Origin of the sequence: Laedolimicola intestinihominis, assembly GCF_040096155.1 — a bacterium.
Classification (GTDB): Bacteria; Bacillota; Clostridia; order Lachnospirales; family Lachnospiraceae; genus Laedolimicola; species Laedolimicola intestinihominis.
This window is the reverse complement of sequence record NZ_JBBMFE010000001.1, coordinates 115,344-173,014: the sequence shown is the minus strand read 5'-3', so window position 1 is coordinate 173,014 and position 57,671 is coordinate 115,344. Positions and strand designations below refer to the sequence as shown.

Annotated in this window: 50 protein-coding genes and 1 riboswitch (2 of these 51 cut by a window edge); of the genes, 6 read left to right on the top strand and 44 right to left on the bottom strand. The window is 53.7% G+C overall.

Features of this window, described 5'->3' with window-relative positions; all coding sequences use genetic code 11:
* From WMO29_RS00700 to WMO29_RS00690, 3 genes are all read right to left on the bottom strand, one after another.
* On the bottom strand, positions 1-392 hold the 5' portion of the coding sequence (locus tag WMO29_RS00700; protein ID WP_178039961.1) for an NAD(P)H-dependent oxidoreductase subunit E. The gene continues 100 nt to the left of window position 1, outside the view; only the first 392 of its 492 coding nucleotides appear in the window; its start codon is at positions 390-392; the stop codon falls past the left edge of the window.
* A 165-nt stretch (positions 393-557) separates the two neighbouring features.
* On the bottom strand, positions 558-1,157 hold the full coding sequence (gene mobA, locus WMO29_RS00695) for a molybdenum cofactor guanylyltransferase (protein WP_349163336.1): 600 nt from the start codon (positions 1,155-1,157) through the stop codon (positions 558-560).
* Positions 1,144-2,067, bottom strand: a complete 924-nt coding sequence (locus WMO29_RS00690) for a molybdenum cofactor synthesis domain-containing protein (RefSeq protein WP_349163335.1) — start codon at positions 2,065-2,067, stop codon at positions 1,144-1,146. The genes mobA and WMO29_RS00690 overlap by 14 nt, the downstream gene beginning before the upstream one ends.
* Before the next feature lie 238 nt (positions 2,068-2,305).
* On the opposite strand from WMO29_RS00690, the gene fdhD reads away from it, so the two are divergent.
* From fdhD to moaA, 5 genes are all read left to right on the top strand, one after another.
* Positions 2,306-3,184 (top strand): formate dehydrogenase accessory sulfurtransferase FdhD, encoded by an 879-nt coding sequence (gene fdhD / locus WMO29_RS00685; RefSeq protein ID WP_349163334.1) that lies wholly within the window; start codon positions 2,306-2,308, stop codon positions 3,182-3,184.
* An 87-nt stretch (positions 3,185-3,271) separates the two neighbouring features.
* Positions 3,272-5,029, top strand: a complete 1,758-nt coding sequence (locus WMO29_RS00680; protein WP_349163333.1) for a [Fe-Fe] hydrogenase large subunit C-terminal domain-containing protein — start codon at positions 3,272-3,274, stop codon at positions 5,027-5,029.
* Positions 5,022-6,224 carry a SpoIIE family protein phosphatase gene (locus WMO29_RS00675; RefSeq protein ID WP_349163332.1) on the top strand — a complete coding sequence of 401 codons (1,203 nt, stop codon included), beginning with the start codon at positions 5,022-5,024 and terminating at the stop codon, positions 6,222-6,224. The genes WMO29_RS00680 and WMO29_RS00675 overlap by 8 nt, the downstream gene beginning before the upstream one ends.
* A gap of 95 nt (positions 6,225-6,319) precedes the next feature.
* A complete protein-coding gene (moaC, locus tag WMO29_RS00670) occupies positions 6,320-6,802 on the top strand; it encodes a cyclic pyranopterin monophosphate synthase MoaC (protein WP_349163331.1) in 483 nt (160 codons plus the stop codon).
* Positions 6,803-6,805: 3 nt separating this feature from the next.
* Positions 6,806-7,777: a GTP 3',8-cyclase MoaA gene (gene moaA / locus WMO29_RS00665; protein ID WP_349163330.1), complete on the top strand. Its 972-nt coding sequence runs from the start codon at positions 6,806-6,808 to the stop codon at positions 7,775-7,777.
* Between the two features lie 13 nt (positions 7,778-7,790).
* Here moaA and WMO29_RS00660 read toward each other — a convergent pair whose 3' ends face one another.
* The 31 genes from WMO29_RS00660 to WMO29_RS00510 all read right to left on the bottom strand — a co-directional run bounded on the left by WMO29_RS00660 (position 7,791) and on the right by WMO29_RS00510 (position 40,976).
* Complete coding sequence (locus WMO29_RS00660; RefSeq protein WP_349163329.1) at positions 7,791-8,939, bottom strand: sulfate/molybdate ABC transporter ATP-binding protein; 1,149 nt, start codon at positions 8,937-8,939, stop codon at positions 7,791-7,793.
* A 5-nt stretch (positions 8,940-8,944) separates the two neighbouring features.
* On the bottom strand, positions 8,945-9,637 hold the full coding sequence (gene modB / locus WMO29_RS00655) for a molybdate ABC transporter permease subunit (protein ID WP_349163328.1): 693 nt from the start codon (positions 9,635-9,637) through the stop codon (positions 8,945-8,947).
* A gap of 13 nt (positions 9,638-9,650) precedes the next feature.
* Positions 9,651-10,523: a molybdate ABC transporter substrate-binding protein gene (gene modA / locus WMO29_RS00650; RefSeq protein ID WP_349163327.1), complete on the bottom strand. Its 873-nt coding sequence runs from the start codon at positions 10,521-10,523 to the stop codon at positions 9,651-9,653.
* A gap of 143 nt (positions 10,524-10,666) precedes the next feature.
* On the bottom strand, positions 10,667-11,599 hold the full coding sequence (locus tag WMO29_RS00645; protein WP_349163326.1) for a LysR family transcriptional regulator: 933 nt from the start codon (positions 11,597-11,599) through the stop codon (positions 10,667-10,669).
* Between the two features lie 158 nt (positions 11,600-11,757).
* Complete coding sequence (mobB, locus tag WMO29_RS00640) at positions 11,758-12,297, bottom strand: molybdopterin-guanine dinucleotide biosynthesis protein B (RefSeq protein ID WP_349163325.1); 540 nt, start codon at positions 12,295-12,297, stop codon at positions 11,758-11,760.
* A gap of 62 nt (positions 12,298-12,359) precedes the next feature.
* The gene (locus tag WMO29_RS00635; protein ID WP_349163324.1) at positions 12,360-13,565 is read right to left on the bottom strand and encodes a molybdopterin molybdotransferase MoeA; all 1,206 of its coding nucleotides are present in this window, start codon (positions 13,563-13,565) and stop codon (positions 12,360-12,362) included.
* A gap of 13 nt (positions 13,566-13,578) precedes the next feature.
* Complete coding sequence (locus WMO29_RS00630; protein ID WP_349163323.1) at positions 13,579-14,604, bottom strand: molybdopterin-binding protein; 1,026 nt, start codon at positions 14,602-14,604, stop codon at positions 13,579-13,581.
* Positions 14,605-14,898: 294 nt separating this feature from the next.
* Positions 14,899-15,774, bottom strand: a complete 876-nt coding sequence (locus tag WMO29_RS00625; RefSeq protein WP_349163322.1) for a phosphoribosylaminoimidazolesuccinocarboxamide synthase — start codon at positions 15,772-15,774, stop codon at positions 14,899-14,901.
* Positions 15,775-15,890: 116 nt separating this feature from the next.
* On the bottom strand, positions 15,891-16,418 hold the full coding sequence (locus WMO29_RS00620) for a cob(I)yrinic acid a,c-diamide adenosyltransferase (RefSeq protein ID WP_349163321.1): 528 nt from the start codon (positions 16,416-16,418) through the stop codon (positions 15,891-15,893).
* Positions 16,419-16,467: 49 nt separating this feature from the next.
* Positions 16,468-17,436 carry an adenosylcobinamide-phosphate synthase CbiB gene (gene cbiB, locus WMO29_RS00615; RefSeq protein ID WP_349163320.1) on the bottom strand — a complete coding sequence of 323 codons (969 nt, stop codon included), beginning with the start codon at positions 17,434-17,436 and terminating at the stop codon, positions 16,468-16,470.
* Positions 17,378-18,013 carry a histidine phosphatase family protein gene (locus WMO29_RS00610; protein ID WP_349163319.1) on the bottom strand — a complete coding sequence of 212 codons (636 nt, stop codon included), beginning with the start codon at positions 18,011-18,013 and terminating at the stop codon, positions 17,378-17,380. Before WMO29_RS00610 ends, cbiB begins: the two co-directional genes overlap by 59 nt.
* On the bottom strand, positions 18,010-18,393 hold the full coding sequence (locus tag WMO29_RS00605; protein ID WP_178039943.1) for a bifunctional adenosylcobinamide kinase/adenosylcobinamide-phosphate guanylyltransferase: 384 nt from the start codon (positions 18,391-18,393) through the stop codon (positions 18,010-18,012). The genes WMO29_RS00610 and WMO29_RS00605 overlap by 4 nt, the downstream gene beginning before the upstream one ends.
* Positions 18,394-18,457: 64 nt before the next feature.
* A complete protein-coding gene (gene cobS, locus WMO29_RS00600; RefSeq protein WP_435391103.1) occupies positions 18,458-19,219 on the bottom strand; it encodes an adenosylcobinamide-GDP ribazoletransferase in 762 nt (253 codons plus the stop codon).
* Between the two features lie 5 nt (positions 19,220-19,224).
* Positions 19,225-19,764: a bifunctional adenosylcobinamide kinase/adenosylcobinamide-phosphate guanylyltransferase gene (locus WMO29_RS00595; RefSeq protein ID WP_349163317.1), complete on the bottom strand. Its 540-nt coding sequence runs from the start codon at positions 19,762-19,764 to the stop codon at positions 19,225-19,227.
* Between the two features lie 25 nt (positions 19,765-19,789).
* On the bottom strand, positions 19,790-21,184 hold the full coding sequence (locus WMO29_RS00590) for a cobyrinic acid a,c-diamide synthase CobB (RefSeq protein ID WP_349163316.1): 1,395 nt from the start codon (positions 21,182-21,184) through the stop codon (positions 19,790-19,792).
* Positions 21,185-23,314, bottom strand: a complete 2,130-nt coding sequence (gene cbiE / locus WMO29_RS00585; RefSeq protein ID WP_349163315.1) for a precorrin-6y C5,15-methyltransferase (decarboxylating) subunit CbiE — start codon at positions 23,312-23,314, stop codon at positions 21,185-21,187.
* Positions 23,315-23,406: 92 nt separating this feature from the next.
* A complete protein-coding gene (locus WMO29_RS00580; RefSeq protein WP_349163314.1) occupies positions 23,407-24,453 on the bottom strand; it encodes a cobalt-precorrin 5A hydrolase in 1,047 nt (348 codons plus the stop codon).
* Between the two features lie 36 nt (positions 24,454-24,489).
* Positions 24,490-25,665, bottom strand: coding sequence for a cobalt-precorrin-5B (C(1))-methyltransferase CbiD (gene cbiD, locus WMO29_RS00575; protein WP_349163313.1), 1,176 nt, complete (start codon positions 25,663-25,665; stop codon positions 24,490-24,492).
* A 7-nt stretch (positions 25,666-25,672) separates the two neighbouring features.
* Positions 25,673-26,782 (bottom strand): lysozyme inhibitor LprI family protein, encoded by a 1,110-nt coding sequence (locus tag WMO29_RS00570; RefSeq protein WP_349163312.1) that lies wholly within the window; start codon positions 26,780-26,782, stop codon positions 25,673-25,675.
* A gap of 106 nt (positions 26,783-26,888) precedes the next feature.
* Complete coding sequence (gene cobT, locus WMO29_RS00565) at positions 26,889-27,956, bottom strand: nicotinate-nucleotide--dimethylbenzimidazole phosphoribosyltransferase (protein ID WP_349163311.1); 1,068 nt, start codon at positions 27,954-27,956, stop codon at positions 26,889-26,891.
* Between the two features lie 45 nt (positions 27,957-28,001).
* Positions 28,002-28,634 (bottom strand): precorrin-8X methylmutase, encoded by a 633-nt coding sequence (locus WMO29_RS00560; RefSeq protein WP_349163310.1) that lies wholly within the window; start codon positions 28,632-28,634, stop codon positions 28,002-28,004.
* Entirely contained in the window at positions 28,628-30,142 is a 1,515-nt protein-coding gene (locus tag WMO29_RS00555) for a cobyric acid synthase (RefSeq protein WP_349163309.1), read from the bottom strand. Before WMO29_RS00555 ends, WMO29_RS00560 begins: the two co-directional genes overlap by 7 nt.
* 45 nt (positions 30,143-30,187) lie before the next feature.
* The gene (gene cobD, locus WMO29_RS00550; protein ID WP_349163308.1) at positions 30,188-31,330 is read right to left on the bottom strand and encodes a threonine-phosphate decarboxylase CobD; all 1,143 of its coding nucleotides are present in this window, start codon (positions 31,328-31,330) and stop codon (positions 30,188-30,190) included.
* A complete protein-coding gene (gene hemC / locus WMO29_RS00545) occupies positions 31,327-33,741 on the bottom strand; it encodes a hydroxymethylbilane synthase (protein WP_349163307.1) in 2,415 nt (804 codons plus the stop codon). Before hemC ends, cobD begins: the two co-directional genes overlap by 4 nt.
* A 66-nt stretch (positions 33,742-33,807) precedes the next feature.
* Positions 33,808-34,542, bottom strand: coding sequence for a precorrin-3B C(17)-methyltransferase (gene cobJ, locus WMO29_RS00540; RefSeq protein WP_349163306.1), 735 nt, complete (start codon positions 34,540-34,542; stop codon positions 33,808-33,810).
* Between the two features lie 65 nt (positions 34,543-34,607).
* Positions 34,608-35,810, bottom strand: a complete 1,203-nt coding sequence (hemA, locus tag WMO29_RS00535; RefSeq protein WP_349163305.1) for a glutamyl-tRNA reductase — start codon at positions 35,808-35,810, stop codon at positions 34,608-34,610.
* Entirely contained in the window at positions 35,810-36,565 is a 756-nt protein-coding gene (gene cobM / locus WMO29_RS00530) for a precorrin-4 C(11)-methyltransferase (RefSeq protein ID WP_349163304.1), read from the bottom strand. Before cobM ends, hemA begins: the two co-directional genes overlap by 1 nt.
* 4 nt (positions 36,566-36,569) lie before the next feature.
* Positions 36,570-37,271 carry a precorrin-2 C(20)-methyltransferase gene (gene cobI, locus WMO29_RS00525; RefSeq protein WP_349163303.1) on the bottom strand — a complete coding sequence of 234 codons (702 nt, stop codon included), beginning with the start codon at positions 37,269-37,271 and terminating at the stop codon, positions 36,570-36,572.
* Positions 37,272-38,036, bottom strand: a complete 765-nt coding sequence (locus tag WMO29_RS00520; RefSeq protein WP_349163302.1) for a tRNA threonylcarbamoyladenosine dehydratase — start codon at positions 38,034-38,036, stop codon at positions 37,272-37,274.
* Between the two features lie 155 nt (positions 38,037-38,191).
* A riboswitch (cobalamin riboswitch) is annotated at positions 38,192-38,319 on the bottom strand.
* Between the two features lie 58 nt (positions 38,320-38,377).
* On the bottom strand, positions 38,378-39,331 hold the full coding sequence (locus WMO29_RS00515) for a ferredoxin-like domain-containing protein (RefSeq protein WP_178039927.1): 954 nt from the start codon (positions 39,329-39,331) through the stop codon (positions 38,378-38,380).
* A 13-nt stretch (positions 39,332-39,344) separates the two neighbouring features.
* Positions 39,345-40,976 carry an FAD-dependent oxidoreductase gene (locus WMO29_RS00510; RefSeq protein WP_349163301.1) on the bottom strand — a complete coding sequence of 544 codons (1,632 nt, stop codon included), beginning with the start codon at positions 40,974-40,976 and terminating at the stop codon, positions 39,345-39,347.
* Positions 40,977-41,105: 129 nt separating this feature from the next.
* Here WMO29_RS00510 and WMO29_RS00505 point away from each other — a divergent pair, with 129 nt between their 5' ends.
* Positions 41,106-42,020 (top strand): LysR substrate-binding domain-containing protein, encoded by a 915-nt coding sequence (locus WMO29_RS00505; protein WP_178039925.1) that lies wholly within the window; start codon positions 41,106-41,108, stop codon positions 42,018-42,020.
* A gap of 45 nt (positions 42,021-42,065) precedes the next feature.
* On the opposite strand, the gene WMO29_RS00500 is transcribed toward WMO29_RS00505, so the two are convergent.
* The 10 genes from WMO29_RS00500 to WMO29_RS00455 all read right to left on the bottom strand — a co-directional run.
* Positions 42,066-47,111 carry an MBG domain-containing protein gene (locus WMO29_RS00500; RefSeq protein WP_349163300.1) on the bottom strand — a complete coding sequence of 1,682 codons (5,046 nt, stop codon included), beginning with the start codon at positions 47,109-47,111 and terminating at the stop codon, positions 42,066-42,068.
* A gap of 189 nt (positions 47,112-47,300) precedes the next feature.
* On the bottom strand, positions 47,301-48,305 hold the full coding sequence (locus tag WMO29_RS00495; RefSeq protein WP_178039922.1) for an RpnC/YadD family protein: 1,005 nt from the start codon (positions 48,303-48,305) through the stop codon (positions 47,301-47,303).
* 297 nt (positions 48,306-48,602) lie between these two features.
* Positions 48,603-50,378 (bottom strand): aspartate--tRNA ligase, encoded by a 1,776-nt coding sequence (aspS, locus tag WMO29_RS00490; protein ID WP_349163299.1) that lies wholly within the window; start codon positions 50,376-50,378, stop codon positions 48,603-48,605.
* Positions 50,379-50,426: 48 nt separating this feature from the next.
* The gene (gene hisS, locus WMO29_RS00485; protein WP_349163298.1) at positions 50,427-51,668 is read right to left on the bottom strand and encodes a histidine--tRNA ligase; all 1,242 of its coding nucleotides are present in this window, start codon (positions 51,666-51,668) and stop codon (positions 50,427-50,429) included.
* Complete coding sequence (locus tag WMO29_RS00480) at positions 51,665-52,273, bottom strand: HD domain-containing phosphohydrolase (RefSeq protein ID WP_178039919.1); 609 nt, start codon at positions 52,271-52,273, stop codon at positions 51,665-51,667. The genes hisS and WMO29_RS00480 overlap by 4 nt, the downstream gene beginning before the upstream one ends.
* A 36-nt stretch (positions 52,274-52,309) precedes the next feature.
* Positions 52,310-53,767, bottom strand: coding sequence for a coproporphyrinogen dehydrogenase HemZ (gene hemZ / locus WMO29_RS00475; protein ID WP_349163297.1), 1,458 nt, complete (start codon positions 53,765-53,767; stop codon positions 52,310-52,312).
* 17 nt (positions 53,768-53,784) lie between these two features.
* Entirely contained in the window at positions 53,785-54,411 is a 627-nt protein-coding gene (locus WMO29_RS00470) for an MBL fold metallo-hydrolase (protein ID WP_178039917.1), read from the bottom strand.
* 19 nt (positions 54,412-54,430) lie between these two features.
* Positions 54,431-56,728 carry a RelA/SpoT family protein gene (locus WMO29_RS00465; RefSeq protein ID WP_349163577.1) on the bottom strand — a complete coding sequence of 766 codons (2,298 nt, stop codon included), beginning with the start codon at positions 56,726-56,728 and terminating at the stop codon, positions 54,431-54,433.
* Between the two features lie 43 nt (positions 56,729-56,771).
* Positions 56,772-57,200, bottom strand: a complete 429-nt coding sequence (mscL, locus tag WMO29_RS00460; RefSeq protein ID WP_178039915.1) for a large conductance mechanosensitive channel protein MscL — start codon at positions 57,198-57,200, stop codon at positions 56,772-56,774.
* Positions 57,201-57,222: 22 nt separating this feature from the next.
* Positions 57,223-57,671, bottom strand: partial view of an adenine phosphoribosyltransferase gene (locus WMO29_RS00455; protein WP_178039914.1) — the 3' portion only. Its footprint extends 76 nt past the window's final position; the window shows 449 of its 525 coding nt (coding positions 77-525); its start codon lies beyond the right edge, outside the window; the stop codon is at positions 57,223-57,225.

The window sequence follows — 57,671 nt, the reverse complement described above, 5'->3', positions numbered from 1 at the left end:
GTGGGAGCAAGTCCGCAGGCACCCAGGCAGGACACGGTCTCTACGGTGAACATCATATCGTCCGTGGTCTTCTTGGTCTTGCTTAAGCCCAGCTTCTCATACAGGGCCTCCAGTACCGGCATAGATTTCCGCACATGACAGGCTGTTCCGTCACATACCTTGATAACATACTTTCCCTTTGCGTCGAAGGAAAAGTTCTCATAGAACGTCGCCACGCTGAAAGCCTTGGCCTCCGTCACCCCGATCTTGTCTGCCACATAACTCAGCAGCTCTCCGGGCAGATAACGGTAAGCTCCCTGAATCTCCTGCATAATCGGAATCAGTGAAGCCGGCTTTCTGCCGTACTGATCCATGATCTCATCCGCTTTTGCGTAATAGGACTGATCAAGCATACTATATTTACCCTCCTTACATTAGTTTCACCCAACTACAAAACAGCTGTAACCGTTCTGATAATACACTAACAGTATACAGCCATTTTTGTATAAAATCAACAATTATCTCCGTTATTTTTTTGTCATTTTTGTGCAATCGTCCTGTTTTCTAAAACATATCGGTTACTTATCACTAACTTTTTGCACAATCCTTCGATGATAATCCTCCGGGCGGTTGATATTGGCAAAGCTCTCCTCCGGCGCGGTGCTTTCACAGATATCGTAGCCGATCCGGTTCAGGAACGCGAAAACCGAGCCCTTGCGCTCCCGGATCTCTGCCAGCATTTCATCTGCCAGATCCCGGTCGTAGACGCCTGCCAGGGGCTCTTCCTTTCCCCTGTGCCTGAGAATCACCGCCTTTTTCTGCTTTTCCCGGCTTTGGATCACCAGTCTTTCCAGCTCCTCTGCCGGAACCAGCGGTATGTCTACGCCCAGCACCAGCACCTGCTCCTCCCTGGCCCGCCGGAAGCAGCTTTCAAGACCGCCCAGAGGCCCTTTTCCCGGAAACCGGTCCGGCGTTACCGGAACGCTGCAGGCTGCCCCGTGATAGCCGGACACCTGGATATCTGTGATTCCAAGCGCCCTGCCCTTTTCAATCTGCCACTCCAGAAAGGTACTTTTTTCTATCTTCAGATCGCATTTGTCGCTTCCCATGCGGCTGCTCCTTCCCCCGGCCAGCACCACCATAGAAACGCCCGCTCCCGGACGCTTATTTTCTGGCACAGTTGGCAGCCTCTCCGGTCAGGATCTCCAGACCGTGCTGAAGAGAGGGCAGAATGTAGCCCAAAGACTCCTTCACTGCCTTGGGGCTGCCCGGCAGGTTGATGATGAGCGTGTTCTTCCGGATACAGGCCGCCGCCCGGCTCAGCATGGCTCTGGGGGTGATAGTCATGCTGTAGGCCCGCATGGCTTCGGGAATACCCGGCACCATCCGCTCCGCGATATCCATGGTAGCCTCCGGCATACAGTCCCGGGGTGAAAAGCCCGTGCCGCCGGTGGTCAGAAGCAATTCCGCCACATACTCATCTGCGATGCGCGCCATCTCTTTGGACAGCATCTCCCGGTCGTCCGGCAGGAGAATCGTATGAACCACCTCGTATCCATTTTCTTCCAGCATCGCTTGGATAGCCGGGCCGCTTATATCCTCCCGTTCTCCTGCATAGCCGGAATCACTGGAGGTCAGAACCGCTGCACGCATGGGTCGCTTCACCACGTTTATCTCGTCCCCTTCGGAAATGACGCCGCCCTTCAATACTTTTGTGAAAATGCCTTCTCTCGGCATAATACAGTCGCCCATAATCTTGTAGATCTCGCAGCCGCTGTGGCACTGCTTCCCGATCTGGGTTACCTCCAGAAGCACGTCGCCGCACTGCAGTCTCGTGCCCACGGGCAGGTGCTTTAAGTCGATGCCCCGGACGATGAGGTTCTCCCCGAAGGCGCCCTCGTCCACCGGCGCTCCTTTTGCCTTGAAGTCCTCGATCTTTTCATAGGATAACAGGCTCACCTGGCGGTGCCATTTGCCTGCGTGGGCGTCGTTTTCGATACCCCAGTCCTCGATAAGCTTCGCGGAATGCACGTTTTTCTTCTGCGTTCCCTTCTTCTCGCTGATATTTACTGCCATGATCCTGCCCATGCTATCGTTCCTCCCTTATTCTGCCATCTGCTTTTTCCAAAGCGGACAGCCACCAAATTCTCTGTCTTCTATGGTACCTGATCTTGGCCCGCAGATCAACACTTGTTACAAATTAGACAATTTATTTTTTTGATTTTCTGGTAGTTTTTCACAATCACAGGTTTGACACGCCCTAAGTCCCCATGTATAATGGAAACGGGGCAAAAAAAGCCCACATCATTCAGGAGTACAACATCCCATGTATATCAATGAATTATACGACAAGCTTCCGCTTCTTTCCGCGGAAACCTATACCTATATCAGCCGGGACGGCGACTGTCATACCGAATCCGAACCGGTTCTCACAGAGCATATTCTGGACGTCTATCTCAACGATCGACTGACCATGAAGCTGGTCTGTATTCCCCAGTATCTGACTGAGCTGGTGCTGGGCCGCCTTCTGACCGAGGGAATCCTGGAGGACGCTTCCGATGTAGAACAGATCTATATCTGTGAACACGGGCTGCGGGCACGGGTGATACTGCGTGGAAATAAGGGTGAAAACGAGACGCTGCAAGCCACCGTAGCCGACAGCCATCCGCAGGCAGGACGTGTTGCTTTGGATGGCGGCGCTTCTCGGGAGCCCTTCACAGAGCTTACGCCCTCCTGCTGCACCGGGAATCACATTTTAAACGATTATTTTCTGACCGGGAAGCCGGTAAAGCCGGTGACTCCCATTTCCTGGAAGGCAGAGCAGGTCTTTGACCTGGCCGACCGCTTCCACGCGGGTATGCCCCTCCACGGACAGACCTGGGCCACCCACAGCTGTTTTCTGGCAAAGGACGGCCAGCTTCTGTTCCAATGCGAGGATATCGGCCGGCACAATGCCCTGGATAAAGCCATTGGCTATGCCCTGCGTCACGGGATTCCTCTTTCCCGGTGCATGGTCTATTCCAGCGGCCGGATTCCCACGGACATGGCCATGAAAGCCATCCAGGCCGGGATCCCCATTCTCGCAAGCAAGGCTTCGCCCACGGCGGAGGCCATCGCGCTGGCGAAAGAATACGGGCTTACGCTGGTCTGCGCGGCAAGGCGTGATCGGATGAAGCTGTTCGCCGGAACGAAGCCGGAAGTCTGAGAAGCAGGTCATCTTCTTTTAGGAAAAATAAATTTGTAAATTATTCCCATTTTAAATATAAATTTTAAGAAAGGCAGGTTTTATTCTATGCCTTCGGTATACGCCGACACCTCATTTCTACAATTTAAAAAAGTACACTGCAGAAACTGCTATAAATGCGTCCGGAACTGCCCGGTCAAGGCCATCCGGGTCATCAACCATCAGGCACAGATTCTGGAGGATCAGTGCATCCTCTGTGAGAAATGCACTCTGGTCTGTCCCCAGAACGCCAAGGAAGAATTAAATATGATACCCAGGGTGTATGATTTCATCCGAAACGGCGGACAGGTCATCGCCTCTCTCCACCCGGCCTATGTGGCGGAATTCGGAACTGACAGCCTGCCGGCCCTGACCGAAGCCCTGAAAAAGCTCGGTCTGTCCGACGCCTTCGACGCAGCCGCCGGGGCGTATCTGGTCAAGACCGCTTATGAGGACCTGGTGGAGGAACGGGCCCAGGAGACGCCCACCATTTCCTCCAACTGCCCGGTCATCGTACAGCTGGTCCAGAAGCGTTATCCGGATCTGGTTCCCTATCTGGCTCCGGTTCTGTCCGTGATGCAGGCCCACGCCCGTTATCTGAAGGAACAGTATCCCGACGCGCGGATTCTTTCTGTCTCCCCCTGTATCTCCGGCCTGGCCCAGATGCGGGAGGCGGACAACTATGTGGATTATGTCATCACCTTCAGCGAGCTGCAGGAATGGCTGACTGCTGTTCAGGTGCAGGTGGCCGCCCCGTCAAGCGCACCCCCGGACGCAGACCGGGATATCCGGCTTTCCCGCATTATGGCCATGTCCGGCGGCTTTACCATGGCCATGCATCCATCCGTTCACCAGCGCTATCTTCCCGCCTGCGGGATCGACAGCTGCAAGCAGATTCTGAATGAATTTATGGCGGATCCGGACAGTTATTCCAACTGTTTTCTGGAACTGAACGCCTGTCCCAACGGCTGCATCGGCGGTCCTTCTTTCCGACGTACGAAGACCGGACTGCTCCACGGCCTGATCCGTCTGCAGAACGCGTCCCTGTACAAAGGCATTTCCAATTATAAACGGGACGATTTTTCGGCGCAGTCCCTGACCGATGTCAGTCGTCACTATGATACTTTCGTACTGCGGCAGCAGGAGGCGGAAGCCTCCGAAGAAGATATTAAAAAGGTACTGGCCCAGATGGGAAAATTTACGCCGGAGGACGAGCTGAACTGCGGGGCCTGCGGCTACAATACCTGCCGTGAAAAGGCCAGGGCCGTACTGGCCGGCAAGGCCGAGATCTCCATGTGCGTGCCCTTTATGCGGGAGCGCCAGGAGAGCTACTCCAACAAAATCATCAACGTGATGCCCGGTATCCTGGTGACCGTGGATTATCAGCTGAAGGTCATTCATATGAACCAGGCCGCGAAGGATCTGTTCGACCCGCTCCATAAGCGTACGCTGATCGGCGAGACCGTGTCTGATCTGATGGATGATTACACCCTGATCAATATGATTTCCTTCGATAAAAATATGTCCCACGATCAGATTTATCTGGAGGATCGGGATATCTATCTGGAGCGCACCCTGGCCAATGACCGGAAGAATCAGCTGATTCTCTGCGTCATGAAGGATATCACCCGGGAGATAGAAGAAAAGCAGCGTATCCGGAAGGCCCAGAACAACGCGGCCGCCATGGCTGACAAGCTGGCCTCGGAGCAGTTGAAGCTGGTGCACCAGATCGCAAGCCTCCTGGGGGAGACCGCCGCGGACACCAAGGTGGCCGTGGAGCAGCTGAAGCGTACCATTCTCAGAGAGGACGAGGATCGCGATGAATAAAGACGGAAACTATAGGCTGAACGTGTCCTTCGACGGACTGGTGACGGATTTCGGCTGGGTAAGCCTCAATAAAAAACGGGAAACTATCTGCGGCGATTATTTTGATATTATGGAAAATGATTCCGATCATGTGCTGGTGCTGTCAGACGGACTGGGAAGCGGCGTCAAGGCCAACATTCTCTCCACGCTGACTGCCCGGATGCTCAGCCATATGATCATCAAAAAGCTGCCCATCTATGACGCGGTGGCCGCCGTAGCCGATACGCTGCCCGTGTGCAGTGTCCGGCATCTGGCCTATTCCACCTTTACGGTGCTGGATATCAGGGGACGCCAGGCGCTGCTCTATCAGTTTGACAATCCGGACGCCATTCTGATTCGGAACGGTAAGGTAACGGCCTACCCTTTTTCTACCTTTACCCTGAAGGAAAAGGTCATCCATGAGAGCACCTTCGACCTTCGGGAGGACGACATGCTGATTCTCATGTCCGACGGCGTCACCAACGCCGGTATGGGCAAGACCACCGACGGCGGCTGGGGCCGCAATGAGGTCCTACGCTTCTGTCAGAAGAAGTACCGCCCGGGTATGAGCGCCCAGGAAATGGCTGTGGCTATCGCCTATGCGGGACTGGCCCTGAATCTGGAGGAGACCGACGACGACCTGACGGTTCTGGCCTTACGCTTCTGCAAGAAGCAGACGGTCAACCTGATGATTGGTCCGCCCCATACCACCGAGGAAGACACAGCCTATATGGACAATTTCTGGAAAAAGGAAGGGAAGCATGTGATCTGTGGCGGCACCACCGCAAAAATCGCAGCGCGATATCTTCGGCAGCCTCTGACCACCATCGATGGATCCGCCGTGGACGATGTGCCTTCCCTGATGCGTCTGCCCGGCGCAGATCTGGTAACCGAAGGGTTACTGACTTTGGAGCGACTGTTGGAATACTGCGAAGATTTCCGGGAGGATCGAGTGAGCTTCCATGAGATGCTTCAGAAGAAGGACGGAGCCGCACAGCTTGGAACACTCCTTTTCACCTGGGCCACGGATATCAACATTTTCTTTGGAAATGCTTATAACGAGGCCTATGCAGGCTCGGAGATTACGGCAGAGACCAAAACAAAGACCGTGGAAGAGTTGATGGAGCACCTGCGGAAAGCGGGGAAACATGTGAATGTTTCGTTCTGGGCTGTCTGAGGGGATCCCCGAATGCCCTGGGAACACGGGCAAATAATAAGAAAGAAAGGAAAAGCAAATCTGACCTTAGATGATTGGGTTTATTGTGATAGAGCATGAGTGAATTTACACATTTTAACCGCCAGGGCGAGGCCGTCATGGTGGACGTAAGCGCCAAGACCGAGACCGCAAGGGAGGCTGTGGCTGAAGGCCGTATCTCCATGAGCCGGGAATGCTTTGAAAAGGTAAAGGAAGGGGAAATGGGAAAGGGCGACGTGCTGGGCGTGGCCCGGGTGGCCGGAATCATGGGGGCCAAGAAGACCTCCGAGCTGATTCCCCTCTGCCACCTGCTGCATCTGACCAAGGTGGAGATAAGCTTTGAACTGGAGGAAGAGACCTCCTCCGTCCGGGCGGCCTGCACCGTCCGCACCACCGGCAGGACCGGCGTGGAGATGGAGGCCCTGACCGGCGTTCAGGTGGCACTTCTGACCATCTACGACATGTGCAAGGCCGTGGATAAAAGCATGGAAATGACCGACATCCATCTCTGCCGGAAGAGCGGCGGAAAGAGCGGCGATTTTGTGAGAAAGGCGGATTAACCCATGAAGGATCAATACGGACGGGACATCAACTATATGCGCGTCTCCATCACCGACCGCTGTAACTTACGCTGCCGCTACTGTATGCCGGAAGGCATCGAATGGCTTCCCATGGAGCAGATTCTGACGCTGGAGGAGATCACTGAGGCCTGTCGGCAGGCTGCTGCCTTAGGCATCCGCAAAATCAAGGTCACCGGCGGCGAGCCGCTGGTCCGGAAGGGCTGCATGGAGCTCATCGGGATGCTAAACGCATTGCCCGGTATCGAGCAGGTGACGCTGACTACCAACGGCGTACTGCTCCCGGAATACGCAGACGAGCTCTGCCGCCAGGGACTCCACGCCGTCAATATCAGTCTGGATACTCTGGATCCCGTGAAATACACTGCTATCACCGGTTTTGACCAGCTTCCGAAGGTTCTGGACGGCATTCGCGCCATGGAGACTCATGGCGTTCCGGTGAAAATCAACGCGGTGCTGCAGCGGGGCGTCAACGACATGGAATGCATCGCCCTGACCGAGTTAGCCGAGGCTCACCCGGTGGACGTCCGTTTTATCGAGCTCATGCCCATCGGGCACGGCAAGGAGATGAAGCCTGTCTCCAACCCGGAGGTGGTAGAGCAGCTGAGAAGCCATTACGGAGCAGATCGCGTAACGCCGGATTTCCACACCCATGGCAACGGCCCGGCCCGCTATTACCACATCGACGGCTTTCAGGGCAGCATTGGCTTTATCAGCGCCATTCATGGAAAATTCTGTCAGAATTGTAACCGCATCCGCCTGACAGCCACCGGCGATCTCAAGCCCTGTCTCTGCTACAGCGACCGTATTTCCATAAAAAACGCCCTCCGGACCGGAAGTCCCGAGGACGTGAAAGAGCTGATCCGGCAGGCCATCGAACAGAAGCCTGCGGCTCATTGCTTTGAAAATATACAAACGGTAACGGAACTGAAAGAAATGTCGAAGATCGGCGGGTAAACAGTTTTCCGACCTATCTCAATACCATCACATCCGCCGGATTGATATGCACCCAGATATCCTCCTGCGGATTTTCTCTGCCTTCATATTCCTTCTTACAGAAATCCCTCCAGACTTCCTTGGTAGTCTCCACACGAATCCTGTTGAAATGATTCTTCCGGCTCTCCTCGGATGTATCCGCACGCTCCGGTCTTACCATGATCACCGTGGAAAACACGTCGTCAATAACCCGGTTAATCCGGCATCGGAAGGTATTCTCCGGCTGTGCCGCCGCCTCTTTTGCTCCCATCAGCCCGATATAATGGCTGCGCACGCCCACATAGCGGACGTCCTCTGTATCCGGTCCGTGTTCGCCAGTGAAGGTCAGGGTTTCGCCCCAGTCCTGTACATAGACGCGGCCCGGCTTATCCGCCGAAGCTGCTTCCTTCACCTCTGCCCGGGCAAAATTCTTGCATCCCGACAGCAGCGCGGCCGCCCTGGACTTCGGCGCTTCGAAGAGCTGCTTTACCGGAATCACCGGACTTGAAGAACCCTTATCCATCACACATACCCGGTCGCAGATCCGGTACACCTCGTCCCGGCTGTGGGACACAAACAGGGTGGGCCCGCCAAACTCCTTCAGTGTCTCCAGAAGCTCCTGCTCCAGGTTCCAGCGAAGATATCCGTCCAGCGCAGAAAAAGGCTCGTCCAGCATCAGCACACGGGGACTGGAGAGGAAGATCCGCGCCAGAGCCACCCTCTGCTGCTGGCCTCCGGAAAGCTCCGCAGGCTTATGCTTCTCCAGATCCTTCAGCTCGAACTTTTCCAGCATTTCCTGAATTCTTATCTCCGCTTCTTTTTTTCCGGTCTTTTCTGCCTTAAGTCCTGTCATCAGGTTTTGGCGAACCGTCATATTCGGGAACAGGGCGTAATTCTGAAACAACAGTCCCACATGGCGTTCCTGGGGACGCAGATTGATTTTTTCCCGGGAATCAAAGAGCACCTTACCGTCCAGCTCGATATGTCCCTCGTCGGGCTTCACGATGCCCGCGATACAACGGAGGGTCATACTCTTGCCACAGCCGGAGGCGCCCAGGATGCCCGTCACGCCGTCCGCTGCCTCAAACTGCGTCTCCAGCGTAAAGCCACCCAGCTTTTTTCTGATATCCACATACAATGACATCTTCTCTACCTCCCGCCCTTTCGTTTTTTGCCTGTGCGGGACGCCCGCTCGCCCTTTTCCAGCAGGTTCACCGCCAGCAGAACCACTGCGGAAATGACCACGTTCACCAGCACCCATTTGAAGGCCAGGGCGTCATTGTCCGTCCGCCACAGCTGATAGACGGTGGTAGAGATAGTCGCGGTCCGGCCCGGCGTATAGCCTGCCACCATGCTGGTGGCTCCGTACTCGCCCAGGGCCCTGGCAAAGGCCAGGACGGCTCCCGCCAGAATGCCCTGCCTGCAGGCCGGCATCCGGATCCGCCAGAAGATAAAGCTGTTGGACAGCCCCAGGGTCTGTCCGGAATAGGCCAGGGTCTCGTCGAAGCTCTCAAAAGCCCCCCGGGCTGTCCGGTACATCAGCGGAAAGGCCACCACAGCCGCCGCGAAGATGCCCGAATACCAGGTCATCACCAGCTTTGTGCCGAAGTTCTCCAACACCCAGGCTCCGAATGGTCGTCTGGGACCCATCAGCAGCAGGATAAAGTATCCCACGACCGTCGGCGGCAATACCAGCGGCAGGGTCAGAACCACGTCCAGCACGCCCTTTACCATCGGATGGAGCTTCGCAATATAATAGGCTGCGAAAATACCTGTAAAAAATACGATCACGCTGGCGATCAGCGCGATACGCAAGGAATTATACAATGGAAACCAGTCCATAAGCGCCCCTTTTTTATTCTGCTGCCGTGAAGCCTACTGCCTCGAATACCTTCATGCAGTCGTCTGTCTGCAGATAGGCAAGGAATTCCTTTGCTGCTTCCTGATTCTCGGAGATGTTCAGAACTGCCGCAGGGTAGATAACCTGCTTGCACAGATCGCTTCCTGCCTGATCCACAACGGTCAGTCCGGCGGAGTACGCGTCGGTAGCGTAGATGATACCTGCGTCTGCAGCCGCCTCAGATACCTGTGTGGTAACCTCTTTTACGTTAGAGCCGTATGTAATCTTTCCGTCTGCTTCAAGCTTATCCAGGATACCAAGGTTGGTCAGAATCTCGGTGGAGTACTGTCCTACCGGAACATCCTCATTGCCCAGAGCCAGCAGGGAAAGCTTGTCTGTTCCCAGATCCTCGAAATTCTGGATATCCTTCGGATTTCCATCCGGAACAGCCAGAACAACCTTGTTCTCCAGCAGGTTCACGCGGGTTCCCTCCAGTACGAAGTCCAGGCCCTCGGTATTCACCTCCGGATCCGCATCCTTGTCCAGCTGGTTCATCTGCTTCTGGGCTGCGGAAATAAATACGTCGCAGTCCGCGCCCTCCTGAATCTGAGTTTTCAGGGTTCCTGAGGAATCAAAATTGAATACCAGGGTTACATTCGGGGCAACCTCTTTGTACATCTCCTGAATCTCTGTCAGGGTCTCTGTCATGGATGCTGCCGCAAAGACATTCAAAGTCACCGGATCTGTCTCTGCAGTCTCTTCTGCTGCAGTATCCTCTGCACCTGTGGTCTCCTCTGCTGCCGGAATCTCTTCCGCCTGCTTGCTTCCGCAACTCAGTATAGAAACTGCCAGAGCACTTACCAGCAGGCCTGCCATAAGCTTCTTCATAATATAATCCCTCTTTCCTTTTCATTTCGTGCGGTTCTCCTATGCGTTATTTTTTCAGGAGAATAACGATAGGTATATTATACAGGAAACGGAAAGCAGGCGCAAGGGAATCGAACCAATTTATGAATTATTTTTCACTAACTCTACTGAAACTCCCCAAAATACACCTCAAAGAATCCTCGCGTGATCCGCTTCATATCCTCCAGCATGGCATGATACCGCTCCATGAAGAGGCGGCCTTCGGGGGTGATGGTAGAGCTGCCTCCGTTCTTTCCTCCGTTGCAGCGGTTCAGGAAGCGGAAGCCCAGCTCCTTCTCCACCTTGTTGATCATTTTCCAGCCCTTGGAATAGGACATATTCATTTTGGCCGCCGCAGCCTGAATGGAACCGGTCTCATCGATGTACTGCAGCAGGTGGTAGACGCCGGGACCGAAGAAGTCTTCTTCTTTGGAAATGACCAGCTTGGTTTTGAAATGGAGGGTGGCGGCATTCCACCGGGCCTTCAGATAACGGGTGACGCGCTCGACGCCGCCCTCTTCCTGCAGGGAGTAGGTGACGCCGGAATCCTCCGTGGGAAGGAACCGGCTCCCGGTCTCAAAATTAAAATTAATTTTCTCTGTAGGATCCATTTCCGTTCCCGATAAAATCATGCTCCTCGGCCAGCCCTCCTGCCCATCGTAAGTCGGAACGGCCGACTTCTCCGCAGCCAGCAGGGCTTTGATAGTGCTGTCCGCGCAGGCCGGGTATTCCACCGGCAGCACCAGCACGCGCTCCATCAGAGGCGCGCACCCGGTCAGGCCGATCGCAAGCGTCTCCTCAAAGCTGTGTTCCCGGTAGGCCTCATCCTCCATGAAGATGACATTATTGTGGCTTAAATGCAGCTTCAGGGTCTCGCTGTGGCAGCCTGCCAGCACTACAATGGGAGAGACTCCCGCTTTGCGAAGCTTGGCAATCTCTCCCTTGATGACGGTGGTACCGTCCAGCGGGTACATGGGCAGGAACAGAGGGATGCCCTCGTTATCCCGATACTCCTCTCCATAGTCGCCGGAGGCTATGATCAATGCTCCTGTTTTCATATGATCTCCTTTATATTTCCCTGATAAATAATATATTCTCTTAATATCTATTCATCAAAATGTATTTCACCTGTACCATATGTAAAATTATTCCAATTATATTTGTCCTTAAAAATCCAATAAATTCAACTTTAAATCCGTCATTTTTCCATAAAGTATTACTGCAACTCTTTTACAATAAATCGCGCAATCTGCTCTGTATCTTCTAACCCAAATACAGCCACTTCTTCCGGCAGCCCCGTTATCTCTCCGCGATCCAGATCGGTCGCGACGGCACGTAAATTATGCTCTTTACAGACACAGTCCGATGAATTTCCTCTGCGAATAATTTCCAGCTTCGGATAGTCGCTGTCCTTAAAGCCCTCCAACAGAATCAGATCCGCCTCCGGGAACCAGGCAGCGGCCATCTGCTCCGGCGTCAGTTTTTCAGCTGCAACCTCGTCGGGCTGCTGTTTTACAACCATGTATTTGTGGTCGGAAAAGACGACAGTGCCATAGGCTCCCGCCTGAAAATGGGCGAATGTGTCCGTACCCGGCACATCTGTCTGAAAATCGTGACCGTCATGCTTGATGGTTGCCACCTTCAGCCCCTGACCGGTCAGAACCGGCAGGAGCTTCGTAATCAAGGTGGTTTTTCCCGAATTTTTCACACCGCTGACGGCATAAAACAACTGCTTTTTTTCTAAAATATTATTCATAAATCATAGTCCACATTTTCAAAATAACTGCTGCAGAAAGTAATATAAATCGCCCTTTCTCTTTATAACAGAATCGCCTCCGCCTCATCCCCCGGTTTCAGCGCCCCAGATCCTGCAGGCACATCCAGCAGACAGTTGCAGCCCACCATGGAGGCCAGCACGCCATTGGAATTCAGTCCCTCCGGCAGATGGAAGGTTCCCTTTTCCCAGTAAGCCCGCACAAAGCGCCGACTCGGACTGGGTTTTCCAAAGGCGTCCGCCAGGGTTCCCTGCACCCGCACCAGATCAAGAGACGGCTTTCTCATCATTTTCGCCAGCATAGGGCGAAGCAAAAGCTCGGTGATAACCAGGGCGCTGAAGGGGTTACCGGACAGACTCATGACCGGGATTCCCTGATAATCGGAAAATAAGGTAGGCATACCGGGCTTCACCTGGATCCCCCAGAAGACGCGCTCTGCGCCAATGAGCGCCAGCGATTCGTGCATAATATCCTTTTTTCCCACAGACACAGCGCCTGTAGTGACGATCAGATCCGCTTCCTTCGCGGCCTTCTTCAATGCCTCCGCCATCTGCTCCGGTTCGTCCGGGACAGAGCGGGCCTCGCAAAGCTCCACGCCCAACTCCAGCAGGCGGGCCGCCAGAAGCTTCTGATTGATATCGTAGATTTTACCGGGAGCTAAAGGCTCTCCCGGCTGAACTACCTCATTTCCGGTGGTCAGCACCGCGATCCGGGGACGACGGTATACAGATACCTTGGGAACGCCCATGCCGGCCAACACGCCGGCTTCCACAAAGCCCAGTTCCCGCCCAGCCTTCAGAAGTACCTGCCCGGCCTTAAAATCCTCGCCCTTGAAGCAATAATTGCCCCACGGCCGCTCCGCTTTATAGATCTGCACCCTCTCCTCGCCGTAATCCGTATCCTCCTGACGGACGCAGCAGTCACAGCCCGGCGGAATGGCCGCCCCGGTCATAATACGTACAGCCTGGCCCGGCTGCACCTCTTCCTCGGAATAATCCCCCGCGTCAATCTCCCGCAGAACCTTCAGACAGACCGGCTGTTCCTTTGAGGCGCCGGTTAAATCCGCAACCCGGCAGGCATAGCCGTCGATAGGCGAACGGTGAAAGGGCGGATTATCAAAGACGGTTTTCACGTCTTCCGCCAATACCCGGCCTGAAATATTCGCGATTTGAATCTGTTCCTTCTCCTGTATCACCGGCGTGTGCTGTAAAACCAGACAAAGCGCCTCCTCTGTTGTAATTCCTCCCATACGTCACGCCCCCTTATACGCCTTTTCCAAAGCCGCAGTTGGGGTAATGGCAGGTCTTGCAGCCCAGACAGAAGCCGCCATTTCCCATATGGGCCAAATCCTTTTTCGTCACCTCCACGCCTGCCGCGATGCGGGGCAGCACCAGGTCAAAGACTGTGGCTTTGGCATACATGACGCAGCCCGGAAGTCCCATGATAGGCGTACCGTCTTCCAGATAGGCAAGCAGGAACATGGCTCCCGGCAGTACCGGCGCGCCGTAGGATACAATACGCGCTCCCGTCTGCTTAATCGCGCCCGGCGTCTGGTCATCCGGATCCACACTCATACCGCCGGTACAGAGAATCATGTCCGCTCCCTCTTCCTTTAGCTTCAAAATGGCCTCGGTAATCTTCTCCCGGTTATCGTCGCAGAGAATGTGTCCGCAGACCTCGATTCCATAGGCGGCCAGCTTCTCAATGATAACCGGCGTGAAGGTGTCCTTGATCCGTCCGTAATACACTTCATTTCCGGTGGTAACAATGCCCGCTTTCATAGGCTTATAGGGCGTCAGGGATACCAAGGGCTCGCTTCCCGCAGCCTCTTTTACCCGCTCCAGCTTCTCCTTTGCAATGACAAGCGGAATCACCCGGGTTCCCAGCAGACGGTCGCCCTTTTTCACAGCCGTGTTATTATGCCGCGTGGCAATCATAATCTCATCGATTTCGTTGATGGCGTCAAGCCGCGGCACATCTACCCGGAACAGGCCGTCGCAGTCGGCCACCAGCTCGATTTTTCCCTCCTTCACATCGGTGGGATGCATATTTTCGTTCCTGCAGACGGCGCACAGAATCTCTGCCGCCTCATTTTCATGGAGGGTGTTCTCGTCCTTCTCCCAGACATACAGGTGATCCTTTCCCAGGGACAGCAACACCGGAATATCCTCCTCGGTCACAATATGTCCCTTGCGGAATGCGGTGTCCTTAACCACATCCTTGACAATCCGCGTAATGTCGTGGCAGAGCACATGGCCCACCGCGTCCGTTGTGTTGATACATTTCATACCCCAAATTCCTCCCAAAACCAAATCCGTCTCGCTTTCCGCTGTTACCCGTGCGGAAATGACTCTGTATACAGTGTATCACAGCGGGGAGGAAGTTTCACCTGTTTTTCAAAACATATCGGTGATTTTTATATTAAATGATGGAAAATGACGGATTTCTATGTTTATTTTGAACTATAGAAAATGGATAGTACGAATTTTTTCTTGAACATTACTAGATTTTCTCTAAAATAAGGCACGGACATTTTCCCATAAAACAGAAAATATCTGTGCCTCAATTTCTATACCTTTAACTTATACCTCCAGCGCTTTGCCGGTCAGCATTTCGTATGCCTGCAGGTATTTCTCGATGGTTTTGTCCACGATCTCCTGGGGCAGGGTCCAGTTGTTGTCCGGGTTGGCCTTCAGCCAGTCGCGGGCGAACTGCTTGTCAAAGGAGGGCTGGCCGTGTCCCGGCTCGTACACGTCTGCGGGCCAGAAGCGGGAGCTGTCCGGCGTCAGCATCTCGTCGCCGATGACCAGATTGCCGTTCTCATCCAGACCAAACTCGAACTTGGTGTCCGCGATGATGATTCCCTTACTCAGGGCGTACTCCGCGCATTTCTTGTAGAGGGCAATGGTGTTGTCGCGAAGAGCCTTTGCGTACTCCTCTCCCTTGCCCGGGAAATATTTTTCAAGATGAGCGATACTCTGCTCGTAGGAAATGTTTTCGTCATGGTCGCCGATCTCCGCCTTGGTGGACGGTGTGTAAATCGGCTCCGGCAGCTTGTCAGACTCTTTCAGTCCTTCCGGAAGCCTGATACCGCAGACGGTTCCATTCTCCTTGTAGCTGGCCCAGCCGCTGCCTGTGATATAGCCGCGGACGATGCACTCGATGGGAAGCATCTGAAGCTTTCTGCACATCATGGATTTGCCCCGGAACTTCTCCTGCTGGAAGTACTCCGGCATATCCTTTGTGTCAACGGAAATCATGTGGTTCGGCAGAATGTCCTCTGTCATATCGAACCAGAATTTGGACATCTGAGTCAGCACTGCGCCCTTCTTTGTCACTTCATTATGAAGAATCACATCGAAGCAGCTGATACGGTCTGTCGCTACCATAATCAGGCTGTCGCCGTTGTCGTAAATCTCACGTACCTTACCTTCTTTGATCGGTTTCATTTCCTGCATATCCTTGCACCTCATCATTCTGTTTTTAAATGGAAATTCGGGTCAGACTTCTTTTGACCCTGGGCATTTCCACATTACCACTCTTTCCCCCGGCCTGTCAAGCCCCTGTTCTTCTCCTACAGCTCGATTCCCTTCCGGGCATGTACACCCTGATCAAAGGGATGCTTGATTTTCCGCACCTCGGAGACATAATCGGCCAGCTCCAGAAGCTCCGGGGCCGGATCCCGGCCTGTCAGGGCCACCTCCAGACCTTCCGGACGGTTCTTCAGAAAATCCAGGGCTTTTTCCCGGTTCAACATGCCGTGATTGTAGCAGGACATGAACTCGTCCATGACCAGCAGAAACGCGTCTTCCCGAACTGCCAGCTCTGTGGCCCGGTCGAAAAGCGCCTGATAGGCGGCAGCCGCCTCCTTTTTCTGCTCGTCTGTCATATTCCAGAAGAAGCCGAACTGCTTCTCACATGTCAGCACCGTAACCCCGGGCAGCTCCCGCAACACCTTCAGCTCCGAGGACTTTCCATCCTTCATAAACTGGATGAAAATGACCCTTCTGCCACTTCCTGCCGCCCGGACAGCAAGCCCTGTAACTGCGGTGGATTTTCCCTTGCCGTCGCCGCAGTAGATGTGAATACATGATTGTTTCATAGGACAGCACCTCCTGAATTTGTGCGTAAATCATCGTTGTTTCCTTCTCTTACACCAGCACTCCGGTCAGCGCCGCAATTCCCGCCACAAGCGCCAGCGCCAGAATCACGCCCGCGTACATCAGCCGGTTCATGCGGCGGATATCCTCATACTCCACCGGGCGGATGGGATCGCCGATGGTCGGCTTTTTATAAAGCTTTCCGAAATAATAAGCGTCCCCGGCCAGCTGAACTTCAAGCGCGCCTGCCGCTGCCGCCTCGGTCTGGGCGGAATTGGGGCTGGCATGGTTGCGGCGATCCCGCAACCAGATCCTCCATGCGCCGGATATGCTTAAGCCTGCCAGCGGGCTCGCCGCAACCAGCAGAAGGCCGCTTATGCGGGCGGGGATATAATTCAGCACATCGTCCAGCTTCGCGGAGAAGCGGCCGAAATACAGATATTTGTCGTTCTTATAGCCCACCATGGAATCCAGGGTATTTACCGCCTTATAGAAAAAGCCCAGAACCGGGCCGCCGATGGCCAGAAAAAGCAGGGGAGCCACCACGCCGTCAGAGGAATTTTCCGCCACCGTCTCCACTGCCGCCTTGGCTACGCCCTCCTCATTTAAGGCCTGGGTATCGCGTCCCACAATCATGGACACCGCATAGCGGGCCTTTTCCAGATCTCCCTCTTTTAAAGCGTCGTAGACCTTCATGCTCTCGGTTTTCAGAGATTTCGTTGCTAAAATTTGGAAACTCCAGAATATCAGCAGGGCAAAATACAGCCAGAAATTGATGTTCCGGGCCAGATATAAAAGTCCGAAGGGAACTGCCGTAGATACGGCCACCACGAAAATACAGAAGAACACGCCTGCTGCCAGTTCGCCCTTCTCCGTCTTCGGGAACGCCGCCCGGAAGGGCTTTTCCCCATGGGAAATCAGATTTCCGATGGCGCAGATGGGATGATAGAGAATCCGCGGATCACCGAAGATCAGATCCAGCACAAAGCCCAGTATCAGGGCATAGATGTGATATTTCATGTAAAATGATGCCTCCTTTTTCTGTCTCATCCCAAAGCATACGGAAGCCTTCTCCGTTCTGAACCTGCCAGTGATAAAACTCCTCTTTCTCCGCCGCATAAGCCGCCAGGATACTCATAATCGTGCCGCCGTGAACCACGAAAGCCGCGCGGCGAAAGGGCTTGTCTCGTAGGCCCTTCAGCAACTCCGCAAACCCTTCCCGACAGCGCTTTTCAAAGGCCTCCCGGCTTTCGCCTCCCGGAAAGGGCAGCGTGCCGTTGCTGTCAATCCAGGCCTGGTAGGCCGCATTCCCGGACAGCTCTTTATAATTCTTATTTTCGAATTCGCCGAAATCACATTCCCGGAGCCGGGAAACCGGAATCATTTTCTTGCCCGGAAATAAAATCGCCCCCGTCTCCCGGCAGCGCTTCAGGGGACTTCCGTACAGGACGTCCGGCATGGGGTAGAGCCCCGCTTCGAAAATAGCCTGCAGGGCTTCTCTTCCCTCCTCGCACAGGGGCTCGTCGGTGGTTCCGATATAGCGCCCCAGGGTGTTGCCATAGGTCTTTCCATGGCGGATCAGATACAGCTCCTTCATTCCTTGATCACCGTCCCGATCCCGCAGACCACGCGATGAACCTCTGCTGCGTATTTCGCCAGATCGCAGGCTGCCCGTCCGGAGGCCTCCCGCCACTGGCGGTCAAAGGGATCCGCAGGAATCACGCCGCTTCCCAGCTCGTTCGTAATCACAAGGATATCCGGATTTTCTGTATACAATGTTTCTGCCAGCGTGGACGCGTCGCCGCCCTCCTTCAGTACCCGGCGTACATATTCCTGAAAATCCGTGACTGCCTTTGCCTGAAGCAGATCCGTTTCCCCGCAGTCGGCCCCATTTACCATATCCTGCTCTCTCAAGTGAAAATGCTCCATCGCGTAGGCCTTTTTTCCCTGAAAGGCTCCGCCTGTAATCAGTATCATGTCTGATTTCCTCCTATATTCTCCTGCTGCTTGCGCAGAGATCGTTTTTTCCAGACAGCGGAAATCAGAATTTTCCCGCCGACCACACGCAGATGGCCATGACCAGCTCGCAGGTCTGCACGAAGCAGCCCGCCAGGTCGCCGGTGATACCGCCGAACTGTTTCATGGACATACAATAATACCAAAAAAACGTACACCAGGCTCCCACCACAGCCGCCGTGCCAAGCTTCGCGTCCAGCAGGCACATGAAGCCCGCGGACAGAAAAAGCAGAATGTAGAGGCAGGTCATGACCGTGCGCTCCTGCACCGCGTCGGAAAAGGCTGCTACCGTTCCGGTCTTGCGGGCGCAGGGAAAGGACGCCACGGACAGGCCGCTCATGGAACGGGACAGCACATAGCCGCCGGAGAGCACCAGCACCTGACGGCCCGACAGCTCCGTCCAGAAGCCGAAGCAGGCCAGGAAATAACAGCAGGCCACGATGACCGCAAAGGCTCCCGCATTGGAATCCTTCAGGATCTCCAGCTTCTTTTCTCTCGGCTGCCAGGAGGACAGGGCGTCCGCCGTATCCAGCAGACCGTCCAGGTGGATGCCGCCGGTCACCAGCACCGGAATCAGCACGTAAATGACGCTCCGGAGGCTGTCGCCCGCGCCGAGCTTTCCGCTTAAGAAGCTCCAGCCCACCATCAGCGCGCCGATGACGATGCCCACAAAAGGAAAGAAGCACATCATATAGCGCATATTTTCCTTCTCCCAGTCCGCCCGGGGCATGGGAATCTTGGAATACATGGCAAATGCGATTTTAAAACTGTTCCATATCCGTTTCATCGTTTTCATAGATTCTGTCCTTTATTTTTGAGCTGCAGAGGAATGCCGCAGACCACCTCCGCCGCCTGGTCGGCCTCTGCCGCGATGCGCCGGTTGATCTCGCCCAGCCGTTCCTGATACAGCGCTGTTACTTCATCATATGTAATTCCGTCGGAAAAGATATCGTTGGTCACAATGACCAGGTGGACGCAGCGGCCTCTCAATGCCTCCACGCCTGCCAGCACCGCCTCCACGGCGTCGTCACCCGTGCCCTCCGGCTCAAACATTTCGTTGGCCGTCAGGTTCGACATACACTCCAGCAGCACCACGCCTTTTTCCGGCAGGGTCTGTTCCTTTAAGTTTACATAACATTCTATCGTCTCAAAGCCTTTTCCGGCCCGGAGCTTCCGGTGACGCTCCACTCTCCACTTGCCCTCCGCGCCGAAGGGCCGCATAGTGGCGATATAATATAAGGGAAGTCTATCCCGTTTTGCCAGAGAAGTGGCTACGCTCTCCGCGTATTCGGATTTGCCGCTTCCGCTGCCTCCTGTAATCACTGCAAGCATCTATGTTCCTCACATTGAATCATTTTTATACGCCCTCGGCAACAGGTGCTTCGGGCCGTATGGAATCGTTACTACATTTCTGTAAAAAATTCCAGGCCATGGCCGGATTGGAATAGAAGAAGAGATGGGGGAAGCCCGCATACAGGGTCGGCGTGCCATGTACGCAGTCCCAGTTCCGCTTCCGTAAGGGTTTCTTCGCGTGGATGGCGTTGCCGCAGTCCTCGCTCTCCCAGTAATGAAATTCATGTCCCCGGGCCTTTTCGCCCTCTGCCAGAATCAACTGATCCTGTTTTGCTTCCATTTCGATATACCCGAAGCGGGACAGTTTATCCGTCCGGTAGGCTTTGGCCCCAATGACGCCTGCCATGGGGTAATCCACGCCATCGGATCCCTCCAGAGTCCGGTGCAGGTAAAGAAAGCCGCCGCACTCGGCGATACAGGGGAGGCCTGCTTTCACCGCGTCGTGAATGGCTCCCCGCATGTCTTCATTTTCGCTCAGCGCCTTCGCGTGCAGCTCCGGATAACCGCCGCTCAAGATGAGGCCGTCGATCCCTTCCGGCAGCGCCTCGTCCTTTATGGGGGAAAATGGTACCAGCTCCGCGCCCATATCCTTAAGCATCTGAAAATTATCCCGATAGGTGAAGCAGAAAGCGTCGTCCTCCGCCACGCCGATGCGGACTTTTTTTCCGCCTGAAAGCTTCGGAAGCTCCGGCGTCTCGTAGGTGAAATCCGGCGCTTCATAGGCCAAAGCCAGAAAAGCGTCCAGATCGATGCTTTCCTCCAATACGGCAGCCAGGCGGTTCAGCTTCTCTTTCAGGCTCTCGATTTCACCCGGAAGCACCAGGCCCAGATGACGACTTTCCAGCACCAGATCCTCCACCTTCGGCACATAGCCCAGCACCTTCACCGGCAGCCAGCGCTCGATTTGCGCCTTCATGTCGGCGTACAGGGACTTCGGCATCTGATTTAAAATGACGCCCTTGATGCGGCTGGGAGTCTGATATTCCAGGAAGCCCTTGATCAGCGGTACCACAGAAATGCTCATACCCCTGCAGTTTACCACCAGCACCACGGGCATATTAAGAGCCGCCGCCACGTCCGAAGAGCTGGCCTCCTCGGAGATGCCGCCAAGTCCATCATAATAGCCCATGACGCCCTCGGCCACGGAAATCTCCGCCTCCGCAGCGCTTCGGCCAAACAGGTAACGGGTGGTCGCTTTATCCGTGAAAAAAGTGTCTAGGTTGCCGGATTTCACGCCGATGACCCTGCTATGAAACATGGGGTCGATATAGTCAGGGCCACATTTAAAGGAGGCCACACGGAAACCGCGGTTTACCAGAGCCTGCAGGATGCCGCAGGTAATCAGGGTTTTGCCGCTGCCGCTGGACGGAGCGGCCAGCATAATTCTCGGCAGTCTCATTTACGCTTCCCCCTTTCCGGTTCCGGCGAAGATGTAGACCGGATTCTGCCCCATCATCATCTCGTAGGGCCCCACCTTTTTGGCCTTGGCCGCCTGAATCTGGGTAATATCCACGTCCGTAAAGCCAAGCTCCTTGAAGCAGCTGTTGGCCTCCGCCACGGTCTCCAGGGTAATGGCGTTTATTACCACGCGGACGCGGGAATTCCGGTCAAGCAAAAGCTTCAGAATCTCTTTCATGTTGCCCGAGGAACCGCCGATGAAGGCGTGGGTCGGGGCGGGCAGGTCAGTCAGGGCCTCTGGGGCCGTTCCCACATGCACCTCCACATTGGGGGTGCCAAACTTCTTCGCGTTCTCCTCGATGAGGGCTGCCGCCGCGGGCTTTTTCTCGATGGCGTACACTTCGCCGTCCGCGGCTGCCAGCGCCATCTCGATGGTGACGGAGCCGGTTCCCGCGCCGATGTCCCAGGCAATAGAATCCCGGTTCAGATTCAGCTTGGCCACGGAGAGACTGCGCACCTCGCTCTTCGTCATGGGCGCGTCGCCCCGCTGAAACTCTTCGTCGGGGATGCAGCTTCGAAGTCCGCTTGTGTAGGACGGGTTTTCGATGATAGCCACGCAGAGGCTGTCAAAGGCTTTCTCCTTCAGCTCCGCGGGAGTGCCCTCGGTGATACGCTCCTCCGGGTAGTGGAGGCGTTCGCCGATGTAGAGCTTCACGTTTTCGAATCCATATTTTTCCAGTTTTTCACATAAGGATGCTACATTGTCCTTGCCGCCCAGCAGCGTGAAGGTGCGGAAATGGGTGCGTACCGCCGCAATCAGGTTCTCTCTGCGGCCATGGATGCTCATGAGCTTCACGTCCTCCCAGGCGATTTTCAGGCGGCTGCAGAAGTAGGTTACGGAAGAGATTCCTGTAATCAGTTCTGTGTGGATACCTGCGCCCTCAAAGGCGGTGATCAGGCGCTTCGCGCCGCTGTAGAAGCCCACATCGCCGGACAGGGCCACTGCGATAGTGTGATGCTCCGGGTGATCCTGAACGTAAGCCAGCATTTTGGCCGGATCGTAGGCGTCGAACAGGGGCTTGCCGGTGGCCTTGAAAGAATCCAGCATGCGGCCGGAGCCTAAGATACAGTCGGCCTTTTCGAAGGCCGCGCGGGCCTCGCCGGTCAGGTGGTCGGGGGTGCCCATGCCGATGCCGATTAAATATGCAATTCGTTCTTGTTCTTTGTTACAAAAATAAGTGGAATTTAGTTTATTATTTTCCTCTTTCTTTTCACAGTTAGGACTATTACTTTCTGATAAAGGAACAATATGGAATCGTTCCGCCAGCAGCTTCACTCCATCCTCAATGGACAGCCCCTCCTGCTCCTGCGGGCGGCCTATCAGCACAACTTTGACTCCAGCCTCTTTGGCGGCGGTCATTTTCTCCTCAAAGCCGCCTGCGCGGCCTGCTTCTTTGGTAACCATCCAGGCTGCGCCGGTGCTGCGGAGCATGGCCAGGTTCAGCTCTTTGGAGAAGGGACCCTGCATACAGATCAGGTGCGGGCCGGTGAAGCCTGCCTCGGTACACTGGATAACGACCTCCGGAGTCGCCAGGACGCGGGCGTAGACGCGGTTCCGGTAGTCAGGCAGAGCAGTAAATTTGGCTAATTCCTTGCTTCCTGTGGTGACGAAGATGGAACCTTCGGTCGTTTTCAAAAAGTTTACTGCGGCCTCCACACTCTCGACTACTACAATTTCTTCCGCAGTCTTACCTGCATTTTTATCTGTGACTGTATTTGTCATCTCTTTACTTACTTCGTTTTTCCTATTTTTTCTCATCAACGAGGGACGAATCAGACGCAGATACTCACACCCGGCCTGTGCGCAGGCCGTCTTAATGTTCGCCGACACAGCCACGGCGTAAGGATGCGTCACATCCAGCACCAGCGGTTTTCCCTCCGTTTCCAAAAGCTGCTCCATCTCCTCCGGCAGCAGCCGTCCCTGGCGTACGCTCAGATGAGGCTGTTTTTCCACCAGCAGTTCTCCATATTCGGTGGCCACGCTGCACAGAGTCTCCACCCCTGCTGCCGCCAGCCATTCACTAATCTGCCTTCCCTCTGTCGTTCCTGCAAATACAATTACCTGTCTCATGTACCTGTTCCTCTTACCTTATCCATACCTGGAACCGTTTCTTCTTCACAGTTCCATCCAATATTCCTTTCAAACCGACTCCTCCGACGGAATTATCCGAAGTTTACCGTGTACTCCTCCAGCGCAATAGCCACCGTCACGCCGTCCCCGGCCGTCTTTGGCTGAAAAAGCTTCTTTCTGCCTGCGGCCAGCAGGGCACTGCGCTCGCACACATTTCCTACGCCGGTAATCTGCCGCACGAAGGCGGATTCGGAAAAGCCACCCTCACATTCCACAGCTTCAAGCTCCTTTGCCGTATAGGTCTGAAACGGCAGCTTCCAGGCAGCACAGAAAGCCAGAAGCCCCGGCTCTTCTTTTTTCAAATCGATGGAAGCCACCCTGGCAATGGCCTGTTTCGAAAGCTGATTCTGCAAGAGCACCTGTTCCACCAGCGCTTCGATGCGCTCCACAGGCGTACCCCTTTTACAGCCGATGCCCAGCACCGCAATGCGCGGAACCAGATGCAGAGTCCGGGGAAACGGATCATAGGTCTCATCCACGGAGATACTGATGCCAAGCCCATCCTTTTTCTGGATGGACAGCTCCGGCGGAATCTGCCCAACCACTTCAAAATCGCTATAGAGACCGATGGTCCGCTGCTCCAGAATATCCGCCGCCACCTCTTTGGCCAGAGACAGACTGTCCAGATGCATGTTTTCCCGGCGTGCGAAATCATCCACAGAGAATCGCCCTCCCGCGTCTGTAGCGGTTGTGATGACCGGCACGGCTCCCACCAGGGCCGCTATCTCCCTGGTCAGCGCATTGGCTCCGCCCAGGTGCCCGGACAACAGAGAAATGACGAAATGACCCTGCTCGTCCATGACCAGGACCGCCGGATCGGAAGCCTTGCTGACTACGAAGGGAGCGATTGCACGCACCGCGATTCCGGCGGCCCCGATGAACAGCAGGCTGTCGCATTCCCGGAACATGTTCCCGGTCCATTCCTTCAGGGAACCCTCCAGCATCGGAATGCCCCATTCAGCTGCATCCCTGCCTTTGCAGAGGCATACACAGGTGTTACCTTTTTGTTCATACGCGTCTCGTATCCGTTTCGCAAACATACACCCTGCTCTGGTAAATGCAATGATTGCAAGCTTCATGCTGTCATGTCCTTTCCTGTCCAAATCTATTCTATCTTACTCTGCCAGTTTTTCTGTTCCTTCAGACTCTGTCTGCTCGATTTCCGCTTTCACACAGGCTATCAGCCGCCGCACATCTGTGGATTCGCCCAGCACGCCCTGCTCCAGGGAAAAGGTCAGGATACCCCTCTCCAGGCTCTTGCCGCTGCGGTGATCCACATAGAATTCCATCCGCTCCATGAGGCGCTTCATCACCGGGTCCAGCAGCCCCTTCTCCTTCAGGATATCCAGGGCTTCATCTGTAGTAATGCAGTCCATCAGCCGGGCTGCCGTCTCCTGATCCGCGCCCAGCACCGCTGCGTGGGCCGTCAGGATATCCATCCGGGCGTCGGCGTTGCGGGAATGAGTGTTCATAATCCCTGCGGCCAGCTTCACCAGCTTCCCGATATGTCCCACCAGCAGAATTCCCTTCGCGCCGAATTCCACAGCCGCGTCGATGGCTTCTCCCAGGAAATTACTGTATTTGACGGAACGCTTCAGCACCTCCGGCTCATAATCCTCCAGAAAATCCAGGCCGTAATTACCCGGCACCAGCACCAGATAGCTCCGCCCTCCGGACAGCTGCATTTTGATGTCCACCCGGATGGTCTGAATCAGGGCCTCCTCGCTCATGGGTTCCACGATGCCGCTGGTTCCCAGAACGGAGATACCGCCCACAATACCAAGGCGGGGGTTAAACGTCTTCTGCGCCAGCTCCGCGCCGCCCGGAATGGAAATGATCACCGAAAGGCCGCCGGTATATCCGGCCGCCCTGCACACGTCCTCCACGCCCTCGCGAATCATCTGACGGGGTACCTTATTGATGGCTGCGTCGCCCACGGCCTGTTCTAGACCTGTCCGGGTCACCCGGCCCACGCCCTCGCCGCCGTCCAGCGTGACGCCCGGCTGCGCTGTCCGACTGACTGTGGCATAGATCAGCAGGCCGTCGGTCACATCCGGGTCGTCGCCTGCGTCCTTTCGGATGGCGCAGGAGGCGCTGGTGGCTGAAAATTTCGGTTCCAGCACCTCCAGATAGAGACCGATGCCCTTTGGCGTCATCAGCTCTACCTCCTGCAGGATCTGGCCGTGAAGCAGCATCCAGGCCGCCGCCTTGGAGGCCGCCGCGGCGCAGGAGCCGGTGGTATAGCCCATCCGCATTTTTTTATTATTTTTATAGACGTATTGATCCAGCATCGATATTTTACTCCATCGTCACAGTTTCCCGGCCTGCTGCCTCCAGCAGGATATTCAGAAGAACATAGGTCCGCTCCCTGGTCCATTTGGCCGCCTCTGTATTTTCCAGCAGGGGCTGCAGGCTTCCGCCCTCGGCCTCTTTTCCGGCCTCCTGTACCGCTGCTTCCTTATCCTTGATCCAGGCCCGCTGTTCATCCAGAAGCTTCGCCATGGCATCCTCTGTGAGAACACCCTTGACCTTCAGCTCATACCAGATATGGTTCAGTGCGTCATCCCAGTCCTCATAGAGCTCCTGACTCTTCTCATTCATATCCCCCTGGCTTAAAGAATCATTTTGAAGGGAATCTTCCAACTCTTTCGCTGCCTTTTCCGTATTTTCCACATAAGTTTTCGCCGTATCCACGGAATCATAGCCGGAAAATCCCTCTGCGCCCTCCACATTGTAAAGGCCGTAGCAGGGAAGACCATTCTCTTCGGCCTCGAGACGATCATAATTGCTGCACGCCCACTGTAAAAATTCCTCCGGCAGCTCGGCAACCGGCGCGCCGGGCAGATAGATATCGACCTCATCCGCACCGTCCAGGCCGTAAGCCTCGGTGTAGGAATAGAGAATCTGATCGAGGATCTCTTCCTTTCCGATTTCGTAGGTATAATTGATTTTATCCAGCTTCATGGACCAGGTATAATCATTGACCTTCTTTAAATCCGTAAAGGTTCCGGTGAAGGTATTGCCGTACTGGGTTCCGTTCGGGTAACCGTCTCCGGTACTGCCCATATCCATATCCCAGTATTCCCCGGAAAAGCTGCCGTCCGGCCGGATATTCAGCTGGGTTGCCCAGGCTCCCGCGCCGCTGGAGAAGGTGAAATCTACATACTGAAGATCCGTGAAGCTGAACTCTGCCGAAGCACTGCTGTCAGAGTTCTTAGATGCGGCTTTGTCTGCATCGTCCGGCGTATCTGCCGTATTTTCTGCCGCGTCTGTGTCTGTCGTCGTATCCGTCTGCCCTGTTCCATTTTCCACATCGTTCTTTTTCCCGCAGCCGCTCAGAGAAAGCACCATAACCACCATCAGCAGCACCACAGACGCTGTCAGAAGCCTTGCACACTTATTTTTCATACCCGCACCTCCATGTAAATACTTTCAGGTATTTATTGTATCAGCTTTATTCTATCAAATATCCTGCCAGTTTTCCCATTAAGAAACTCTTAATTTTCCACACTTTTTATTTCTGATGCGTATATTCTTCCACGTTTCCCTCTGCAAAGCTGGGAAGTCCGTTATACAGCGCCAATGCGTACTGATACAGGCTGTAAGCCGTCACAGCTCCGGTGCCCTCGCCCAGGTGCATGCCCGCCTGAATGGGCGCCGTCATGCCAAGGGCGTCCAGCATCATCCGGCCCGCAGGCTCCGCGGAGCAATGGGTCGGCACCATATAGGCCTTACTCTCCGGCGCAAGCTGCGCCGCACAGTATGCGGAAACAGAGGAAATAAAGCCGTCGATCAGCACCGGCACACGCAGCATCGCTCCGCCCAGATAGCAGCCAATCATGCCTGCAATATCCAGACTGCCCACCTTGGAAAGTACATCCAGGATATCATTTTTATCCGGCTGATTTACCTCAATGGCACGACGGATCACTTCGATTTTATGCTCCAGTCCGGCGCTGGAAAGTCCCGCACCCCGACCGGTTACCTCTGCTACATCCTTGTCCAGCAGCACCGCCGCCATGGCTGAACTGGGGGTCGTGTTGCCGATTCCCATTTCACCTGTGATAATCATGCGACACCCCGCCTCGTACAGGTCTTTTACCACCTGAATTCCCGTTTCAATGGCTTTCACGGCTTCCTCCCGGGTCATGGCCGGTTCCTTTGCCATATTGGCGGTGCCGTAGCGAACCACCCGGTTCCAGATCCGGGGATGCTTTCCGTCCACGAACATACCGATGTTCACCGGAATGACCTCGATACCCATCTGCTTGGACATAATGCAGACGGAGGATTTGCGGTCGCCCATATTTTCCAGCACCTGGGCTGTGACCTCGCTGCCGGTCTGGCTGACGCCCTCTGCCACCACGCCGTTGTCCGCGCCCATGATGGCCACCACCGGCTTCAGATCCGCAATTTCACCAAGCTTTGCGGTTCCGTAGATGCCCGCCAGCTGCACTGCCATTTCTTCCAGGCGTCCCATGCCCCGTAAGGGCTTGCAGAGGGAATCCCAGTGGGTCCAGGCTGCATTTACGGCATCCTCATCCAGAGGCTTGATTTGTTCGATATAGTTATCTAACTCCATAATTTTCACGCTTTCATTTTTTTGTTGCTTCATCACGCCAGAGCCTTATCTTCCGCCCTGATACAGCATGGCGTTGCAGATGGTGGCCGCAATATTGCTGCCGCCCTTGCGCCCTCTCGGCACAATATACGGAATGCCCGCTGTCATAATCAACTCTTTCGCTTCCACCACATTCACAAAGCCCACCGGAGCGCCGATGATAAGCTCTGGCCTGATTTTTCCCTCCTGAATCAGCTCATAAAGACGAATGAGAGCCGTCGGCGCGTTGCCCACTGCGATGATCAGAGGCTTCTGAAGCGCCGCCGCCCGCTCCATGCAGACAGCCGCCCGGGTGCAGCCCCGCTCTTTGGCTTCCGCAGCCACATCCGGATCGCTCATGAAGCAGTATACCTCTCCGCCGCATTCCCGCATCCGCTTTTTGTTGATACCGGAGGCTGCCATCTGGGTATCTGTCACGATGGACGCGCCCTTATTCAAAGCGCCCACGCCAATCTGCGCCGCATTTTCGGAAAAGCACAGATTGTCCGCATAGTCAAAATCCGCGGAGGTATGGATACAGCGCTTCACAATGGAAAACTCCGGCTCCGGCCAGGTGCGGCCTCCCAGTTCTTCCGTGATAATCGCCATACTGCGCTTCTCGATATCCATGGGCTTTACAATTTCGATTTCATTTAACATGAGATTCCTTCCTCCAATATCTCGTAAATCTTCTTCATATCCAGAGAGCTGCGGACCAGATCCGCCAGCTTGTCGTACTCCTGCTTCTTATGGGCCCGGGCGTCAAAATGCCAGTTTTTCGGATCGAGACCCTTCTTCACCATCAGCCGGCTCACCAGCATAGCCGCCAGATCGCCGTAGTCGAAGATCCCGTGCAGGTACGTGCCATACACGGTTCCATCCGGATTTGCCAGACCGTCCACACGACCGTCCGCCAGATAAATGGTCTCCCGGCAGCCGCCCAGGGCTTCCGTACGTCCCATGTGAATCTCATAGCCCTGCACTTCTTTTCCGGCAAATTCCAAAAGCTGCGCCTCGTTTTTGATACGGCCCTGAATCTGGGTCCGGGTCTTCGCCCGGGAAAATACGGTCTTTGTGTGTAAGAGGCCCATGCCCCGCATAGTTCCGCCGTGCTCCACATTGTCCGGATCCTCCAGCGCGTCGCCCAGCATCTGATAGCCGCCGCAGATGCCCACAACCGGAATACCGTCCCCGGAGCAGCGAAGCACCGCCGTCTCCATGCCGGACTCCCGCATCCAGACCAAATCGTCCATGGTGTTCTTCGTTCCCGGCAGGAAAATGAGATCTGGTTTCCCAAGCTCGCTCACATCCCGCACGTAGCGCAGCGATACGCCGTCCATGCCCTCGAATACATTGAAGTCTGTGAAATTGGAAATATGTGGAAGTTTTATGACTGTCAGATCGATGCCGCCCTTTTTCTCCTTATGATTCAGACGCTCGGACAGGCTGTCCTCGTCGTCGATATCCAGAGGCTTCAAGGGCACCACGCCTACCACCGGAATCCCGGTGCGTTCCTCAATCATAGAAAGGCCGGGACGCAGAATTTCCACGTCGCCGCGGAATTTGTTAATAATCAGCCCCTTGATCATCTGCTGCTCGTCCTCGTCCAGCAGCTTCACCGTACCATAAAGAGACGCGAACACGCCGCCCCGGTCAATGTCGCCTGCCAGCAGGACAGGAGCCTTGGCGATCTTCGCCATACCCATATTTACAATGTCATTATCCTTCAGATTGATTTCAGCCGGACTGCCCGCACCCTCGATCACGATAATATCGTACTCGTCGGACAGCTTATCGAAGGCCTTCTGAATCTCCGGAATCAGCTTCCGCTTGTTGGCGTAATAATCCATAGCCTTCATATTGCCCAGAACCTCGCCGTTCACGATGACCTGGCTGCCCACGTTGCTGGTGGGCTTTAAGAGAATCGGATTCATTTCCACAGTGGGCTCAATATCGGCGGCCTCCGCCTGCATAGCCTGAGCCCGGCCAATCTCCAGGCCGTCCTTTGTAATGTAGGAATTCAGGGCCATGTTCTGGGATTTGAAGGGGGCCACCTTATAGCCGTCCTGCTTAAATACCCGGCAGAGTCCGGCCACCAGGAAGCTTTTGCCCGCGTTGGACATGGTTCCCTGTACCATGATTACTTTTGCTTTTTTCTTTTCGCTCATGTTATCACCAAACTTATTCCGTTTCTTGATCGTAAATTTTATGAATCAGGTTCCTTTTTGCAAAACTTTCTCCAGAGCTTCAAGCAGCTTTGCGTTCTCCGCATGTCCCCGCACTGCCGTCCGGTAAAAATCCGCACCCAGCCCGTGATAGTTGGCGCAGCGCCGGATCAGAATTCCTTCCGCCTGCATTCGGTCCGCCAGCTTCTCATCGCCTGCCGCCTGAAAACACAGGTAATTGGCATGGCCGTCGCACACACACAGTTCAAGTTCTTCCAGTTTTTTCTTTAAAAACGCCCGCTCCCGGTCCACCAGATCGATCGTCTGTTCCCGAAAGTCTTCCGCCCTCAGAGCCGCGATTCCGGCGGCCTGGGCCGGTTCGGATACAGACCAGGGCTGGCCCGCCAGACGCATCCGGTTCAGCAGCTCCCCGTCAGCAGAGAGCACATAGCCCAGCCGCAGCCCGGGGATGGCGTACATTTTAGTAAAGGACTTTAAAATAATGAGATTGGGATATTCCGTAAGCCACCCAGCCGCAGAATACGCCTCCTCATGTTCCACAAAATCCAGAAAACACTCGTCCAGACACACCCGCACGTCCAGGGCTTTCGCCTTATCCAGCAGCTTTTTTACGACACTGCGCGGCGTCAGGATACCCGTGGGATTGTTCGGATTGCAGAGGAATACCATATCATGCTCCGCGGATAAGCTATCCACATAAGCTTCTGTGATTTCCAGAGTTTTCCCCAGCGGAAAGAAATCTATCCCCGTACCGGCCTGGTTCAGGGCTTCCTCATACTCCGCAAAGGCCGGGGCGGTTACCAGCGCCCGCTTTGGCCGGGTGGCGTATACCAGTCGGTATATAAGGTCTGCACCACCATTGCCGCAGAGAATGTAGTCTTCCGGCTGGCCGAGCTTTTCGGACAACGCCGCCCGCAGTCTCCGGCAAAAGGGATCCGGATAGTTCAGGGATCTGTCCAGGCTTTCGATGATAGCCTCACGGACGCCGGGCGGCATGCCTAGGGGATTGATATTGGCGGAAAAATCCAGAAATTCCGCTTCGTTTCGTCCACTTTTTTCCGCTGCGCCGCAGATATCGCCGCCGTGCAGATAAACGAATGGCTTCGCCTCATTTCCCCTATGCAGTTTTCCTTCCACTATCGAAGCCACACCGCTCTGTATCTGAATCAATTCGCTTTCCCTTTCAAATTATCTTTTCTGAGCACATCCCGTATGCCCTCTGCCGTGTAAACCACCGCGCTTGCATACACCGGAATGCCCGCCTGCACTGCCGCTTTTTCCGTCACCGGACCGATGCAGACAGCCTTTGCCGTCATGTCCCCCGGGTTCTCTGCCATAGCCGCAAAGGCCTTGACCGCCGATGCGCTGGCGAAGGTAATATAATCCATTTCCGGCAGGATACGATTCAGTTCTTCGGCCTTGCGTCCGTCCCGGGCAGTGTGATAGAGGGCTGTGTCCGTATAAGGAACGCCTGCCGCCTCCAACGTCTCTGTAAGCTCTGAAGAAGCCTCCTCCGCGCGTAAAAGCAACACTTTATCCGCCGCTGTCAGCCCCGGAATCCACTCCGCGGCCAGATCCCTGCTGGAATACCGGCCGGGCACAAAGTCCGCATAAATACCTGCCGCCTCCAGGGCTGCCTTCGTGCCTGCACCAATGACTGCAAATTTAAGACCTGCGAGACTTCGAATATCCAGCCGACGCTCTTTCAGTTCATCCAGGAAGAACTGCACGCCGTTGCTGCTGGTCAGCACCACCCAGCTGTAATTCTTTATCTCTGCAAATGCCTGCTCCGTCGCCGGAGTGCTCAGCTTCTTCGTGTAAATCAGACTGAATGGAATCGCCTCCGCGCCGTCTGCCGCAAGAACCTCCCGCTGCTTTTCACACATGGGCTTCGTACCGGTCAGCAGTACCCGTTTTCCAAAGAGGGGCTTGCCGCCCAGCCAGGAAAGCTGTCTCTGCAAGGTCACCACATCGCCCACCACCGTAATGGCCGGGGTCTGAATACCCGCTGTCTTCGCCGTCTCCGCGATGGATTCCAACACGCCTGTTACCACCTGCTGTCTGGCCGTCGTTCCCGCCTGCACTACAGCCGCCGGTGTCTTCGGATCCTTTCCATGGGTAATCAGTTCTTCCGCGATATGGGGCAGATTTTTCAGGCCCATCAAAAATACCAGCGTACCTTCCTCTATCGCCAGGGTCGCGTAATCCAGCGCCAGACCGGTCTTGTCCGCGCTCTCATGTCCCGTAATCACATGGAAGGAGGACGCAAAGTCCCGGTGCGTCACCGGAATGCCCGCATAAGCCGGAGCCGCGTAGGAAGAAGACACGCCCGGAATGATCTCAAACTCCACGCCAGCCTTTAAAAGCTCCTGAGCTTCCTCGCCACCGCGGCCAAAGATAAAGGGATCGCCGCCCTTGACCCGGGCCACATTTTTGCCCTCCAGGGCCTTTTCCACCAGAAGAGCATTGGTCTCCCACTGGCGTAAATGATGCTTGTCTGCGCGCTTGCCCGCGTAGATAAGCTCAGCGTCCTCTCTTGCCTCATTTAAAATGGCGCCGCTTGCCAGATTATCATAGACCAGAACGTCCGCGTGACGAATGCACCAGAGGGCTTTCTGTGTCAGCAGTCCCATATCGCCGGGGCCTGCGCCCAAAAGCCAGACCTTGCCCCGCTTCACTTCGCTTGCCAGGTTTTCGCCTAACATGCGCGCTTTGGAAAGCTTCTCTTCCTGGCTGCCTGCTTCAGTCAAATCCACGATAGCCTCGGCTTTCCGAAGCTCGGTTGTTCCCTCCGGTGCGTACAATACCTTCATTTTCAGGGATTGCACTGCCGGGACGCACAGTCCCGCCGCCGGGGCATTACAGCTTCCGCCGATAGCCGCCAGGAAGCTGCGCTCCGCCTCAAGCTCCAGCGCCGCCTCCTCACAGTGAATGGACTTTAATACTTCCGTAAAGCGTCCCTTTTTCGCCTCAACGGCCAGAATGCCCTGCCCGGCCGCCGGAAGAAAGCTGTCCGTGTCCAGATATTCCAACCGGATCCCTTCTTCTTTGTCCAGCCCCAGCCGTTCCAGACCTGCCGCCGCCAGAAGAATCGCGTCATACTGACCCTCTTTCAGCTTCCGAATCCGGGTCTGCACATTGCCGCGCAGCATCCGGATCCGTACCGTGGGATTCAGCTCTTTGATCTGCAATTCCCGCCGGAGAGAGCTGGTTCCCACGATACTGCCCGGCGCCAGCTCCCGCGCTTTCACACCTGTGGTGGTCACCAGCACATCATGGACGTCAGCACGCTCCAGCACCGCACCAATGTAAAGCCCTTCCGGGAATTCCATGGGCATATCCTTGGCGCTGTGGACAGCCAGATCTACCTCTTCCTTTAGCAGAGCCTCCTCCAGTTCCCGGGTAAAAACGCCCTTGCCTCCAAAAGAGGTCAACGATTTATCCAGAATCTCGTCGCCCTTCGTAGACATTTCCACGATTTCTATCTCCGCCTCCGGGAAAGCCGCTTGAATGCGCCGCCGCACCAGATCGGTCTGTACCAGAGCCAGTTTGCTTTTTCTTGTACCGATTCGAATCTTCATAATTTACTCCTGTATTTCCATGAGCGCTGACCTCGATTTCACTTCATTCTATCTCGGTTGCGGGCCTTACTTTAACGCGTAGCCTCTGGGGGTGATCATTCTACCGCTGCTTACATAGGTCTGCGAGTTTCCAATGATAACTACGCTGAACATATCAATCTCCGCGTTTTTAAGCTCCGCTAAGGTTGTAATCTGCTTGCTTTCCTCTTTGCGTCCCGCGTGACGCACGATACCCACAGGAGTTTCCGGCTGCCGGTAGCGCATCAGGATTTCCGCTGCCTGCTCCACATAGCCGGTACGCTTTTTGCTCTTGGGATTATACAGGCAGACGATCAGGTCGCCCTGACCGGCGCAGTCCACCCGCTTCATAATCAGATCCAGCGGCGTCATCAGATCGCTTAAGCTGATCACTGCGAAATCATGCATCAGCGGCGCACCCAGTACAGAAGCCGCCGCGCTGGCTGCCGTCACACCCGGTACGGTCTCGATCTCGATATCCGCATTCATTTCCTCTGCCACCTGGTAAATGATACCTGCCATGCCGTAGATGCCGCTGTCTCCGGAGCTGACCATGGCCACGGTCTGATCCTTCATAGCTTCCTCCACTGCCATCCGGCAGCGCTTCACTTCCTGCATCATGGGAGTCGCCAGATAATTCTTATCCGGGAAGAACTCCTTTAACATCTCCACATAGGTGGTATAACCGGTGATAATATCCGCATTGTTGATAACGTCGATACATTTGGCGGTCATATGCTCATAACCGCCGGGGCCGAAGCCCACCACGTATAATTTTCCCATTGTATTCTCCATTTTCTATCTGAAACTCTATCGGGCTCCTTTTCCGGAATCCCGCTGATATCTGCTTATTTCTCCGGCTCCCGCAGATTCTCCACAAATGCCTCCAGCTCCTCCGGGCTCGCATTCTCCCGGATTCGGTAAAACAGCTTGTCAATGGCCTTGCCGAAGCCCTTTTTCTCCGCTTCCTCTTCCATCCAGTGCTTGACCTCCTGCATCCGGGGTACCGCCTGCTGGAAAATCATCCAGCGCATGAAATCCTCTTCAAACTCTTCCAGAATCTCACCCGCCTGACAGACTGCTTCCTTCTTGGCCCGGTTGTTAGTCTCTGCTAACTCTTCAAGGTCGTCCATATTATAAAAGAAGGTGTGGGGGAACTCGGCGATGGTCTCCTCGATGTCCACCGGAACCGCCAGATCCACGAAAACACGGGGCTTATCCGTCGTCATGTGCTCCTTCACCTTCGTGCCGGTCAGCGTATAATGGGGGCTGGCCGTAGCGCTGATAATCACATCCATGGCGTTGATGTAATCGTAGCGCTCCTTATAATCAATCAGGGTATTGGATTCGCTCTTGATATGGGCGTCGTGGGTCATCGTTACATTGCGGATGGTGCTGTAGATATTTAAGCCCTTCAGGCTGTACAGATTCTTCAGTACGATACCGCCGATCTGACCGGTACCGCCGATAACCATAACATTTTTACCCGCCAGGCTTCCGCCAAAGGCTTCTTCCGCTGCCTTGACCGCCAGGGTCGCCGTAGATACCGAGGTCTTCGACAAATCCGTATCCGTCTTAATCTTCTTGGAACAGGTCACGGCATAGCGGAACAGGGTATTCAGGTATTTGCCGCTGTTGCCCGCCTCCTGTGCCAGCGCATGCGCATGCTTTACCTGGCCGAGAATCTGATCCTCGCCCACCACCATGGAATCCAGTCCCGCTGTCACGGAAAACAGGTGATTGACCACTTTTCTGTCCTGATAGAAGCGCAGATAATCGGATACGTCCTCTTTCACGGCTGCCGCTCCGGATTCCCGGAGAATCAGCTCCTGCAGCCTGGTAAATACGTTTTTCTTCTTATCCTGGTTTTTATCAAAATAGGTATAAATCTCTGTCCGGTTGCAGGTAGCGATAATGACGCTCTCTGCCGCGCCGCCCTCGTCTATGAGGATTTTCTCAAGCTCCGCCTGCTTCTCTTTGGTAAAGGCGAAAAGCTCCCGAACCTCCAGCGGCGCCGTCTTATGGCTGATGCTGATAAGCCGGATGCTCATTACGCTTCGACTCCCTTCCGGAACTCATGGGTAAAGGTCTTGTCATAAAGCCTGGACAGCTCATAATCATCTCCCAGGAAATCTCCTACTACAGTCAGCGCAGTCTTGGTGATGCCTGCTGCCTTTACCTTCTCTGCAATGTCCAACAGGGTTCCTCTTACAATCTTCTGTTCCGGCCAGCTTGCCTTGTATACAACTGCCACAGGTGTATCCGGACGATATTCTTTCCGAAGGGTTGCGGACAGCTCATCCATCATACCGATGCTCAGGAAAATGATCATGGTGGCGTGATGTCTGGCCAGATCCTGAAGCTTTTCCCCCTCCGGCATGGGCGTTCTGCCCTCCATGCGGGTCAGGATCACCGTCTGGCTCACACCCGGCAGCGTGTATTCCTTCTTCAGGGCTGCCGCAGTCGCCAGGAAAGAGCTGACCCCCGGAATGACCTCATACTCGATACCCATGCGATCGAGAGCGTCCATCTGCTCCCGGTGCGCGCCGAAGATAGCCGGGTCGCCGGTATGTACACGGACCACCTTCAGGCCCTTGGCTTCGCCGTCCTTCATGACAGCCAGAACCTCTTCCAGGGTCATGGTGGCGCTGTTATAGATCTGCGCGCCCTCCTTGGCGTCCGTCAGCACCTTGGGGTTTACCAGAGAACCTGCGTAAATGATAATATCCGCGCTGTCGATCAGTTTCTTTCCCTTAATTGTCAGAAGCTCCGGATCTCCCGGGCCTGCTCCGATAAATGATACCATTGTTTTACCTCTTCTCTCTCTTAATGATGACGGTTGTAAAGTAACTGTATGTTCTCTCCGGATCCAGGGATCCGATATATTCGTCCTTCATACCCACGCAGCTGATGACCGTAGCGCAGCTTTCCGCGCGGTCATACTTTTTCATCAGCTCCAGGATGCGGCCAATGCTGCCTCCTGCCTTCATGATGACCACGTTGTCATAGTGGGCGATGGCCTCCTCCACCTGCTGCTCCGCACGGACGGAGGGCACGATCACCAGGGACTCATTTCCCTCCATCAGCGGTAACCGGGCCGCAGCCGCTCCGCTGCAGAAGGATGGGATACCCGGGATAATCTCCGTTTCAAAGCCATGCTCTGCCACATACTGGTTCACATACATATACGTGCTGTACACGGACACATCACCCAGGGTAATCATGGCAATGCTTTTTCCGCGGGAAAGCTCCGCCGTCAGCTGCTCACAGGCTGCGGCTCTGCATTTTTTCCGTTCTTCCCTGTCCTTTGCCATCCGGAAAATGACTTCCATCAGGCTCTTATGCTCCAAATCCACCACCGGACGGATAATTTCCAGTGCGGTGCTCATCTCTCCGGCCTCTTTTACCGGAACCGCAATGATATCTGCCGCATCCAGAATCCGCTTTGCTTTCAGTGTCAAAAGCTCCGGATCGCCCGGACCCACGCCGATGCCGTATAATTTACCCTTCATCTATTTATTCTCCTCCTGCTCCTGGGCTGCCCGGGCGCGGTTCATGGCGTCCTCGGTCAGATCCTTTACGATTTCACTTGCGATCAGAAGTCCCGCTACGGACGGTACATACGCGGTAGAGCCGGGAACCGATCGCCGCTCTGGGCATTCCCCGCTTACTTCCCCGTTCTCGATGGGGCGCACCGCCTTCTCTCTGGAATAAAGCACCTTCAGCTTCGGAATGCCCCGTTTTTTCAGCTCCTGCCGCATCACTCTCGCCAGCGGGCATACGCTGGTCTGGTAGATATCCGCCACCTCAAACAGAAAGGGGTTCAGTTTATTGCCTGCTCCCATGCTGCTGATAAGGGGTACGCCAGCCTTTTCACATTCCTCTGCCAGAGAAATCTTCGCGGTGACCGTGTCAATGGCGTCCACCACATAGGTATAGCTGCCAAAGTCAAACTGTTCCTTATTCTCCGGAAGGAAGAAGCAGCGGTGCGTCTCCACCTGAGCCTCCGGATTGATATCCAGAATCCGCTCCTTCATTACGTCGGTTTTGTACCGGCCTACGGTTTTCCGGGTAGCGATAATCTGACGGTTCAGGTTCGTCAGACATACCTTATCGTCGTCAATCAGATCGAAAGCCCCCACGCCGCTCCGGGCCAGGGCCTCCACTACATAGCCACCCACGCCACCGATACCAAAGACAGCCACCCGGGCTTCCTTAAGAAGCTCCATGGCTTCCTTTCCCAGCAATAATTCAGTTCTTGAAAACTGGTTTAACATTTTTTCTGTATCTCCTCTCACCGCAGGAAAGCTGTCGAAATTTTCCAGCACAGAAAACAGGAGAGATCCGTATTGACAGATCTCTCCCTTTGATCGACAGTTATTTTTCTTTTCCTGCTGTCAACTGTATCCGGAACCGCTTTCCACGGAAGCCTGTCCATTTCCCGCAAAGAGCAGGTAGCCTGGCTTGCAGACACGCTGCTTACAGTGACCGGATCGCTCAGGCCTTCCACCTGATTCCCCTGCTTTATGCATCATGCATACTCTCTGCGTTATACCTTAGTCAGTGTAGCATACAGACGGGCTTTCGTCAACAAAATATACCCTATAGGGTTTCCCTTTTAACAGGTTGCTCCTCCTGTCAGATGAAGCTGCGCATCCAGAATCTCCTGCTTTCTCTCCAGAATTTCATCAGACAGAAGCTGCTGCTCCACGTTATCGAAGCCGAGACGTTCGATGGTCGCAGCGAAACGTTCGCCGGTAATGCCCTGCTCCCGATACAGGAGAATCGCCTTTTCAATCACGTTTAAGGCTTCTTCCTTACTGGTGAACACCTTACGCAGCGCTTTTCCGTGATTGATTTTTTTGCCCCAGCGGCCGCCGATGTAAATCTTAAATCCGTACTGACCGTCTTCGATGGCGTCGAAACGGCATTGACCCACACAGCGGCCGCAGTTGTTACAGATTTCTTTGTTAATCTCCAGAACGCCGTCCTTCACCTTTGCCGCGCCGATGGGACAGGCTGCCTCTACGCTGCACTTCTTACATCCGTTACAGCTATCCTCGTCAAATTCGGGGATTCTCTGACCGATGATTCCCAAATCATTTAAATCCGGTTTTACACAATTGTTGGGGCAGCCGCCTACCGCAATCTTAAATTTGTGCGGCAGCTTTACCGTGTGATACCCCTCATAAAAACGGTGATGGATTTCCTCGGAAATGGCGAAGGAATCCAAAAGTCCATACTGGCAGGTGGTTCCCTTACAGGCTACAACCGGGCGTACCACAGAACCGGTTCCACCTGTAATTAGTCCTTCTCTGGCAATATATTCCTTGAATTCTTCGATTTTGTCGTAGGGAACGCCCTGTACCTCCACCGTCAAACGGGTGGTAAAGGTTATCACTCCGTTTCCGAATTTTTCCGCCGCTTCCGCAATGCATCTCTGCTGCGCAGCCGTTATCTTTCCATTGACAGTAATGATTCTTGCCGAGAAATTATCGGTTCCCTTATTGCTCAGAAATCCCATTGCCTTTACGCGCTTTTCATCTTCCTTGCTGATTGTTAATGTAGCCATTGCGTGCCTCCTTTTATTCTTCCTCTGTTAATTCTGTATGGAAGGTCATGCCGCCCTCCAGTACCTTTGTATCCGTATATCCGTAAGCCTTCAGACGGTTCTGCACCAGATAAGCCCGTTTTCCCTTGGAACATACCAAAAGCAGCTTTTCGTTCCTGCCAAGCCCGTCTGCCGGACCGTCCAGGCTGTTCAGATCCACATAGGGATACCCGTGCAGCGACGGTGTAATACCCGCATCCACGATCCGATAATTTTCTCCTTCTTCCGCATACTCTGCGGCCGTCATGCTGTCCAGCTCCCCGTTCAGCTTATTCAGCAGAATATTCACTGCATGCTGCAGCGGATGAATGGCGGTGGAGAAGGGCGGTGCATATGCAAAATCCATATACTGCAGATCCTCCAGCGTTGCTTTCATGGAAATCGCTGTAACAGCAATATCTGCCAGCTTGTCCACGGCGCCTTTGCCTGCCGTCTGCATTCCCAGCAGTCTGTGGCTTTCCCGATCTGCCACCAGCTTGATGACAAACAAATCTGCTCCCGGATAATAATGGGCCTTGTCATCTACCACACAGATGACACTTTCCACCGGATATCCTGCATCCTTTGCCGCCTGCTCTGTGAGGCCGGTTCTTCCAATCTGGATGCCTGCAAGCTTTGCCACACCGGTTCCCAGGACTCCCGGATAGCTGATTTTCTTTCCGGCCAGATGCATGGCAGCTGCCCGGCCTGCGATATTGGCAGTGGAACCCATGGGAGACCACTGGGGCTTTCCGGTAATCCGGTTCGTTACCATAGCGCAGTCGCCGACCGCGTAGATATCCGGATCATTTGTCTGCAGCGCCTGATTTGTCAACAGAGCTCCTTTGAACATTTCCAGACCGGCGTCCTGTAAAAATTCCGTATTGGGACGGATTCCCATAGCCAGGATGCAGGCGTCCGCCTTCATGGCACGGCGGGAGGTTTTTACCTTTTCTACCTTCTCCTCCCCGAGAATTTCTTCCAGGCCCGTTCCGGTAAAACACATGACGCCCGCGTCCGCCAGCTTATTTTCCACATAATCCGCAATCTCCGGATCCAGGAAGCCCGGCAGAATATGGGGCGCGAAATCAATGACAGATACCTTCACATCCTTCGCCGCCAGATTTTCCGCGATTTCCAGTCCGATAAATCCACCGCCCACGATCACTGCCCGACGGATCTCTCCAGCCTCCACAGTCTGCCGAAGCATATCTGCGTCCTCCGGCGTTCTCATATAAAATACATTTTTCAGCTGCGTGCCCGGGCAATCCGGCTCGAAGGGACGCGCGCCCGTGGCAATCACCAGCTTATCATACGCATAGGTTTCGACTGCTCCCGTATCCAGATTCACAGCCTCCACGGTTTTCCCTTTTCGGTCTACTTTTGTCACTTCAGTCCGGATTTTCACCGACACTCCGGTTACTTTTTCATAAGATTCCGGCGTATGCACCAGCAAATCCTTTTTTTCCCGGATCACGCCGCTCACATAATACGGAAGACCGCAGCCCGCATAGGAAATATCCTTTCCCTTTGTCAGGATCCGGATGTCCGCATTTCGATCTTCCCGCTTCAGCTTGGCTGCAGCCTTGGTTCCGGCTGCTACACCGCCCACTACAATGACCTTCATTTTTCTTCCCCTTTTCTGATACATTTTCGTTACTCTTACTATAGCACTTGCTTATCAATTTGAAAAATGATATTATTTTATTAAATCAATAGGTTTTATCTATATATCTGACAGAAAAGGGGATTTTACATGACCATTCGCCATCTTTCGATTTTTACCGCCGTCGCCGAATACGGCACCATGTGTGCAGCTGCAGAGCATCTGTATCTGACCCAGCCCACCGTCAGCCAGGCCATCCGGGAACTGGAAAAACATTACCATTGTCTGTTGTTTGAACGGCTCGGGAAAAAGCTTTACCTGACAGAACAGGGAAAGCTTCTGCTGTCCCAGGCTCCGGAGCTGATTTCCCGGTTTTCAGAGCTGGATCAGTTGATGATGAATCAGGGGCAGACCGCTACGCTGAAGCTTGGCAGCACCCTCACCGTCGGTACCTGTCTGACTCCCTCCGTGATTCTGGAGCTGGAAAGGAAGCTGCCGGGTCTGGAAGTATATTCCTTTGTGAGCAATACTGCCGAAATTGAACAAAAGCTTTTGAGATCCCAGCTGGACGCCGCGATTGTAGAGGGTGAAATTCAGTCTCCCGATCTGATTGTGCTCCCTCTTATCGACGACTGTCTTGTTCTGACAGCAGGGATTCATCATCCTTTTTATGAAATGGAGACACTTCACTCTTCAGATTTAAACGGACAGGCTTTTGCCATGCGTGAACAGGGCAGCGGCACACGACGGCTTTTTGAACAGTACGTGGCAGAGCAGGGGCTCTCCATCCGTATCACCTGGGAAGCCAACTGTCCCCGCACGATCCTGAACGCCGTTTTATACAACAAGGTTCTGTCTGTCATGTCTCTGCGTCTGATGTACCATGAAATCCGTCATCAGCGTCTCCGCATTTTTTCTCCTGAAAATCAGGAATGGAACCGGACCTTTAAACTGGTTTATCACAAAAATAAATTCCTGACCCCGGCTATCTACGAACTGGAAAAGCTGCTGCGGCAATATCCGCGCATAGAGCTTCCGAAAGAAACAGGGCGTCTGAAGCAATAATGCCTCAGACGCCCTGTTCCGGGTTTTCAATCCCTTATCCTCGTATTACTCTGTCCGCTGCCCGCGTTTTCTGCGTACTGCTGTAAGCAGCATGGAGATGCCCAGCAGGCAAATCAACGCCATTGCGCCCCAGAATACGGGCTGGCTGCTGTCGCCGGTGGCTGCGCTTGTGACGGCGCTTCCGCCGCTCTTATTTCCGCTGCCGGAGCTGCTGCCGGAATGATCTCCGGGCTTCGTCTCGGGCGCTTTCTCCACCTTTACCCAGGAAAGGGCTATTGGGGAGAGGCTCTTCAGGGTCATGGTGATGCCATCCTTCGTCAATGTCAGCTCCGGAGTCTCCACATCGCCCGCCTTATACGCGCCGCGGTTCATTGCAAACATGTGTACCGCGCTGAAACGGTAATCGGCTGCGTTGGTGCCCTCCGGGTAGGGCAGGATCACCTTGACGCCCTCTGCCGGGAAGTTGTCTGCCGTCGCGCGGATCCAGGTTTCACCGCCGTCTGCGCTATAGAGCAGCACTGCGTCATAAACAGCCGTATTTTCCTTCGCCGGATTCTTTCCGTCGATCTTACAATCCACCAGAAGCTTCTTCAGATATTCCACGATCTTTTCCGGTGTGTTCAGGTTCTCTGTCTTTGCCAGATCCGGCGTTACCTCGGTTACGTCCTTTGCGCCCATAACCAGACGGTACTCATTTCCGAGACCTGTCTGACCCGGCAGAGCCGCAGTCTTTTCGATGGAGCCCTTCAGCGTAAAGGCAGTCTCAGCCGGAAGCTCATAATTGGCATTCGTCAGAGCCGCTCCTGCGATGGTCACGGTTACCTGCTTGTCGGTTCCTGCTTCCGCTGTATCAAACTCAGCAGTCAGACTTTCATAGCTCAGGCCTGCGTCGTCGCCGTCCAACAGACCGGAGACCTTCAGTTCTCCGATGAGACTGGCGTCCTTCATTTCATCGGCCAGCTTGGTCAGAACTGTCAGGGCGCTTCCGTCCCAGGTAAGGATCTTCGGGCTTACCTTTACCTTCGCCTGTGCTGCCGCATTCTCCCAGTTGACTGTATCTGTCGGTGTAAATACTGCTTCATATTCGGTGACATTGCTGTCCTTGACCTCCGGTCTGGTATCAGCTTTTGCCCAGATAAAGGTTCCATCTGTATCTGCTGCCCCACCTGTCAGTGTGCTTTCAGACAGGGTCTGTCCATAGGTCAGGTCGGACGCCGTCGGCGCTTCGCTGATGGTCGGAACCGCCTTTTTCACGGTTACCCCTACCGTCGCTTCGATACGGTTATAATTGGCTGTATCCTCCGGTGTAAAGACTACCTGATAGCCCTGATTGTCCACCGTCGGTTTCACTGTGTCATCTGCCCAGCTCCAGGTGCCTGCCACCGCCTCCTGCGTATTCGGGTTCACTGCTTTTCCGCCCGTCAGCGTGCTTTCTGCCAGGGTCTGTCCATAGGTAAGCTCTGCTGCCGTCGGCGCTGCCGCACGCTCCGGAGTGGCTTTCTCCACGGTGATGTTTGTTGTTCCGTTCACGGGTTTGTATTTCTTATCTGTCGGTGTGAATGTCCACCGTACTTCAGCAGTGCCGGCTGAAGGCATATTATCCCCGTTTAATATGGTAAATGTGCCTGCCAGGGTTATATCCGTATTCTCCGCATCTGTAAAAGTACCTGCCAGTTCTACATCTTTCAATGTCTGTCCATAGCGGATGCTGTTCTTCGCAGAGGCAGATCCGGTTATGTCCTTTTTATCCACAATCTGTATGGTAAGCTCGTAGTATGTGTCTTCATAATTTTCCATCTGAACGGATACTTTCACAACCACTTTTGCCCCAATTTTGTCTGCAGTAAGATCATCTCTTAAACCATACTCAAACGTACTGTTATATACTGCCGTTCTCGTCAGTATACTCATATCACCCGTCGTTTCTCCTGAGGTGTAGGTTACCTCTCCACAATCCGCCGGAAGATTCATTGCCTTGCTCAAGTATATGCTCACAAGGTACTTCGGAACAGATGCATAGATATAACTTTTTTCAACCCTTGTTGGCTCGGGTGCCGCCGCTTTCGTAATCGTCAGTGCCTTTTTGCCGCCCGCGATGGTAACGTCATAATTCTGATTGGATGCAGTGCCGGTAATATCATACTGTCCGACCGAAGAATTTGAATCTGCATTTGTCGTCAGGTCGATACCCAGATTGTCATTTTCTACAGGCGCAAGGAAGCCTTCTTCTGTCACTGCCCTCCAGGTAAATGTCGGATTTTCCGCCTTATAGGCTCTGCTGACTGAATTAATCTGAACCTTTACCGAACGCGCCGTTATATTTGGAGTCACCTCTGCCGTCAGGTTCGGATAATTCGTATCCTCCGGTGTAAATGTCAGGGTGCAGGTCTCTGTCCCCTCTACGGGTAAAAGCTTATCCATATCATGGCTCGCGGTATCTGTTACAGCCCAGTTTCCTGATATCTCTTTTCCGTCCGCAGTCGTTACCTTTCCGCCTGCAATCGCCAGCTCCCCTGTTTTTGTTCCGTATACGCCTGAAACCTTCGGTTTTACCACTGTAAGCTTAGCGCTATCAACTTTTGTAATGGTAAAGGTCCGACTATGGTTTCCGCTTACCTCATAGTTACCGCCTTCTGTATTCGAAATGGTTACTGTCGCAGTTCCTACATTTTTATTATCAGAATAGGAAACTGTATATTCCGTTGAAGGAATGATCGTTTCTCCATCTTTTACTGTTACGGTCGGTTGCTTTTCTTTTCCGTCGTACTCATAAGAATCCGGCGTTACTGTAATCTCAGGGTTCTCCACCTTTTTCGGCTCAATTGTGATCGTTGTTCCTGCGGACGCCGCGTTATAATTCTCCGTCTCAGCTACAGAAACCTTCAGATAATAGGTTCCCGCATCCACCGGGTTTCCTTCCAGCTCCGTTCCGTTTTCATCGGTTCCCTTGAACCATGTAAATATCAAATCGTTGTGAGTGATAATCTGAACACCGGTATTAACATTAGTAAGTATCAGTTCATTTCCTTCCGGATTTCTCAGGGGTTCCCCACTGTAGGTATATGTTGTGGCATATGCGCCTCCACCGTATCGGAATATCAGGGTCGGATCGCCCTTGGTGATTACGCCCTTATCTGTTGTTAACGTATCTGTTGTTAAATAGTAATTATTTGCAATTTCGCCGTCCAAACGGACTTTCACTGTAATCTTCTTACCCGTTCCCACATTGGCATCTTCATATTCAGCCCTTATGTAATGTGTCATCCACTCCTGGCATTCCCCATCATAGTTAAGTTTTGGATAAGCTCCCGTGGTTCCGTCATATGCCTTTGTGAGATACTCAGCTCTCTCTATGATACTGGGCGTCACTGGTCTCTTTTCAATGGTAACAGTTTTCTCTACACTTCCGGTATAACCACCGCTTCCGGTCACTGTTATCTCATAGATTCCCGCATTCCGGATGGCTCCTGCGTATGCCGCTCCGTCCTTTGTGATGGTCAGGGTATAATCATATTCGGGCTCCAGTTCGTCCTCGCCAAGCGTTACTACCACGTCATGGTTCTGGGCATCGTATGTGAATGTTTCGTCCTCATGGACGTCTGTACCAGCCGCAATGGTTATCGTGGCATTCTTAATCGGCAGAGGCTCACTATCGTCATAATCCTCACTTGAGATATTCAGTTCAGCTTCCGTATAGGCTTTCTTGGTAGCACCATTATATGAATACCAAACATAGTCGTTGGGGTTATTAAATTCCTTCCTATAGTTTCCAGAATCCGTTTTCTTAGCGCCAGCCAGAAACAGCTTGTCCTTGCCGTCTTCATAACCTATTGCGCCTGCAATGCCGTTGCTATCACAGGTAACCACATCCACCAGATAATTCTTCCTACGCAGTCTGACAATGTTCCACGTCATATTCTGATGTGTAAATGGTCCCGAATCCGTATGTCTCGCATACTGCATCGTACCTTTCACCGTATAACACTTAATCCCGCCTGCATCCAGATCACAGAGATACTGAAATGCTCTGGCATAGCCTTCGTAGCCTGTCGCTGTGCTTGGATCTTCGTCAAAGACATTGATTAACTGTTGCACATAGTCTGAATCATTTAACTTTGCATTATAGGAAGCCAAATCCTTAATTGCGTTCTTGTAGCCGTTCAGACGCTCATAGACGGAGTCATCTTTCAAGCCCTCAACAATCTCCTTGGCTTTCGCTACTGCTGTGTCTACTGCCTGTGCTTTTTTCGCATCCACATAAATGTTGGTATCTCCCTGGTAATCACTTGCAATACCTATGTCTATTTGGGTCACCTTGATATAATATTTTCCGTTCTCATCCATGCCACCTTCAGTGTGCCACCCCAGAGAGCCACCGTCCCACCAGTACAACTCATAGGGACAATCCGTCTTTAATGCGTCCCAGATTTTTCCCAATACTGTGGAACTCTTAGGGTTTTCTATATAACCACTGATTGTAATCTCACCGTAAAATCTTGCGTTTCCTCCATTACACGCTATTTCTCTTATCCAGTCCTTTAATACATCGTAAGCCGCTTTTTCTTCTTCACTCAGATGGCTTCTCGCAACCGTACCGTAGGTGGCGATACCCTCATCTCCATACAGCTGCTTCCATGCGTAGCCCTCAAACAGCTCATCATTATCCCACTCTTCCGAAAACTCCGATTCCAGCTCTATGGTCTCCGTCGGGAACTCCACTTCCAACGGCGCTTCCTGAAGCTCTGATAACACCCCCCCAGCGCCGTTTTCTGACGTTGAGTTTTCGTCTGCTCCCGTTTTTTCCGCGTTCCCGGATGTCTCCGGCGCATTCGCATCCTTTCCGCTCTGCGCGTTCTCTGCCGCTTCCGGATTCTTCCCCTCTTCGCTCGTTTCCGTTTTCACAACCGGCGTTTCTTCCTTATCTTTCGCGTCCCCGGACGTCCCCGCTTCCGCCACCGGAAGGGTCTGCTCCTCCGCGCCCTTAGCTGCTTCCGCCAGCACCGTCGTATCCACGCTGCCCACGACCATCGCAGCCGTCAGCAGAATCGCCAGCCATCTTGTTCCACGATTTCCTCGCAAGTGTTTTCTCATATCCCCCGCTCCTTTGTGTGTGATTCTGTAAAAACATTACTCATATATTAACATATTTTTCTTCCCTGCATCACAAATTGGAGCGAATTGCACATATATGGCGCGAAATGTAATGTTTTGTCCCAAAACCGAAAAATCTCCCACCCTTTGAGCTGCCTCAGAGGATGGGAGATTCCAACTTCATTTTATTTAACACTGCTTCACATAGAGTTCTGACAATTCTTCCGCTGTCTTATCCGGGTATTTTTCGACCAAATCATACAACGGGCGGATGACCTCAACATCTTCTTCCAATTCATCCGCAATCTGAACCAGGGATTTACCCTTCGCACGCTTCTTTTGAATCATAGAAAACATATTTCCCGCACGACCTTCCGCACGACCTTCCGCACGACCTTCCGCACGGCCTTCCGCTCTTTGATATTCCCTCTCTTCCTGTTCATCATACTCTGTCAGTATCATCCTGCACACCTCCGTTCCATATTTTGTCAGGATATCTGCCAGTACTCCTCTGTCAATGCACCGCCTGATACTAATCTCTGTCGCTTCCTCCAGGGACCAGCCTTCATCCATTTTCCAGCGGATTTGCCCGATGAAATACGCGTAATCCGATAATCTCCGGCATTTCCGCATCATGTCATTGTTTCGACCTGCATTGATGTTCAATACTGTTGCCTTGCATTCCAGACAGGGTTCTCCTTCCTCCCGATCCGGTTTTATAAAACAATCCGAAAGCTTCATCTCCACCCGATCCGGCATATCCCTTGTACCATTATAAAATACCACATACTTGGGAAATGGAACCATCACGCGCTTCTTTTCATCTGTCAGCTTTATGTTCTTCCTGTTCAGATATTGCTGATACAGTTCTGAAAAATAGAAAAATCCCCGGAGCGGCATATTTTCATTCCAGGTACTCTGATGCTCGTACAGATTCATGACAACGCCAAACATAAAGGACAAATCATTTTTCATGCTGAGATAAATCACGTCCTCAATGGTGGTAATCTCCAGATCTTCTGCGTTCTCATAATCTGTCCCATTCACGGCATTATACAAATCCAGCAGATCCTCTTTATCCTTGAAAATAAGTCGGAACAGACGATCCTTATGCTCCCTCTGTACTGCTTTTCTGGTTCCCTGACTGCCGCCGCGCTTCCGGCGTTTTGACTTGGCACTCGTCCGGTTATTCATTGCTATTCTCTCCTTTTCATTATACGTTTTCTTTCTCCTTCCTGCAAGGGCATAAAATAGCCGTTTTATACTTGGTTTTTACATACTCCGCCCTTGGGCGTACTTTGGGTGTGTTGATTTCGAACTGAAATCCAGACCTTTATCTTTCGTGAACAGCGTCGGAAGAACCCGCGCTGCATATCGTGTAAAAAAATAACAGTGCCGACCGGATTCGCGCTTGTTTTACGCTGCATCCCCTTTATCGACACTGTTATTTTACCAATTTATACCAATTTTGACAAGAACTTTCTCTGCAAATTAGTCTTCTTTTTCTTCCTTCTCATCCTTCACAATGGCGATATGCACATCCGCCAGCTGCTTCGGATCTACGGTGGCCGGAGCGCCCATCATCACATCCTGTGCCGTCTTATTCATCGGGAACGGAATGATCTCGCGGATGCTCTCCTCGCCTGCCAGCAACATGACCATACGGTCTACGCCGGGAGCGATGCCTGCGTGGGGCGGAGCTCCGTAGCAGAATGCGTTGTACATGGCCGGGAACTTGGCTTTCACGTCGTCCTCGCCCAGGCCTACCAGCTCGAAGGCCTTGACCATGATCTCCGGATCGTGGTTACGCACTGCACCGGAGGACAGCTCTACGCCGTTGCAGACCAGATCGTACTGGTATGCGTAGATCTCCAGAGGATCCTTCTCCTCCAGATCCTTCATGCCGCCCTGGGGCATAGAGAACGGGTTGTGGCAGAATTCCAGCTCGCCGGACTCCTCGCCAATCTCGTACATGGGGAAGTCTACGATCCAGCAGAACTCGTAGCACTCCTTCGTCATATGACCCTCTACAGTATTGCCGAGGATTTTACGCAGAGCGCCTGCAGTCTTCTGAGCTGCCAGCTTCTTACCTGCGGTCAGACCCACGAAATCGCCCGGCTTCAGGCCCAGTGCCTGAACCACCTGATCCTTGCGCTCGGTGACAAACTTGGAGATACCGCCTACCAGCTCGCCATTTTCGTCCAGACGGAACCAGTATGCCTTATTGCCTGTCTGTACCTCGGTGTCAGCACAAATCTTGTCAATAACCTTACGGGTAGCCTTGAAATCACTGAATACCACAGCCTTCACGGTCTGGCCCTCGAAGGGACCGAAGCCGCAGTCTGCCAGGCACTCGGTAGCGTCCTGAACTACCAGATCGATACGCAGATCCGGCTTGTCGGATCCGTATACCTCCATGGCGTCATGGTAAGAGATCCGGCGGAACGGAGCCTTGGACGCGGTATTGTAGGTACCGTATTTCTCAAATACCGGCGGAAGCACATCCTCCAGCACCGCGAAAACGTCCTCCTGGCTGGCAAATGCCATCTCCATATCCAGCTGATAGAACTCTCCCGGGGAGCGGTCTGCTCTGGCGTCCTCGTCACGGAAGCAGGGGGCAATCTGGAAATAACGGTCGAAGCCGGAGGTCATCAGCAGCTGCTTAAACTGCTGGGGAGCCTGGGGCAGAGCGTAAAACTTGCCCGGATGGTTTCTGGACGGTACCAGATAATCTCTTGCGCCCTCGGGGGAGGAGCAGGTCAGAATCGGCGTGGTAATCTCCAGGAAGCCGTGATCGGTCATGCTTCTGCGAAGCTCTGCTACCACGTTGCTGCGCAGAACGATGCGCTCTTTGACAGCCGGGTTCCGGAGATCCAGGTAACGGTATTTCAGACGGGTATTCTCATCCGCCTCCTTGGAACGGTTGATCTCGAAGGGCAGCTCGTTGTAACGGCAGCGTCCCAGCACCTGAATGTCGGTGGGGACCACCTCGATTTCACCGGTGGGCAGCGCCGCGTTCTTGCTGGAACGCTCCCGAACCACGCCTGTAATGGACAGGGTGGACTCGGTGTTGACGCCGGACAGCTTCGCCATCATTTCCTCGGTCTCGATAACGGCCTGGGTGGTTCCGTAGAAATCTCTCAGGATCAGGAAGCCCAGGTTCTTGCTGACTTTACGCAGGTTTTCATACCAGCCTACCAAAGTGACAGTTTCACCTGCGTTTGCGAGACGCAGCTCGTTGCAGGTGTGTGTTCTTGACTGAAACATACTTTTTTTCCTCTCTTATCTATCGCTATTCGTGTAACAGTGTCTCTCTTAAAACAGGCTCGGAAGCTCCGCAAGGGAAACCTCGGTCTGCTCGCCGGTAGCCATATCCTTTACATTGGCCGCGCCTTTTTCCAACTCGTCCGCGCCAATGATGACAACCTTCTTCGCGCCGATTTTATTGGCGTACTTCATCTGCGCCTTGACGCTTCGATCCATGTAATCGGTCTCCACAATCAGACCGTGGCTGCGGATCTCATTGACCAGCTTATAGGCCTTTGCCTTCGCTTCTGCGCCCAGAATTCCCACATAGAGATCGGGTGTTTCCATGGCCGGAACCTCCACGCCCTCTTTCTCCAGGAAATACAGGATACGCTCGATACCCATACCGAAGCCTACAGACGGAATATCCTGCTTCTCGTCGATCTCATGAATCAGACCGTCGTAGCGTCCGCCTCCGCAGAGGGTGAAGCCATCGGAATTCACGAACTCAAATACGGTCTTGGTGTAGTAATCCAGACCGCGGACGATGCCGGTATCCACCTCAAAGGGAATGCCAAGCTCGGCCAGCAGATGCTGAAGCTCGTCAAAATGGTTCTTGCACTCCTCGTCCAGATAGTCGATGGTGCGGGGCGCGTCCTTGACGATCTCCTTGCACTCCGGAACCTTGCAGTCGATGACACGCATGGGGTTCTTCTGCATACGCTCCCGGCAGGTGGGACACAGGGCGTCCTCATGCTTACGCAGGTACGCAAGCAATGCGTCATTGTAATCCTTCTTGCAGTTGGGGCAGCCGATGCTGTTGATATGAAGCTTTACATCCTTGAGACCCAGCTTTTTAATCAGGGTCGCTGCCAGGGAAATGACCTCTACCTCTGCCAGCGGGCTCTTAGAACCCACAAACTCCACGCCAAACTGATGATGCTGACGGAGACGGCCGCTCTGGGGCTTCTCGTAACGGAAAGCCTGAGTCACATAGTAGAGCTTGGTGGGCGCCGGATTGGCGTACATATTGCGCTCCAGGTAAGCACGCATGGCTCCCGCGGTTCCCTCGGGCTTCAGGGTGATGCTTCTGCCGCCCTTATCCTCGAAGGTATACATCTCCTTCTGCACTACATCCGTGGTCTCGCCCACGCCGCGCTGGAACAATACGGTGTGCTCGAAAATCGGGGTAATAATCTCTGTCATATTGTAGGTGCGGGCAAGCTCTCTGGCCTGCTTCTCCACCCAGGCGCGCTTGTGCATCCGCTCGCCGTACCAGTCTTCCACTCCTCTTGGTGCCTGTGTTATCATATCGTCTCCTCCTCTGTAATCCGAACCTTCAATCCGGGCAGCGCCCATTTTCCCTGCCACTCCGCTTCGTGAATGGCCCGCTGAAAGGCCAGAAATACTTTCATGTCAAAATTTTTCACTTCATCAATCATCAGCTCCACCGCCGTATCCGAATCAAAAGCGCTCCGGTAAGGGCGGTCGGAGGTCAGCGCCGCGTATACGTCGCAGACCCGCAGGATTTTCGCGCCCAGCGGAATCTGATCGCCCGCCAGGTTTTCCGGATAACCGGAGCCGTCGTAATTCTCATGATGATAAAGTATGCTCTCCAATACAAAATCGGAGAAATCCAGCCGCATCAGCTCGTCGTAACCAAGCCTGGGATGCAGCCGCACATATTTCATTTCCTCGATCTTCAGGGTGTCTTTGTCGCGGCCATAGAGATAGCCGGATACATAGAGCTTGCCGATGTCGTGCATCATACCGGCCAAAGCCAGTTCATGACACTGTTCTTCATACAGTCCCAGCTCCTTCGCCACGCAGTATGCCAGGTTACTCACCCTGATTCCGTGGTTGATCTCCTCTGTGACGTCCTCCTCAAAAAAGGAAAGGGGGTTCATTTCACTCATGCTGTCTACCTCCGTAATTATTCAGTACCTGAATAATTACATCAGACCATTTTTCAGCATGAAGCTATGCTTCCGTTCGATCATCTCGTCAATGCGTTCGATATACTGCTTCACGTCTTTGACATTCTCCACGCGTTCGATATGGTCAGACGCGAAGACGAATTTCGTAGAAGCTCCTGCGCCTGCCGCCAGAATGGTCTGCTTTTCTTCCATAATCAGTATATTGTAAATTCCGGCTTTGTCAACCTTTGCGTAGCCCACATTTTCAAAATTACCCGCCATATTCTTCTGACGGTACAGATAATAGGGATATACGCCCTGTTCCACACAATACCGATAGGTTAAGTCCATGATCTCCTGACTGTTCCGAAGCCCCATCTCCTCATAGGTATCCCGGAACAGCTTGAGTCTGGCCGCCCGCTTGACCGCCAGGGAATGGACGGTGATACTGTCCGGATCGAGCTTTCTCAGCTCCTCCATGGTATGGCGCACATCCTCAATGTCCTCGCCGGGAAGTCCCACAATGAGGTCCATATTGATATTGTCGTGGCCTGCCTCCCGTGCCATAGAAAAGGCCTGCTTCGTCTCCTCTACCGTATGCTTCCGGCCAATGAGATCCAGGGTCTTCTGATTCATCGTCTGGGGATTCACGGAGATACGGGTGACCTTATGCTCTTTTAAGACCTTCAGCTTCTCCGGGGTCACGCTGTCGGGACGTCCGGCTTCAACTGTCAATTCCTGTAAATAAGTAAAATCGAAATTCTGCTCAATACAGATCATGAGCCGATCAAGCTGCTCCGCCGTCAGGGTCGTGGGCGTACCGCCGCCCACATACACGGTATTCAGCTTCCGGCCCGCGTAAGCCTTTCCGAGGAACGCAAGCTCCTTAAAAAGCGCCGCCAGATAATCCTCCACCTTCTTCTCCCAGAGCTTGATCGGAGAGGACGAAAATGAACAGTACAGACAGATGCTGGGGCAAAACGGGATGCCCACATAGAGACTGTAGCCGTTTTCATAATCCAGATTTTTCAGGACCTCTTTCTCCCGGTTGGCAATGGAGATGGCGAGAGCCGCCTTTTCCTTGCTGCAATCATAGGTATCCCACATATACCGGGCGATTTCCGGATTGCTCCTGCCCTCCTCCAGCATGGCCATGGGAATCTTCGTGGGCCGGATACCGGTCAGGGTGCCCCAGGGCAGGGTCTCACCGGTAAAGGCGCAGAGCTTGTCGTACATCAGCTTCTTTAACTGATTCTTTACCGCTTTCCGGTCCGGATTTTCCACATAAACATGGCCTTTCTCCTGAAAGGCCCCATTCTGAATGATAGAAAAGCTGATGTCCCGGTCGGTAACTTGCACATCCATCTGAACCGGAACCGCTTCTGTGAAGGCTTCCTTAACACGGACCTGAACCTCCTCGCCGCCGTAAAAGGCCTGAATCAGCGAATGAATGTCATACGCAAAGCTTTCATCATTTATCTTAACTTCAACCATTTATCTTATCCTTTTTCTTATCCCAGATAGGGGTTGTAACGCCGCTCCGCGCCGATGGTGCTTTCTTCCATATGGCCAGGGTACACCTTTGTCTCGTCCGGCAGCGGCGTAAGCTTCTCTTTGATGCCCCGTACCAGTGCGCTCATGCTTCCGCCCGGGAAATCGGTCCGTCCCACAGAGCCTGCGAACAGGGTGTCTCCGGAGAACAGCACGCCTGCTTCCGCGCTGTAATAACAGCAACCGCCCGGCGTATGGCCCGGCGTCGCAAAGACATGGAACTCCATGCCTGCCACCTCTATCACCTGCTCATCTTTTACCCACACGTCTGCGGCAAACGCCACGCTTTTCCGGAAAAGCGCCGGAGACAGATTCTGCTCCGGGTCTGCCAGCAGCTCTTTTTCCGCTTCGCAGGCATACACGGGGATCTCAAGCTTTGCCTTCAGCTCCGGTACGCCCAGCATATGATCCGCATGTCCATGGGTCAGAAAAATAGCTTTCAGATCCAGTCCCTCGTCCACGGCCCTTCGAAGCACCGCCTCCGGCCGATCCGCCGGATCGATGACGATGGCCTCCTTCGTGGCTTCATTTATGACAAAATAGCAGTTGGTCTGTATCTGACCAAGCACCATACGTTCTACTTTCATCTTATCCTCCAGCGGTTCATCAGCCGGTGGCGCGCTCCACGTCCATAACGCTCTCCACCTGATACAGCTTCTCCGCAATCTTCTGCAGCTCCTCTTTGCTGCTGATCTCAAAGGTAATGGAAATCGTCGCCGTTCCCTGCTTGCTGGTCCGCACATTCATCTGGGTCATATCGATATTCCGTTCGGTGAAGATTCTGGAAATATCTACCAGAAGTCCGGTCCGGTTATTGGCATAAATCTTAATTTCAGTCGTGTATTTTTCTCCGGAGGAGGCAGAACCCATATCCTGCCACTCCGCGTCGATAAGTCTGGCACGCTCGGACTCCTGCAGACACATGATGTTGACGCAGTCAGTCCGGTGAATGGACACGCCGCGGCCACGGGTTACATAGCCCACGATCTCATCGCCCGGTACCGGGCTGCAGCACTTGGAGAAACGCACTGACACATCGGTCAGTCCCTTGACGATGATGCCGCTCTTGGACTTGGCCAGCTTCAGCTTCTTGTCACTGTTCTCGGTGACCGCCTCCATAACCTTCTCATCGGTGATCTCCTTCTTGTGGATCTTCTCATACTCTTCCACCATCTTGTTGACCACCTGGCCCTCTTTCAGGCCGCCGTGGCCGATGGCCGCCAACACGGAATCCCAGTCCTTGAAGCCGTATTTCCGCATTACCAGATTCTGGAATTCCGGCTTCATGATATCGGACATATTGATGCTCTTGGCCTTGCAGTACTGGGTCAGCATCTCCTTGCCCTTTAAAATATTATCCTCTTTAAACTGGTTTTTAAACCACTGATTAATCTTATTCTTCGCCTGCGTACTCTTGACCACATTGAGCCAGTCGCGGCTGGGTCCGCGGGAATTCTGAGACGTAATAATCTCAATGCGGTCGCCGTTCTGAATCTTGTAATCGATGGTCACAAGCTTTCCGTTGACCCGGGCGCCAATCATCTTATTACCCACCGCGCTGTGGACGCTGTAGGCGAAGTCGATGGGCGTGGAACCGCTTGGCAGTGTCTTCACGTCTCCGGAGGGCGTAAAGCAGTAGACGCTCTCGGAGAACAGATCCAGGTCGCTCTTTAACAGATTCATAAACTCCCGGTTGTCAGACATGTCCCGCTGCCACTCCAGAATCTGGCGCAGCCAGGTCATCTTCTCAGCCTCCTGCTGATCCACCGGTTTCTTGCCGTCGCTGCTCTCCTTGTATTTCCAGTGGGCGGCGATACCGTACTCGGCAGTCTTGTGCATCTCGTAGGTACGAATCTGAATCTCGAAGGGCTGGCCATTGGGGCCAATCAGAGTGGTGTGCAGAGACTGGTACATATTGGCCTTGGGCATAGCGATATAGTCCTTGAAGCGTCCCGGAATGGGCTTGTACATTTCATGGATGATACCCAGGGCCGCATAACAGTCCTTGACCGTCTCCACGATAATCCGGACCGCGAATAAATCGTAAATCTGATCCAGCGTTTTGTGCTGGTTCACCATTTTCTTATAGATACTGAAGAAATGCTTTACACGACCGTCCACATGGGCTTCGATGCCTGCGTTGTCCATGTGCTTCTTTACTTCCGCCACGATACGCTGGACAAAAGCCTCCCGGACGCTCCGCTTCTCGGCAATCTGCTCCTTCAGCTCGTAATAAGCCTCCGGCTCCAGATATTTCAGCGACAAATCATCCAGCTCATTCTTGACCTTCGAAATACCGAGACGCTGGGCGATGGGCGCGTAGATGTCCATAGTCTCCCGGGCCTTTTCCTTCTGCTTCTCGGGTTTCATGTACTGAAGGGTCCGCATATTGTGCAGACGGTCGGCCAGCTTAATCAGGATGACACGGATATCCTTGGCCATGGCCAGGAACATTTTACGCAGGTTTTCCGCCTGAATCTCGATCTTATCCGCAGAATAGGACAGCTGTCCCAGCTTGGTGACGCCATCTACCAGAAGGGCCACATCGTCGCCGAACTCCGCCGCGATCTCTTCGGTGGTCATGACCGTATCCTCCACCGCGTCATGCAGAAGTCCTGCCACGATGGTCTCCTTGTCAAGCTCCAGATCCGCCAGGATAATGGCCACGCACAAGGGGTGAATGATGTACGGCTCTCCTGATTTCCGAAGCTGTCCCTGATGCGCCTCAGACGCGATCTTATAGGCCTTTTCAATCATCGAGATATCGGTGGACGGATGGTACTTGTGGACGCTGGCGATCAGCTCTTTGTAGAGGACATCCGGACTGGTGAAATCCTGCATTGCCTTCACATTCTCGTCGTCCCGGTTCACTTCCATATCTCTGTTTTTTACACCGATTTTCATCTCTGCCATAATCAACACCTGCCTTTATTTATCCCCGGTAATTTTATTGTAACTCAGATGTGCAATGGGGACATCTGGTCGCCTGAATATCTATCTCAGACATGCAATAGGGACACTTCTTGGTGGTCGGAGCGGGCGCTTCCTCCTCCTGCTTCTTCAGCATCTTGTCCTTAGCGGTATTCATGGCCTTGATGATGCAGAAGATCACCAGCGCGATCAGCAGGAAATTAATTACAGCGGAAAGGAATGCGCCGTAGTTCAATGTCGCCGCATTGTCGCCCACGCCGAAGGACACGGACATGCCGGCGATATCAAAGCCGCCGGTAATCAGGGAGAGCACCGGCATGAAAATATCATTTACCAGAGAATTGACTATCGCGGTGAACGCGCCGCCGATGATAACACCGACTGCCATATCCATGACGTTGCCCCTGGAAATAAACTTCTTAAATTCCTCGAAAAACTTCTTCATCTCACTCGTCCCCCTGTATTATTTATTTTCCATCGTAACGGATGACAGACGCCACATCGTAATCCTTCAGACGCTCCCGGCCCTTCAGGCCTGCCAGCTCCATCAGGAAAATGATCTTCACGACCTTGCCGCCCAGCTCCTCCACCAGCTTCGCAGCCGCCTCGATGGTTCCTCCGGTGGCGATCAGATCGTCCACCAGAACGACTCTCTGGCCCGGCTTGATGGAATCCTTGTGCATCTCGATCTCCGCGGTACCGTACTCCAGATCATAGGAGCGGGAAACGGTCTCGCAGGGAAGCTTGCCCTTCTTCCGCACCAGTACGAAGGGCTTATGCAGATTATAGGCAATCGGAGTACCAAACACGAAGCCTCTGGACTCTGCTCCTACGACCACGTCGAAATCCACGCCGTCCAGCAGGGCCTGCATGGAGTCAATGGCCAGATGAAGGCCGTCCGCATCCTGCAGTACGG

What these genes read in the sequence shown, in the direction of transcription:
- WMO29_RS00580 (WP_349163314.1), bottom strand. Translation starts at nt 24,453, where the DNA reads ATGAAGCTTGCAATCATTGCATTTACCAGAGCAGGGTGTATGTTTGCG.
- WMO29_RS00690 (WP_349163335.1), bottom strand. Translation starts at nt 2,067, where the DNA reads ATGGGCAGGATCATGGCAGTAAATATCAGCGAGAAGAAGGGAACGCAG.
- hemA (WP_349163305.1), bottom strand. Translation starts at nt 35,810, where the DNA reads ATGAGCATCCGGCTTATCAGCATCAGCCATAAGACGGCGCCGCTGGAG.
- fdhD (WP_349163334.1), top strand. Translation starts at nt 2,306, where the DNA reads ATGTATATCAATGAATTATACGACAAGCTTCCGCTTCTTTCCGCGGAA.
- WMO29_RS00480 (WP_178039919.1), bottom strand. Translation starts at nt 52,273, where the DNA reads ATGAGTGAAATGAACCCCCTTTCCTTTTTTGAGGAGGACGTCACAGAG.
- mobB (WP_349163325.1), bottom strand. Translation starts at nt 12,297, where the DNA reads ATGAATAATATTTTAGAAAAAAAGCAGTTGTTTTATGCCGTCAGCGGT.
- WMO29_RS00595 (WP_349163317.1), bottom strand. Translation starts at nt 19,764, where the DNA reads ATGCTTGCAGTGATTACAGGAGGCAGCGGAAGCGGCAAATCCGAATAC.
- cobJ (WP_349163306.1), bottom strand. Translation starts at nt 34,542, where the DNA reads ATGGGAAAATTATACGTGGTGGGCTTCGGCCCCGGCGGTTATGAGCAT.
- WMO29_RS00605 (WP_178039943.1), bottom strand. Translation starts at nt 18,393, where the DNA reads ATGATACTGATTACAGGCGGAGCCTTTCAGGGAAAAAAGGCCTACGCG.
- modA (WP_349163327.1), bottom strand. Translation starts at nt 10,523, where the DNA reads ATGAAGAAGCTTATGGCAGGCCTGCTGGTAAGTGCTCTGGCAGTTTCT.
- WMO29_RS00500 (WP_349163300.1), bottom strand. Translation starts at nt 47,111, where the DNA reads ATGAGAAAACACTTGCGAGGAAATCGTGGAACAAGATGGCTGGCGATT.
- WMO29_RS00470 (WP_178039917.1), bottom strand. Translation starts at nt 54,411, where the DNA reads ATGAAAGTAGAACGTATGGTGCTTGGTCAGATACAGACCAACTGCTAT.
- WMO29_RS00510 (WP_349163301.1), bottom strand. Translation starts at nt 40,976, where the DNA reads ATGAAGGTCATTGTAGTGGGCGGTGTAGCAGCCGGAACCAAGGCTGCA.
- cobM (WP_349163304.1), bottom strand. Translation starts at nt 36,565, where the DNA reads ATGGTATCATTTATCGGAGCAGGCCCGGGAGATCCGGAGCTTCTGACA.
- WMO29_RS00635 (WP_349163324.1), bottom strand. Translation starts at nt 13,565, where the DNA reads ATGGGAGGAATTACAACAGAGGAGGCGCTTTGTCTGGTTTTACAGCAC.
- moaC (WP_349163331.1), top strand. Translation starts at nt 6,320, where the DNA reads ATGAGTGAATTTACACATTTTAACCGCCAGGGCGAGGCCGTCATGGTG.
- WMO29_RS00625 (WP_349163322.1), bottom strand. Translation starts at nt 15,774, where the DNA reads ATGCAGGAAATGAAACCGATCAAAGAAGGTAAGGTACGTGAGATTTAC.
- WMO29_RS00570 (WP_349163312.1), bottom strand. Translation starts at nt 26,782, where the DNA reads ATGAAAAATAAGTGTGCAAGGCTTCTGACAGCGTCTGTGGTGCTGCTG.
- moaA (WP_349163330.1), top strand. Translation starts at nt 6,806, where the DNA reads ATGAAGGATCAATACGGACGGGACATCAACTATATGCGCGTCTCCATC.
- aspS (WP_349163299.1), bottom strand. Translation starts at nt 50,378, where the DNA reads ATGTTTCAGTCAAGAACACACACCTGCAACGAGCTGCGTCTCGCAAAC.
- WMO29_RS00620 (WP_349163321.1), bottom strand. Translation starts at nt 16,418, where the DNA reads ATGAAACAATCATGTATTCACATCTACTGCGGCGACGGCAAGGGAAAA.
- WMO29_RS00645 (WP_349163326.1), bottom strand. Translation starts at nt 11,599, where the DNA reads ATGAAAACAGGAGCATTGATCATAGCCTCCGGCGACTATGGAGAGGAG.
- WMO29_RS00675 (WP_349163332.1), top strand. Translation starts at nt 5,022, where the DNA reads ATGAATAAAGACGGAAACTATAGGCTGAACGTGTCCTTCGACGGACTG.
- WMO29_RS00505 (WP_178039925.1), top strand. Translation starts at nt 41,106, where the DNA reads ATGACCATTCGCCATCTTTCGATTTTTACCGCCGTCGCCGAATACGGC.
- cbiD (WP_349163313.1), bottom strand. Translation starts at nt 25,665, where the DNA reads ATGCTGGATCAATACGTCTATAAAAATAATAAAAAAATGCGGATGGGC.
- hemC (WP_349163307.1), bottom strand. Translation starts at nt 33,741, where the DNA reads ATGAAGATTCGAATCGGTACAAGAAAAAGCAAACTGGCTCTGGTACAG.
- mscL (WP_178039915.1), bottom strand. Translation starts at nt 57,200, where the DNA reads ATGAAGAAGTTTTTCGAGGAATTTAAGAAGTTTATTTCCAGGGGCAAC.
- hemZ (WP_349163297.1), bottom strand. Translation starts at nt 53,767, where the DNA reads ATGGTTGAAGTTAAGATAAATGATGAAAGCTTTGCGTATGACATTCAT.
- WMO29_RS00515 (WP_178039927.1), bottom strand. Translation starts at nt 39,331, where the DNA reads ATGGCTACATTAACAATCAGCAAGGAAGATGAAAAGCGCGTAAAGGCA.
- WMO29_RS00680 (WP_349163333.1), top strand. Translation starts at nt 3,272, where the DNA reads ATGCCTTCGGTATACGCCGACACCTCATTTCTACAATTTAAAAAAGTA.
- WMO29_RS00520 (WP_349163302.1), bottom strand. Translation starts at nt 38,036, where the DNA reads ATGTTAAACCAGTTTTCAAGAACTGAATTATTGCTGGGAAAGGAAGCC.
- WMO29_RS00465 (WP_349163577.1), bottom strand. Translation starts at nt 56,728, where the DNA reads ATGAAAATCGGTGTAAAAAACAGAGATATGGAAGTGAACCGGGACGAC.
- cbiE (WP_349163315.1), bottom strand. Translation starts at nt 23,314, where the DNA reads ATGAGACAGGTAATTGTATTTGCAGGAACGACAGAGGGAAGGCAGATT.
- WMO29_RS00660 (WP_349163329.1), bottom strand. Translation starts at nt 8,939, where the DNA reads ATGTCATTGTATGTGGATATCAGAAAAAAGCTGGGTGGCTTTACGCTG.
- WMO29_RS00590 (WP_349163316.1), bottom strand. Translation starts at nt 21,184, where the DNA reads ATGAGACTGCCGAGAATTATGCTGGCCGCTCCGTCCAGCGGCAGCGGC.
- WMO29_RS00630 (WP_349163323.1), bottom strand. Translation starts at nt 14,604, where the DNA reads ATGAAATGTATCAACACAACGGACGCGGTGGGCCATGTGCTCTGCCAC.
- cbiB (WP_349163320.1), bottom strand. Translation starts at nt 17,436, where the DNA reads ATGAAATATCACATCTATGCCCTGATACTGGGCTTTGTGCTGGATCTG.
- cobS (WP_435391103.1), bottom strand. Translation starts at nt 19,219, where the DNA reads ATGAAACGGATATGGAACAGTTTTAAAATCGCATTTGCCATGTATTCC.
- cobT (WP_349163311.1), bottom strand. Translation starts at nt 27,956, where the DNA reads ATGGAGTTAGATAACTATATCGAACAAATCAAGCCTCTGGATGAGGAT.
- WMO29_RS00610 (WP_349163319.1), bottom strand. Translation starts at nt 18,013, where the DNA reads ATGAAGGAGCTGTATCTGATCCGCCATGGAAAGACCTATGGCAACACC.
- modB (WP_349163328.1), bottom strand. Translation starts at nt 9,637, where the DNA reads ATGGACTGGTTTCCATTGTATAATTCCTTGCGTATCGCGCTGATCGCC.
- hisS (WP_349163298.1), bottom strand. Translation starts at nt 51,668, where the DNA reads ATGATAACACAGGCACCAAGAGGAGTGGAAGACTGGTACGGCGAGCGG.
- WMO29_RS00495 (WP_178039922.1), bottom strand. Translation starts at nt 48,305, where the DNA reads ATGAATAACCGGACGAGTGCCAAGTCAAAACGCCGGAAGCGCGGCGGC.
- WMO29_RS00560 (WP_349163310.1), bottom strand. Translation starts at nt 28,634, where the DNA reads ATGTTAAATGAAATCGAAATTGTAAAGCCCATGGATATCGAGAAGCGC.
- WMO29_RS00555 (WP_349163309.1), bottom strand. Translation starts at nt 30,142, where the DNA reads ATGAGCGAAAAGAAAAAAGCAAAAGTAATCATGGTACAGGGAACCATG.
- cobI (WP_349163303.1), bottom strand. Translation starts at nt 37,271, where the DNA reads ATGAAGGGTAAATTATACGGCATCGGCGTGGGTCCGGGCGATCCGGAG.